Raw genomic sequence first — 56,736 nt, forward strand, 5'->3', positions numbered from 1 at the left:
CAAACGCACCGCCCGCGGCTACCGCAACCCCGGCAATTACAAATCCGTTATCCTCATGAGAAGTGCCGTCCGGACGGCGGCATAACACTCATCCGGGAATCCATTTCCCCATGAACCGCGAAGAGCCGGTTTGTCGGCCACCCAGGCGAAGTGTTCGGCGTGGTCAGGATGCCGGCGATTCATGATAAAGATGCCGCTAACTTGCTGCTGCCTGCCGCGCGCGGTAGGAAGCCACGTGAATCCGGTTGGCGCAATTTCCGGTGTCGCAGTAGCGCTTCGACCGGTTCCGGCTGAGGTCCAGCACGGCGGCGTCGCAGTCTTCGGCCTCGCACGTGCGCAGCCGGTCCATTTCCTTGCCGCGGATGACGTCCGCCAGCGCCATGGCCGCCTCCGTGCTAATGCGGTCTGCCAGTGGGGCTTCGGGGGTGGTGGCGTGGAGGTGCCAGTCCCAGCCGTCATGCTTGACCAGCTGGGGCAAGGCGTTTGCATCGCGCAGGAGCCGGTTTATCGTATCCACTGCTGCATCTTCACCGGCGGTCCACATTGCCGCAAGTTGGTGCCGAAGCTGCCGGACGCTCGCCAGCTCCGCCTCGTCCCGGGTCCTGGAACCCGAGAACCCTTCGGCAGCCAAAAAACTGTCCAGGTCCGCCTGCGCCGCAAGCGCCTCCCTGCCGTTCGCCGCGGAATTAATAAGATTTACGACCGTTCGCAGTGCCACTTCAGTGTCAGGGGCAAAAACCATCTTGACTCCTAACGCTGCTAAAAGCATAGTGTAATGACCATTACCCAACTTTACTCCTGACGGGGCGCGGTGCCTGCCGTCAAGAACCCCCAGAGTCGGCACACGCCTATGGCCGGCGGGGGTTTCATGGCATCCGGACTCGGCATATTGCTCTTCTTTTCCGCGGTCTTCGGACTTTCCCGCGTCAGCCTGGCCAACGTAGGAATCAGGCAGCTGCTCGACCCGGGCTGGAAGATGCACGTGTCCGGCTTGGGTTGGCAATCACGACCCTTTGGAGACCAACCGGTGCTTACAGCCCTGACGTCGAACATCTGCCGTGCTCGAACACAAGGTTTGTTTGCGTGCCAGCCACTGCTGGATTTGACGACAAGTGGTCTATGACAAATTGGCGGATGTGGTCGGTGTTTTCGGCCACTATATGGAGAACGAAATCGTCAGCGCCTCCCAAGACGAAGAATTGCTTGATTTCGGGCAAATCCCGGAGTTCTTGGCCGAAGGCATTCATTAGATGGCGAGCTCCGGGTCGCAAGCGCACGCTCACCAATGCCTGGAGAGGCATTCCCATCATCTCAGTGTCAACTTCTATGGTGAAGCGCTTTATTATTCCCGCCCTCTTAAGTCCCTTGATTCGCGCAAGACATGTTGAAGGCGCGAGTCCGAGTGCTTCGGCCAAGGACTGGTTGGTTTGCCGCGCGTTGGCCGAAAGCATACCCAAAAGCCTTAGGTCAATGTCGTCGAGGGCAAGGCGTTGCAGTTTCTGCGAAGGGGACACCTACATAACCCCTTCCAGCTGCAAGTATGAGGCATTTTCCAGAAGTTTGCCATAGATTATGCACTCCAGGTGCTTAAATGCCGCACGTTCTGCCATGCTTTTCTGCATATACTCTCAATTCTCAAAAAGGAATCCAACTTGATTATTTCAGTTCCTAAGGAAGTCAAAAACAACGAGTTTCGGGTTGCCATCACGGCTGCAGGCGTGCACGAACTCAAAGCGAATGGCCACGAAGTGCTTGTAGAAACCGGAGCTGGAACGGGCTCCGGTATTAGCGACCAGGAATATGCACTCTCCGGAGCGGAGATAGTTCTGACAGCTGATGAAACCTGGGCCCGGGCAGACATGGTCATGAAAGTTAAGGAACCTATCGCCCCCGAATATCGTCACTTCCGGGACGGGCTACTCCTTTTCACCTATCTTCACCTTGCTGCCGAGCCCGAGCTGACCCAGGCGCTAGTTGATTCCGGTGTCACGGCAATCGCCTATGAAACCGTCCAAGAGGGCCGCTCGCTCCCGCTGCTCGCTCCGATGTCAGAGGTTGCCGGTCGACTCTCCGTCCAGGTGGGTGCATCCTCCCTCATGGCTCCTGCCGGCGGCAAGGGTGTGCTACTGGGCGGAGTTCCCGGCGTCCGCCCAGCCAAAGTGGTCGTCCTTGGGGCCGGTGTGGCCGGTACTAACGCTGCAGCGATGGCGTTGGGTCTCGGCGCGGACGTTACCATCTTGGACATCAACATCAACCGCTTGCGTGAACTCGACGCCCAGTACAAGGGCCGTCTGAAGACCCTCGCTTCCAACTCATACGAGATCGAAAAGTCTGTTATCGATGCAGATCTCGTCATCGGCTCAGTGTTGATTCCCGGAGCGAAGGCGCCCAAGCTTGTCACCAACGATCTCGTGGCCCGGATGAAACCGGGCTCGGTCCTGGTGGACATCGCTGTAGACCAGGGCGGCTGCTTCGAAGATACCCGCCCAACCACCCACGAGAAACCGACTTACAAGGTCCACGAAACTATTTTCTACTGTGTCGCCAACATGCCTGGTGCCGTTCCAAACACTTCCACCTACGCACTGACGAACGTCACCCTGCCCTATGCGGCTGCGTTGGCCAATTTGGGCGCTAGGGCTGCCTTTGACCGACTCCCTGCCTTGGCGGCCGGCCTCAACGTGGTGGCCGGAAAAGTTACGAACAAGTCTGTCGGTGATGCTCATGGATACGACCTTGCTGGCTGGCAGGATTATGTGACCGTTGGATAATGCGACCGTGCCTGTCCGCCTCATAGCAGCAGGCACGGCGCCCCCTTTCCCGCAAGGACGTGTGGCGCCAGATGGCATTTCATTTACAACCTAAATGGCAGTCGATGGTTGGTCAACTAGTAATTATCAAATTGCAGGACCAGGACGTCCGACGCGGTGTAGTAGAGGCTGTAACGGCCGACGATCGAATCCTATGGCTATATGGCGATGGAGCCGAACCCCGGCGTCTTTTTGAGCGCACAGAAGGATTCGAAGTGTGGGTCGATTACAAGTGGGAAAGCAATGAATTCCGCTCAAGCGGTCGTTTTCAGGAATCGGAGACGTCGTGAGGAAGGAACACTCTATTGCGTCTGCATGTACAGAACTCCCAAAATCCTTCACCGCCAATAATTAGGTGGCTAGAGAAATTACACGAATTCACTCTGAAGAGGCATCAATCAAATCCTCAGGCATCCTGGTCACCTGGTACAGCCCCTGGTCCTTCACTGTTGAATTAATCAGGCAAATTCCCCCTGGAGTCATGTATGAATACCTTGCTCCAGAAACCAGGATGCTAACGGTTGCCTATGCATAACATGAGGAACTTGTGAGTGACCATGTTTGAGGCGATCACGCACGTCAATGCGGCCGACGGCACAATCGGAACCTCCAACCCAGCAATAGCAGCGACCTGAACCGACATGCTTTTGGGCACCCACTCGGTGCTCGTGGTCCGGGTCCCCGGCTCTGAACTTCGCATCAGGTCGGGAAGCCTGTTTCTCGGTCAGGTGTTCCGCGCCGGGCCTGCAGGTCCGGCGGATCGCGTTCTCGTAACCGCGGAAAGGATCCAGCCCCACCGTCCTGATCTCGGCGATGTGAAATCCGCGCTGCGTTCCTGGAGCCAGTCCGTCTAGGCCCTTTCCGGACCGTCCGGGAACCAGGTCCAGGAGCCGGACATGGACGTTCCCGTCCGCGTGTCGCGGGTGACTTCCACGATCCCAGTGACCATGCCGGTGCCGGGCGGGCCGGGGTGGGACAGACATGTTCATCGCCGAGTGTCATCTACACCCTGCGGCCCTGGCGGTGAGCTTTGCCCGGGGCCCGGCCAACTCACAGATTTCAATATCGCATTCCGTCAGCGATTCTCTTAACTAGGCCCTCCCCAGCCCTGCCTGGAGAGCCGCCGTGCGCAGCGAGCAGCCAGCCTGGCGGGCAGCGGGACAGACCATACTAAACACGCCGCTGCCCGCGCGCCGGGAGGCACCCCTCTCCCGCTCACCGGAGCTCACTGGCCCACCTTTCGAGTGTCACACCAGGGGGAACCTTGCTGTTCAGGCGCGCTTCATAGCGGCCCGGGGCCAGCCGCGTCACCGAGATGCCGACCTGTTCAGTGATTGCCGCTGGCTGCAGGAGGTCCACCGCTTCATCCAGGGCGGCATCCAGTTCTGCTCGGGTCTGAACGGCTACGACGAGACAACCGGCTGTTGTGTGCATGGTGATGATTCCTTACTCTCAGTGCGGTGATCAGTACTGTGGAAGCGCCAGATTTTCTGGCGTCGAGGGAGGAACGGTACGCCCGGCTTGGTCAACAGGAGACTTGACCGAGGCGCCGGCTTCGCCCAAGCGGAACTTAGGGGATCAGGCGTCCGGCAGAAGAAGGGTCCGGGCTCTTGATTGCCGCAGAACGGCGGCGATTGGCTTCTGACAGACCAATAACGGTGGCTTCAACGTCTTCCAGAGATTGCAGGATCCAAGCGAGGGCAGCCAAGTCGTTGGAGCCTTGGGTCGGGTCAATCCATGACGCCTCCAGGAGTGCAGCCCGGCGACTGATCCTGCCGGAAAGTTCGAGAATCAACGGCGGAATCATTGCTAGGGATTCGTCCCGGGACAGGTGCGCGAAAGCGTCCTTTCCAGCGCCACGGCGGGTGGCGGTCGTTTGGGCCCGACCAGTGGGTGGGTTCGACGGGGGTTGAAACGGTGAGGTTGAGTGCGTCAGGGTCAGGTCAAAGGAGGTGGTGGTCATCGATCTGTCCTTCGGATTCTTCAGGGTGATGGTCTTTTGAAAGTGTTCCTGGTACGCCGGGAGGGGACTTCCGGGCGGTTCGTCCCGCCGCAGAACGTCCGCGCCGCAGGCACACCGTCCGCCGCCGGAATGGGCCTGTGGCGCGGACATTCCGCGGCCCTTCAAGCCCGGCGCACCTCCCGATCAATGCAGCCAAATACGAAACAGCGGCTTCCAGGGCCACATTCTCCACGCCCCCCGGTGGCCCGGTCGTCGGTCCCAACAACACCGATCGTCAGTGCCTCTGCCGGGCACCAGACCAACCATGCTTAACTGCGAAGAGCCTTTGTGGCTAGCGAAGCTGTCAACCGAATGCGGTGCAGACGTTTTGAGGAGGAGCGGGCCTCCCCAGCCCGCCCCACGCTGTTCGTACCGGTGCTTCGCGGCCCATCACCGGCAGCTGCCATACGCTTGGAGTGTCAGGCGCGGCGGTAGCCTTCGAGGATAGAGTCGTCGACATCGGGCAGGTTCACCACGAGGTTTTCAGGGGTGCGCGTGGTGAGCCAGATGAGTTCCTCAGTAGTGCTCATATTGACCTCCACATGGGGCATAAATGGAGGGACGAAGACGAAATCGCCTTCAAACATGTCGACGTATTCCGAGTAGTTCGCGCCGTAGTAGATGCGCCCGTGGCCCTTGTAGACGAAGCCGCCTGTTTCTGCTTCGCCGTGGTGATGGGGAAGGGAGCGGAAGCCGGGATCGTTGTGGACCTTCCCGAACCAGATTTTTGTCGCCGGAGTGTGCTGGATACTGACGCCGGAGACCCGGTGCGCGCCTCCGGATTGACGGGTGTCACTGTATTCTTGGCCGGACTTTGTCACCACCGGAATCACCCTGCCGTCGGTTGCGTACTGGGTGTTGTCGCCCTCAAGACGGTAGTGGGCCGTTGTCTGGGTGTTGCTCATTGTTGTCTCCTAATAGTCGTTGGGAGTTGGATGGTTATGAATTGGCCAGCGACTGGCCGGCGCGGTAGGCCATAGTCATACCGGGGCCCAGCGTTCCACCTGCACCGGGGTAGCCGCCGCCCACCGGATGGGCGGTAGTGTTGCCGGCGGCGTAGAGGCCGGGAATCGGATTCCCGTCGACGTCCAGCACCTCGGCGGCGGCGTTAGTGACCACACCGCCGTTCGTGCCAAAGGCGCCCGGTACTATTTCAACCGCATAGAAGGGTCCCCGTTGCAGCGGGGCGAGGGACCGGTTGGGGTAGCCGCGGCTTCCGTCGCCCCAGTACTGGTCGTAGTCGTTATCCCCGCGGGCGAATTCAAGGTCACGTCCCTCCATGGCGAAATTGTTGAACCGTTCTACAGTTACTTCGAGCGAGCCTTCTGGTAGCCCGAGGGTGGCCCCCAGCTTGTTCAGCGTTTCCTCGGAGCGCAGCCATACAGGCAGGGCATCTCCTGCTCTGTAGGTGAGGAAGCCATACTGTTCCATGTATTCCTCGTCCACGATGATGTGTGCCGGGAGATGTGCCCAGTTGTGGTGGACTGGGTCCACTGCGTGGAATGCCCGGGTCATGTCGTTGTAGTTCTGCGACTCGTTGACGAAGCGCTGCCCATGTTTGTTCACGATGATGCTGCCCGGGCCCTGACGTTCAAAGCGCATCAGGGTGCCTAACTGTTCCCCTTCGGACTCATCTCCGTGAATGATGGCCATGGGGGCCCAAAATGCTTCGCTCATGTTGCCAAGTTTGGCGCCCAGCCGCTGGGCCATCCGGATGCCGTCTCCGGTGTTGTTCGGAGGAGAGCAGAGGGCCATCACGGGACCGCCCAGGAACTCCTTTGCCATCTGCCGGTCCCATTCGAAACCGCCGCAGGCCAACATTACGGCGGCGGCCGCGAATTCCGTGTCGGCGGCAATAACGCCAGTGACGCGTACGTGCTCGGTGAGCAGCTTCTCTGCAGGCGATTCGGTAACCAACACAACGCCAAGATCGGCGGCGGCCTTTAAAAGCGGTGCCACCACCGAGTTGCCCCGTGAGACTAAACCGGCGTCCAATCGTTCCTGGAGCTTGTCCCAAGGAAAACGCGTGAACGCAACCCACTGTTCGTATTCCTGCATCGAGAACGGCATACGAGTGTCGGGACGAAGGGCCTCTTTCAGGGACCCCAGCTTGGTGGAGTCGTAGAAGGCCGGGTCTAAGGACCGCCCTCCCGGAACCGATCCTTCAACGTCTGGCCGATAATCCGGGTAGTCATCCACGGAGGCAAAGTAGAGGTCGGCGTGCTCTGCAAGGAAGTCGATCATGGCCGGACCGCTATCCACAACGGCTTCGAGAACGGCATCGGCGGTGTGTCCCCTGGTAATACTGCGCAGGTACTTTAGGGCGTCTTCCCGACTGTCGGTCAGCCCGCGTTCGAGCATGTAGCGATTATTAGGGACCCAAAGAGTGCCGCCGGAGATAGCAGCTGTCCCGCCGAACCACTGGGCTTTCTCCAGCACGGCGACCGTTTTGCCGGCCTTCGCGGCGACGATGGCGGCAAGCAGGCCGACCGCGCCTGAGCCAACGACGACAACGTCGTAGCTGTGGGTGCCGTCATGTCTTTTTGGAAGGTTCCAAAACTTCATTTTCACGTTCCTTAGTCAGGAGAGGTCAGCGGTTGACGAGCAAACGGGCGGCCTCCACGGCGCTCATGCCCACGCGCACGCCGACGTCGGTGGCCAGATCATTGCTGGCGCTGATGATGCCGTCGAAATAGGTGGAGTGGCCATCACCCATCCGGGCGGTGTTGGCCGAAACGGCGGCGCCGGGTATTCCGGCCTCATTGGCAGGGCCAAGGGCTGCGATGCCGGAGCTGTTCTTCCCCATTGCTCCGTCAGAGCAGATGAAGCCGTAGGGGCGGAACTTGGTGATGTACTCGATTACGGATCGGCCGGTGTGTCCGGCAGTACATAGAACATTGGTGTTGCAATCTTCCGGCAGGGCATCGGCGATGGAGTTTGTGCAGACCACATTGTGGCCATTCAGACCTTCTTCAACCACCTGACGATTAGTTACGTCCAGTTCTATACCGTCGACCGGCTGGTCCAACATGAGATCGCCAGCATCCTTGACAGCCATCCCGGGGGCAACGCCCAAAGCGTATGCGTAGCCGTTGACCTTGGAAATGAAACCATTTTCGTAAAGGTCGGCGCCGTTGCCGTGTTCCACACCGGTAATGTCAGCCGCGGCGGCAGGAATGCCGAGGGCTTCGAAGTACCAGAGCCCGGAAATCCCTGCGCCGTCCTTGCCGACACCGCAATCGAGGCCAATAGTCGCCACAGGCCGCATCTCTTGTAGCAACCGGGCGCAATACACTCCAGCATAAGAGGCGTTAACGACCACATCAGCGTTTGGCCGGGCTTCGGCGGAGGCGGCATGAGCATGCGAGTGGGTCGCAGAGTCCAAAACAACAATGCGTCTGCCGTTGCGTTCCTGCGGGAAAAAGCGGTTCTCAATCTCTGTGACGGCTCCTTTGCTCGCCATGGGGTGTTTCTCCTTCTCAGTGTCCGCTGGCTGCCTAACGGCAGAAGTTACGTAATTCACCGACGCCTTCGATCCTGGTGATGAGTTCGTCTCCTGGCTTCAGGAACTCCTGAGGGGTCCTGCCTGCGCCAACGCCGGCGGGGGTTCCTGTCGCTATCAGGTCTCCCGGTTCCAAGGTCATGAACTGGCTGATGTAGGCCACGAGTTCCCTGCAACTGAAGATCATGTCGTCGGTCCGGCCGCTCTGCATAAGGCTTCCATTGACCAGGCATTGCACGGAAAGGCCCTCGGCAGGGTCTATTTCATCGGCTGTGACGATGAATGGGCCCACAGGGGAGGTTGCATCGAAGTTCTTCCCTTGGAACCATTCCTCGGTGCGCTTCTGCCAGTCGCGGACTGACACGTCATTCATTGCGGTGTAGCCCAGTATTGCCTTGGCGGCGGCATCGGCAGCGGCGTTTCGGACTGTCATGCCTATGACGATCACGAGTTCGGCTTCCCAATCGACGCGCGTGCTCTGCTCTCTTTCGGGCAGTTGTATGTCATCCCGCGCCCCCAAGAGCGTATTGGTCGTTTTGGCGAAAAGCGTGGGGTAGGCGGGGGCATTCTTTCCGACCTCGCGGGCGTGGTCAAAGTAGTTCAAACCGGCGCAAACAAACTTCCCCGGCCGGGTTATTGGAGGTGCCAGCTCTTCAGGCAGCGGCTCAGGTCCCTGTTTCCCACTCAACGATGACCAGTCAGAGCGCTCCAGCAGAGCCCCGGCATCGGGGACGTCGAAGTACGTGGTAGTTCCACCATTCTGACGGAACGCTTGGGTGCCGCCGCCCTCGCGACGTACAGTCCCCAGTCTCATAAATATCCTCTACTTCTAGTTAGCGGTTCGACCGGGGGCGGCTGCGGGATCGCATCCTGGCACCCAGTCGACCCAGACCGTGTCATCCTGGACCATCGGAACCTTCGCAAAAAGGATCCGAGCTGGCAGTTGAGTCTCATTGAGGAGGTAGTGATGAGTTCCCCGGCGGCAAAGCAAGGACGTTCCCTGGCTCAGATCGGAACGGCTGCTTCGTCCGCGCCATACCGTCACTGTTCCTTCCAGCCCCGCAAAAAATTCGTCGTAAGCCTCATGGAAGTGATTGGCGAAGACCTCGCCTGGCTCAAAGGTCTTTATTCCGACAAAGATGGACGGCGTATCGAGCAGCACCGTCTTTCCGCCACCGTCCGCCAGAAGGGCTAGTTCGGTCAGGGCGTCGGTTCGGATTGGTAGGGCGTCTTTCGGAAAAGGCACTTTCCGTGTTCCTTCCTCAAGTTGGAACGCTCATCTCGAAATGGATCCCGTTCAGCGCGATCCGTCGATCACTGCATGGACGAAAACGCAGTCGGGGTCAGGAACATGCTGGTTATGCCGGTCGTGAGAGGGCCACTCTGCTCCGAGGCTGCCTTTACGGCCAGCCATCGCTCATCATCTTTGAAGGACGCCCAGCTTGCCTCGGCGTCCGAATGACGAAGGAGGTAGACGAGCCGGTTCGCGTCTTGGGCATCAACCCAGTAGCCGAGGCTTTCGATGCCGTGCTCCGTGAACAGTTCGAGTGTGTGCTCGCGGAAACGGGAGCACAGATCAGCCATGCGACCAGGTACGGCATCATAAATGCGAAGCTCGTACGAACTCATGCCTTGACTCCATTCGCGGCATCAACCTCGAGTGACATGTCAGTGAGCGCCCATGTCGTGTTTGCGGGCGGCCACGGGATGACCTCATAACGGTCCCAGCGACGATGAATTGTGTGCCGCACAATCCGCCACCCATCAGGGGTGCGGATGAGCTCGTCTTCGTAGAATCCGCCCTTGAAAATGAAGTTCGCCTTCTTGGGGTCGGAAGTGCGGTGAACGCCCACGTGCAGATACTCGGCGCGGGTTGCGGCAGTGTCTCCCTCCAGTGAGACAATCAGCACGTTGCTTAGCAGATGTTGATGTGAATACACCGGATCGTCCTTGGTCAGGAACGGTTTCATCTCCTCGGCCGACATCTCCGAGCCAGGCCCGTTCCAGTTCACGAATACCGCGTCAGGGGCGAACGCCAAGTCCCACTCATTGAAGTCACGCCCGGGTGTGTCCAAACCTGACGAGTACCTAGCCAGGGTGGCTGGTATTTCGATTCGATCCGCAATCTCACGCATATCCATGTCCATGTACTTCCTTCACTGCTTCGTCATCGAATCCGGAGCCACGCATCGTTGCCGGCCTCCGCAGCTGCCGTGATGCATCTCTCATCGTTCGGCGGGGATGAAAAAATTGTAGAACATTTTTTTGGAGAAGCAAGAATGCTTCGCGTGGGGGTAATCTTGGACGGAGAGTACAGTAAATAAAGGACTAATGAGAGATCCCGACGGGATGAAGGAATATGATGACCAACGCACGCCAACAGCAGAGGACGCCATTGTTTAGAAATCGCCCCACGATCAAAGACGCTGACAGGAGCACCATTCTTGGCTATGCGGTCTTCTCAGCGCAGCGATCAGGTTCGCTCGCCCGTTCATTGCAGCGCCGATAATGAGCGAACGGTCGAATGCTGCCTCGACAAAGATCGCGGTCGACCAGCTCGTTGATTCTCTGACCGATCGGATCCTCACCGGCGTGATACCTGCCGGAGATCGGTTGAAGGAGAGTGTTCTCGCCCAAGAATTCCAAGTCTCCCGCAATACAGTGCGGGGAGCACTCGCAGTGCTGGAATTCCAGGGACTCTCACGATATGAGCGAAATCGCGGCTGGGTAGTCTGGCGACCCACTCAGGAGGACCTCCTGGACGTCCATCTGACCCGCTTCTACCTAGAGACGGCGGCCGCACGCACCGTCGGTCCTGGAAAAGACTTCGCGGCCTTGGAAAAGGCGCTGAATGCCTTGGTGGCTGCGCTGGATGCAGGCGACCCGCGAAGCATTGTGGAGCGTGATCTGGAATTCCACGCTCAGGTCGTTGCTTTGATGGGAAGCCGACGTCTAAACGAGTACTACGAACGCCTCGCTCAGGAACTTAAGTTTTCACTTTTCGTTCTTTCGATGTCCGATCTGTTCGGGGACCGGGAGACATGGTGCCGGTGCCACGTTGATATCTTTTATGCCCTCACCAGCGGTGATCCCGAGCGTGCCGTGAAGGCCGTGGGTGATGCGGTCCTCTCCACCCGAGAGGACGTGCGTCGATCGTTCTTGCCCCAGGATTGGTCGTCCTCGGAAAAGGATAAGCAGAACAGCCTCGCCCCAATTTAATTTTGAATCCTGATGCACGGGAAGCGGGTGAATCCTTTGAATGGATCACCTGCTTCCCGTGGATCGATCATGCGGCCAAGGCTAGAGTGCGCTGAACAGCCGAGTATGTACGTGCTCGATCACGCAGTCGATCGATGAGGACAGCGAACACCAGCGCAACCCCAATCGCGATTTGTTGCGAATTCGCATCCAAACGAGCGAGGTTCATACCATTGGTCAACATCTGCATGAAGAATACTCCCAGTACAACACCTACGATTGTGCCCCGGCCTCCCCGCAGGGAGGCGCCGCCAATTACGGCAGCGGTGATCGTCTCCATCGTGTAGGTTGCGCCTAGTGTCGGCTGCCCTGATCCTATCCGGGCAGTCAGCAGCCAGGCGCCGTATGCGATGAGTACGCTACCCAACACGTACGCGATGATTGTCACCCGTCGCACAGGGATGCCGGCGATACGGGCGGCCACCGGATTGTCTCCGAGTGCGTACAGGTTTGCTCCGAACACGCTGTTGTTCGTGAGGAAGAACATTGCGATTACCACGGGGATCGTAAGATACACCAGCCACGAAAGTCCCAGAGGTCCGTCGCTGGCGAGTACGCGCGAAAAAAGCGTGGGAAGCCCCGTTACGGTGATGCCGCCGGAGACGATGATGGTGAGGCCCCCCAGGATGGTCGCCGCAGCCAGGGTCACAATGAATGCGTTGATCTTTAGTAGCGCGACACCCATGCCGTTTATCAGGCCGATTATGCCGCCGACCAGCAGCGTCAGGGCGAGGCTTACCAACACCGCCGTAACTTCGTTTCCGCTTCCGGAGTATGTGCGTAGCATGACTTGCGAGCTGACGATACTCATAAAGGAGACGACGGCAGCCACGGAGAGGTCAAACCCTCCGGAGACAAGGATCAGCATCTGGCCCATCGCCATCAGCAAGAGGAAAACGGATCGCTGCAGTAGCTCGGTGGGGTTGTTTGACGTTGCAAAGGTCGGTGTTGTAGTCGCGAAGTACACGAAGACGCCGAGGAGAAGCAGCGGAAGAGGGCCGACACGTCCGAACTGAAGGATAAGCCAGTCCATACTCCGTCGGCCGGAGCCAACTCCACTCTTGGTTTGGGGGGAAAGCGTTGCGGTCACTAGTGGTTCTCCTCTGTGGTGCCGAACGAGGCGGCAACGATGTTGTCGGGCGTGATATCTGCTCCGATCAAGGCGGTGGTAATGCGCCCAGTATTCATGACGACCACTCGATCGCACATACCTACCAGCTCCTCCACGTCGGAGGAAACCAGCAGAATGCCGATACCTTCTTCTTGGCACTTGGCGCGCAAGTGCCGATAGATTTCCATCCGCGAGCCAATGTCGACACCCGCCGTGGGTTCAACGACAACGAGTACCTTGCGTGGGGTGGACAGTGCGCGAGCAACCAGTGCCTTCTGCTGGTTGCCGCCAGAGAGTTGGCCAATAGGCATCCGTAAGGCACCGGCCGGACGCACGTCGAACTCACTAATGAGATGCGATGCAGCGTTCTGCAGCTTCCGCTTGAGCTGGAAGCCAGCACGGGAAAATGTACGTGAGATCGCCAGGCGCTCGACCATTATGTTTGCGGCGACCGAGGTCTCCGGAAGGATGCCTTCACGTTTTCGATCCTCCGCGAGGAAGCCGAAGCCCAGACGGTACATGGTGCGTGGCGTGGGACGTGAGACGGGTTGCCCTCCGACGTGGATTTTTCCGTGAGTCAGGGGCTCAAGACCGAAGATTGCACTCGCCACGTCGCCCTTGCCTGAACCAACGAGTCCACCGATTCCGAGAATTTCGCCCGCACGGAGCTCGAAGGATACGTCCAAGACCTTGCCGTTGCTAGTTGCGAGCTGGTCCACGGACAAGACCGGTTTGCCAATCTCTGACTCCTGCGCCTTCGCAGGATGCACGGTATCGAGATCGCGCCCTGCCATCTCATTAATGAGCTGCCTATCGTCGACGTCCGCCAGATGATGGGTGGAAACCTGCCGCCCATCCCGGAGCACCACCACGCGGTCACCGACTCGGCGTAACTCCTCCATCCGGTGGCTGATATAAACGATCGCCCAGCCCGTCGTCTTGAGACGATCAATGATACCGAACAGCTTTTGCGCTTCCGTGGCGCTAATTGCGGCCGTAGGCTCGTCAAACAGGATTACTCCAGGCTCGGAGTCTTGCGTAACGGCTTTGCAAATCTCTACCAGCTGTTGCTCCGCCCGTGTGAGGGCGGAAACTGCATCAGTTTCGGAGAAAGTGGCATCCACTTCAGTAAGTCGGCGTCGTGCCTCAGTACGCATAAATCCCTTGCGCAGAAACCCGGCGCGCTGTGGTTCCTGGCCGACGAAAAGATTGGCATAGACGGGCAGGCTCTCACAGAGGCTGAACTCCTGGGTGACCGCACGCACGCCGTGCTGGCGCGCCGCGTGCGGGCTATAGTGCTCTACCTGCTCACCACGGATCAGTAGTTGCCCCTCCGTAAGAGGGTGTCGACCGAGTATGGCACCGACGAGTGTGGACTTGCCCGCCCCGTTCTCGCCAAGAAGGACAAGACACTCGCCGGCCATAAGCTCGATTGATACATCCGTCAACGCCGTGACCGCCCCGAACTTCTTGGTGGCCCTACGGAGTTCGAGAACTGCGGAATTCGGCGGTGAGAAAGCGCCTTCAGCGGTGTCGCTTCCAAACGATGTAGTCGTCGGCAACATGTGAATTCCTTCGTCCAAAATCAAGTGGGTCAAGGTGCGTAGTGGAAGACAGGGGAAGCACCTGGCGACGAGGTGACGTCAGTGCGAGGAATCTTATCGAAATTGTCTGCCGTGATAATGAGCCCTTCCGCCGCGACTGTCTTGTAGTCAAGCTCGCCCTTGACGAGTCGAATCGCCTCGTTAACCACCATGCGCTGCTGAATAGGAACCACGTCGGACGAGACCGCTGCGACCGTACCGTCGGGAATTGCAAGGTAGGCATCCTCCGGCGGGGACCACGAGTACTGCTTTATTTCGCCCTCGCGCCCGGCATCTCGTACGGCGACCATCGCAGCACTGGAGGCAACGGCAACAGATACGATGTCAGTGATGTCTGGGTTTGCTGTCAGCGCGTCGGACGCGAAGGCGAGCTGCTTGGTCGCGTCGGTGTCGCCCCGAGGCGTGGCAACAATGACATTTTCCGGGGCCGCGGCGAAGGCGTCCTTCAAGCCCTTCATCGAATCGTCTGACCAGGTAACTCCCTCGGGGCCGGCCAAGACGAGTATCTTCTTCTCGCCCGGCTGCTTCGCGATGTGGTCCCCTAGAGCCTTTGCGACCTGGTAATATTTCGCGGCTACCTGGTGGAACTTCGGGTTGCCGGTCACGGTCGCATCGCACGAGGTGCCGTTGATCGAGTCGATGACTGCGATCCCTGCATCCAGGGCCTTCTCGACGGTTGAACACACGCCGTCCCCTGAAATGGCATTCAAGCCAATAACGTCATACTTTCCAGAGTTGATGCAGTCGTCCATTTGCGACAACTGGGTAGAGAGATTCCCGTACCCGCCGGCCTCGAACAGGTCATAGGAGATGCCGGTCCGCTTGGCCTCATCGTAGAGCGACTCAGCCTGAGCAACCCAGGTCGGATCCTTCAGGTGCGGAAAGAGCACACACATGTTGGTGCCTTTTCCAGCTCCGTCATCTACCGATTTCCACTGACTAGGGGTACCGTCCCCTCCCCATTCGGCGGTAACGGTTGCCCCGTACTCCCACGGTCCAGTCCTGACGGTTTGTTCTGCCGCGGGGGTCGCACTCCCCCCGGAACAGGCGCTGATGATCAAGCTGGCAGCGGCCATTGCTGCGACCGTTCCAATCTGTTTATTACGCACTTCGTACCTCAATTTCTCTGGACTCATCGAGTCGCTTATTTGCCGCAGAACTGCTGGTTTTCGCGGCGTCTGGGGCAGGAAAACTTGGGAAGCAGTAAACCGAGAATAGAGATTTGTTCCACAATTGGCAACAGGGTACGATCTACTCACCAGGCTGTAACGCCGGTCACACTAGCGAGCGCATCAGGGCGCTGCTCCCAGGATGGAGAACTGTTTGCAATGATTGCTAATGAGAGTAATGTCTGCATTTCCGTGGACACCGGAGGTACCTTCACCGATGCGGTCGTGACCATTGATGGAACGATCGCGGCGGTCGGCAAAGCTCCGACAACGTACGGCGGGCTGGTCGACGGATTCTTCGGCGCGGTGCAGGACGCGGCCAAGAGTCTCAGCCTCAGCCGAGACGAACTCTTCGCACGTGCGGACAGGCTGGTCTACGGCACAACGCATACCGTCAACGCTTATGTTCAGGGTAAAACTGCGAAAACGGCCCTGCTAATTACCAAGGGATTCGCAGACACGCTGCTGTTTCGCGAGGGCGGGCGTCCTCAAGAGCAGACCTTCGAATTCAACGTGCCATTTCCTGGGCCCTATATCCCGCGACTCCAAACATTTGAGATTGATGAACGTATTGACGCGGAGGGCGGCGTAGTTCGAGCTCTGGACGAGTCTGAAGTCCGCGATACGCTTCGCGGGATCAAAAGGGAGCAGTTCGAGGCGATCGCGGTCGCGCTCATTTGGGCGCCGTCCAATCATGCGCACGAGCATCGCATCGGAGAGCTCATAGAGGAGGAACTACCCGGCGTTGCCTACACGCTGTCGCATAGGCTCCTCCCCATCATGCGTGAGTACAGGCGGGCGTCGGTGACTGCGCTGGATGCATCACTCAAGCCGCTTGTCGAGGAAAGTCTCGGCGCGGTCGAGGAGGAAGTTCGGCGCGCCGGTTTCAGTGGGCCGATCCTGCTCTGCACATCTGCCGGCGGTGTCGTCCCGATTGATCACGCAATAACACACCCTGTATACCTCATGAAGTCCGGCCCGGCGATGGCCCCGGTCGCAGCTCGACGTTACGCCGAGCTGGAACAATTCCGCGGAGACGTCGTGGTGGTCGACACTGGAGGCACCACTTTCGACGTCGGAATGATCCAGGATGGCGAAATCGCACAATCGCGCATCACCTGGATGGGTCCCGAAGGTATCGGTGACCTCGTCGCGATGGCGACCGTGAACATCAAGAGCATCGGTTCCGGCGGCGGCTCAATTGCCAGCGTCGACGAAGGCGGTCTTCTATCTGTCGGCCCACGGAGTGCAGGGTCTGAGCCGGGACCGATTTGTTACGGCAAGGGCGGTACAGAGCCGACTGTGACAGACGCGGCGGCAGTCCTCGGTTATCTTCAGCCCGATTTCTTCTTCGGCGGCCGGATGACGCTCGAAGTAGAGCCTGCCCGCCAAGCGATCGCGAAGCTCGGCGAGCGGCTCGGCACAAGCGTTCCGCAGACAGCGGAGGGCATCATTCGACTCGCGAGCGAATCCATGATCGATGCCATCCATGGTTTAACCATCAACGCTGGCATTGATCCGCGTGAGAGTGTCCTTGTTGCCGGCGGAGGTGCGGCGGGCATCAACATCGTGCCGATCGCCCGCGAACTCGGTGTTAAGAAAGTTATCGTGCCCAGGCATGCTGGCGTGCTCAGTGCCGTCGGCATGCAGTACTCGGACCTTACCTTCCGCAGCGAACAGGCGAAGATCACCAACTCCGTTGCATTCGACGCGGAAGGTGTGAACGAGGTGCTCACTGCCATTGACGAGCGCTTGGATGCATTTGCGGTGAAGGCAAGCGGAGAGCACTCCGCTGTGTGGGAACGCGAATATCGCGCCGAAGCACGCTATGCCGGGCAAGTATGGGAAGTGGAGTTCAAGCTGCCAATCGGCGGCCATGGCGTAACCCAGGAGGACGTCGGCCGCCTCGTAGAGTCTTTCCATGAGGCTCATCAAAAGCAGTATACGTTCGTCGACCGTGATAGTGCCGTAGAGTTCATCAGCTGGGTCGGAGTCACTCGAGGCATCCTCGACATTTCTAATTCCACGGCTCCCGCCGGAACCTGGCATGGCCGCCCCGAACCGCTGGCGATACGGAAGTGCCACTTCGGCTCGGTGGAGATAGAGACCCCTATTCTCGCAATGGACGACCTTCCCGCGGGGGCAATCGTCGCAGGACCAGCGGCGCTTGTCAGCCCCACCAGCACCCTTGTGCTCTACCCCGACAGTGTTGCACGTGTAACGCCTCACGGCGACTTCGTCCTCACCGTCGGTGAGGACACCAGCACACCGGTTAATCACCCAGCGGAAGGAAATGTCCATGTCTGAGACTCTCGAATCGCCGGCGACGCGCACCGACGACGTCATCGACCCTATCCTTGCGACGGTGATCTCGCACCGTCTGAATGCCATCAACCGGGAGATGAACGACGCGCTCATGCACTCGGCCCGATCCGCCCTCATCTCAGTGGCACGCGACATGTCGGGTGCACTGATGACGGCCGACGGGACGCTCATTTCGCTGGCCAACTCGCTGCCGATCCACATTCTCGGCTCACACCTGCAAGTGGAATCCCTGCGCCGTCACCATCCGACTCTGCGCAACGGCGACGCCTACCTGCACAACGATCCGTACGAAGGATGCACCCATCCGGCGGATTTCACTCTGCTGGTGCCCGTCGTTATCGACGACGTGCACTGCTTCACCCTTACCCTTCTCGCCCACCAGGCCGATATCGGCAATAGTCAACCGACGACGTACATGTTCGACGCTAAGGACGTCTACAACGAAGGCGCCCTGATCTTCACTGCAACTCAAATCCAGCGCGACTACGAGGACGTCGAGGACATTATCCGGATGTGCCGTAAGCGCATCCGTGCTGCCGATCAGTGGTACGCCGACTACCGCGCGATGATAGGGGCGATCCGACTCGGCGAGCAGAGGATCCGCGAAATGTCCGAACGGTTCGGTGCGCAGACGATCCTCCGTCACTTGAAATGGATGGCGAACTATGGCGATGAGATGATGGGCGCCGCCATTCGGGAACTGCCCGCTGGACGCGCCGAATACGAAGTGCGTCACGATCCTGCACCAGGCCTGATGCCTGACGGCTTCCGCATCCATGCCGCCGTGGAGATTGACCCCAAGGAAGGTAAGATCATCGTTGACCTGACGGACAACGACGACTGCATGCCCAATGGACTGAACCTGTCAGAAGCGACCACCCTCGCTGGCGCACTCATCGGAGTCATGACCTCGCTCCCGAAACAGGTACCGATCACTGGCGGTAGCTTCCGTCGGATCGAGGTCAAGATGAGAGAAGGTGCGGCTGTCGGTAAAGCCGCATTCCCTCACAGTGCCTCGCTCGCAACTACGAACTTGCTCTACCGCCTTATTGGCGCAGTCCAATGCGCATTCGCGAATATCGCATACGGCCTCGGCTCGGGTGCCGGCGCATCGGGTATGTCAGCGGCATGGGGAGTGATTTCCGGACACGATCGTCGGTTCGGTGACAGGTTCTATGTGAATCAGCTGTTCTCCGCCTTCGGCGGCGGCCCAGCCACTGCCCGCGTTGACGGCTGGATCAACTTCGGTGGCGGCGGGGTGAACGGAATGCTGTTACGCGACAGTATTGAGGTCGTTGAGAGCAAGTATCCGGTCCGGATCGAGTCTGTGCGCATCGTTCCCGGCTCCGGTGGCGCGGGAAAGTTCCGCGGGGCACCTGGGCAGGAAATCACTTATGGACCCCGCTTCTCAGAGATGGAGTTGGCCGTGGCCGCTGACGGCATGGTTCACCCTCCCGCAGGAGTGCACGGCGGTCACGCTGGGGGGGCCGCCCAGATGTTCGTCGTTGCCCCCGACGGCTCAGAAAAGCCGCTTCCTGGCCTGTCGCTGCTGGCGCTGGACGCAGGATACCGAGTGCGCTCGATAGATAACGGCGGGGGTGGATACGGTGATCCGCTGGACCGCGAGCCAGCCCGAGTGCTCGCAGACGTGGTCGAAGGCTACGAAACCGCCGAGCGCGCCCGGTCTATTTACGGCGTGGCACTGGTGGGCGTGCTCGAAGAGAACACCCTGCGGTTCTTGCCTGAAGAGACTGTAAGCCTGCGCTCCAGTATGCGTGGCTAAACTACCAATCGGTGGTCCCCGCTCACAATGAACTGCTCCTCGGAATGGGCCGGAAAATTCACGTCCAACGCCGAGGAGCAGTTTTGTGCCTCATCTAATTGGACTATCCCGGTTGGTTGGTGATGGGGGCTGGCGAGTGAGGCGCCTTGAATGCGGTGTGGGGCCTGTGTTGATTGTAACGCTCGACTTTTTGTTTGGTTCCGGCTTCTACGAGGACTGAGGTGAAGGCGCGGGAGCGCGGAGCAGGATCAGGAGCAGTTGGCCGTGAGCACCCTCTGGATTTTCACGTCTTTGCGCCGCAAAAATCGGCCATTGCCCTGCATTGCGCATGAACGCCGAGGCGGCTTTCTGGGTTTTCGTCGGCAGGAGTTCCAAAGGCGGACCGGGAACGGTCATCAGCTGCGTGGAGTATGAACGAGTAGCCCGGTACTTTGCCGCGGTGTTTGGGCCCTGGAGTTCGCCTTGTCCTGCACCCGCCTGTCGATCTATGCATGCTTCCGTTGGGGATCCGACCGAGCTTCTTTAATGTCAACGTGACTCATTTCGCCCGAGCGGGCATATTCGTGCCGCGGCGCACTCCCGGCCGTGGACTGATACCCCGGTCGCCGGATCGGTGAAACGAAAGCGGCGGGCAGAGGTTGCGAGTCTGTATGCGGTGGACGGGAAGATAATAATAAAGGTGCAGTGGCTGGCTCCTTCGGCCTCCAGCCCCGCATCCACCAGCTCTCGGTAACGGCGCGATCAGCGTACGACGGCGGAACAGAAACATGGAACCTTTGCGCGGCTCGGCACAAGGACCAGCCATCAAGCAATATTATGTGGGCCAACTGCAGACGCCCCATGAGCTATAACTCATTTAGGGTGGGACACGAGGACCTCCTGGTTTATGTCCGCTCTCGACAAGCACCACACAACACCCGGAGGTCCTCCTATTGCCTCAAATCAAACCCAATGTCACCAACCTGACGGGTCGGCAAGGCTATTGGTAGCGCAATTCTGTTCGATTGTGCCGAGACACGCGGCCACGCTACTTTCTCAGATTCAGCCTGCGGCAGCGGTCCAGCTCAAGGGGAGCCCACTGGGGCTTACTTATGGGCCTGGGATGCTTAGGAGTCAGGTACTACTCCATCATTGAACAGAAGAGGATCACTACCAACCCGGCCAGACCCGTCGGGGTGATCCATCGCGTCGATCGCAGCCATTTCTTCAGCAGATAGTTCGAACTTGAAAACATTCAGGTTCTCTATCATGCGTTCACGCCGTGACGACTTCGGGAAAAGAATGAGGCCGTTCTGTAGATGCCATCGAATGACGACCTGGGCGCTCGAGATGCCGTGCGCCTCGGCAGCAGCTCGCACCGACTCTGACTGGAGCAACGGGTACTTTCCCTGCCCAAGCGGACCCCAAGATTCCACGCGCGTACCGTGGGCACTCGCCCAAGCCTGCACCTCCTGCTGTTGATGGGCTGGGTGCAGTTCAATTTGGTTGATGTCCGGAACGACCCCCGTCTCGGCCACCAATCTATCTAGATGCGCCGGAAGGTGGTTAGAAACACCGATTGATCGAGTTAAACCCATATCGCGCAGCTCTATCAGCTTTTCCCACGCGTTCAGATACGTCCCAACCTCAGGCATAGGCCAATGAATGAGGTATAGGTCTACGTAGTCAACCGATAAGTCATCGAGACTCCGGTACAGCGCAGTCTTGGGATTGTCTCCGGATTGCTGGTCGTTCCATAGTTTCGTCGTAATGAACACTTCGTCACGGTCCAAACCACTTGCGGCCACCGCCTGTCCCACTCCAGGTTCGTTACCGTAGACAGGCGCCGTGTCGATGTGACGGTAACCTACACTCAACGCTTCTGACACGACGCGGGCTGTATCGGACGGCGCTATCTGCCATACACCGAATCCGATCTGAGGAATAGTGTGACCGGATTTGAGCGGAATCGGAGGTACCCCTGACGTCGCCTCGCTTTTGCTCACGTGAGTGCCACTCCCCCGTTGACGTCCAGCGTAGCGCCGGTGATGTAGGATGCACGGTCCGAGGATAAGAACTCGATCGCGTCAACAATATCCTCCGGCTCGCCCGGCTTGTGCAGTGGAATCTTGGAATTCTCTTCCGCCATGAGCTCCTCATAGCTCATGCCCAGCTCCTGCGCGTACTTCTTCATCACCGACTGCAACATCCGCGTATTGATGTTTCCTGGAGCGACAGCGTTCACGCGGATACCCAACTCGGCGAGCTCCATTGCGAGGCTCTGTGTAAAGAAGATGACACCTGCCTTCGACGTGCAGTAGGCGGAATAGAGACCGTGCGCCCGTCGACCCCACCACGATGCGATATTAACGATCGCGGCATTTGAATGGTGTGGCATAAGTGGAACGAACGCCCTGCACATGAAGAACAGGCCGCGGAGATTGATGTTATGCACGCGGTCCCACTCAGCAGTAGTCATGTCGACGACTGCTGTGCCGCTCTGCTCAGTTCCGGCGATGTTGGCCAAGACATCGACCCTACCCGCCCACGCGCGAACGGATGCGGCAGCCGCGGCGACAGACTCTTCATCCGCGATATTCAGCGGGATGGTGAGGATCTCGGCTCCAGTATGAATTGCACGCAGTTCCGCAGCGACTTCTTCGAGCCGGTCCAGGGCAAGGTCAGCAAGCACGAGACGATTTCCAGAGGCGGCAAACGCATGTGCGGCAATACTCCCCATTCCTCCGCCAGCACCTGTTATGACAACTACACGATCCTTTTCAGACATGCTTTCTCCTATCCCCACGGTGACGGTAGTGGTGTACCAAATCACACACCGAGGACAGTCTATATTGTGGAACATCCCACTGGGAGGATTGAGGTTGATATCGTTCGCGACCCAAGACTAGGGGCCTTCGAACCCGAGGCTGCTTGACGCTTAGCCTGAAAAATGGCCGCAAGTGAGCCAAGGAGGCGCAAAATCTTGTTTTGCTTGGGGCGGCGATTGAACGTCAGATTGTTGTACACTTTCTATGTGTCTGTAGCAAACGTAGCTCGCCGCTACGGCTTTGGCGAGCGGTAGTCGGGGTGATTCCTTTCTCGAGAACCGCCAGGCATATCCAATGAATGTCGAAAGAAGGAGACACTGTGGTCCTCGCGTCCGAACAGATAATGCGGCCCACGACTGGGGAGTACGCGCACACAGCCCACTGGCGTTCTCAGGCTCATATGCCGACGGCAATCGAAAGTACGATTAAGATCGTCAGCGGTGAGGGGCCCTACGTTATCGACAGCGAAGGAAATCGACTGCTCGATGGGACAGCTGCACTGTTCCTCTGCAATGTCGGACACGCGCAGCCCAAGCTCGTTGAGGCCGCCCGTGCCCAGATGGAGAAACTAGAGTTTTATCACAACCATGGGCACTTCGTTGGCGAGCCTGCGGAGCGTCTTGCGTCCCGAGTGCGTGATCTCAGCCCGCTTAGCGACGCCAAAATATTCTTTACCAGTGGAGGCTCAGACTCCATCGAAACGGCGTGCAAGCTCGCCCGATTGCACTGGCAGCTCGAGGGCCGCTACGACAAGAAATACATTCTGTTCCGGGATCGCGCCTATCACGGGCTGCACGCGTTCGGCACTAGTCTCGCTGGCCTGCAATTCAACCGTGAGGGCTACGGTGTTGAATCCCTTATCCCTGAAACCCTTCGCGTGCCCTGGGACGACATAGACGAGGTGGAGCGTCTCATGGAGGAGCTCGGCGCGGAGAACATCGCCGCCTTCATCACCGAACCGATTATCGGATCGGGGGGAATCCTTGCTCCGCCGGACGGCTACTTTGCCAAGCTCAATAAGCTCGCGCGCAAGCACGAGTTCCTGATCATCGTCGACGAAATCAGTACGGGATTTGGACGCACCGGGGATTACTGGGGCACCGACCGTTTCGGAATTGATGCCGACATGATCACCATGGCTAAAGGGATCACGTCCGGCTATCTGCCGCTCGGCGGAGTGCAGGTGGCCCGGCGTGTGTGGGATCGTTTTTTCTCCGGTCCGGATGCCCCGGTGTTCCGCCACGGGCTGACTTACGCTGGCCATAACACGGCTTGCGCGGTCGCAGAAGCGAACATTGATCTTATCGACGAGATGGGGCTTGTGGAGCGGGTCAAGACGCTTGGAAAAGCGCTGGACGCCGGCGTCCACTCACTCGCAGGCGGCACGGGCGTCATCGAGGTGCGCGCAGGGCACGGTCTCCTCGCAGCCGTAAAGTTCGATCCCGAGATCAATCTCGAACCAGTAGTCCTCGCCGCGAGAAAAAAGGGCGTCCTCGTCCGGGCCCTGTCCGGCAACGAGATTGCCGTGTCACCTCCATTCGTCCTCGAAGACCAGCATATCGACGAGATCGTTGATGCAATCGCCTTTGGCATTGCAGGCCTGTAACTGTAGTTAAGGCTGCAATACGGGAAACCAATAGTTTTCGCGCCCAACCAATTGAAAGAAGGTCACAACCATTATGGGTGACGCTACTCTCGCCTACCGCCTCCATTTTAAGGATCCACGGGGGCGGATCCTGGTCGGCAACTCGCTCACATCTTTTGAGTTCGACAACGACCTCGCTGATGCCGTTGTGCTCGGTGCGTCCTTTGCGGGCGCACCAACTGGTATTCTTCCTGTGCGCCAGGGAGCACGCGGGTGGATCGCACACGCGGCCGGCCCAGGAAAAGACCAAGCAGGAATAGCTGGGCTGCCGCTAGCCGACAAGTACGGCGTGCCCGCAGCCGCCATTGCCACCCGCGAAGCGGGGCTGTCAGACGGCGACTCGTTGCTAACCGGCCGAGTCAGCCACGCAAACGAGACTGCCTGGTCGGTCGGCGTGCGACCAGGGCAAACCGGCGAGGAGGCGGCGCTGATAATGCTAGACGCCCCCCTGGGCACGCCGCACGATGTCGAGGGGGTCATCGACGAAAATGTCTACACAGTCGTCGAGACGCCTCACGGGAACATCTACGCGGTATGGTCCTCGTCGCGCATAACCGGTGATCTTTCACGTGACGTTCTCGTTGTTGCATCCCATGGGGCGAAAGTGATGGCCTTGTACGTACTGCGCACTTCCCCGCGAGGCGTCATCTGCAATGATGCCGGCTTTGGACTAGACAATTCAGGCATTGAAGGGCTTGACGAACTTGAGGCGCACGGGATCGCCGCGGCAGCTGTATCGACGGAAAGTGCACGAATCGGCGACGCTCTGAGCACTTACGAGGACGGAATCATCTCGGCAGCCAACGCATCAGCGCGGGCAAGGGGCGTCCTTATCGGCCAGCCTGCCCGAGAAGCAGCGAAAATCCTACTTGATGGAACCCGTCCCACAGAGATGTAGTTCTGCTTAGAAGGCAGCCATGGACGAGCGATCTCGGATTCTATCGTAGGTCGCTCGTCCATGTGTGCCAGCGGCTTGTTGTGGGCTTCTGGCATGTCCGCAGTCGTCAGGTTGGGCTACACCCATTCTTGACGTCAGGAATGCCCTCCCACCTCGTCAGGATAGGCTCAAATAGTTGATTCCTGGACACTCAGGCTGGGCCGTCTCAGATGCAAATCTGACAAAAAGAACCCACGAACACGAAGGGCACACTCCCCTGTGCCCGATGTCGCCCGACACCGAGGTTTTTCGCCTGCGGCCCCGTCGCCGACCGAAGGGCCGCGGCCAACGGCTGACGTGCGACCGGGAAATCCTCAATTGGACGAAGATCCGGTCAAATAACGGTTGACCGGAGCTTCGGTGGCGGGGTCCGCCTGCCGTAAGCCCGCGCGGGGCCGTGGCAGCGTTCCACAAGTCGAACGTTCTCGCGGGCCTGGTTCTGTAATGTCCGAGCAGAGTCGAAAGCGTAACGGGGACTGCGGCTTTGGAACAGGTGTCCGATCCCGCGAACCAACCCGAACACGGAGCTTGGACACTTGGCGCAACTCAACGTCAGCTTGTCAGGCGCAACCGATCCAATGCTGACGATACGATTGGGCTAGCCGGCCCAACCCTCCGGTTGACTGTGCAGAGTAGGAGCTCCCAGTGTCGACAACGATTTGGCTGACGGGACTGCCCTCGGCGGGTAAAACCACGCTGGCTCACGAGATCGCGAACGCTCTGATCATCAATGGACGGCCAGCATACATTCTGGACGGAGACAGGCTCCGACAAAGTCTCAATTCAGACTTGTCATTCTCCCCGAAGGATCGCAATGAGAGCGTCAGAAGGGCCGGAGAGGTATCGCTCATGATGGTAGAAGCCGGAATCGTTTGCATCGTAGCCATGGTCAGTCCGTATCGCGATGCGCGCGACGAAGTCAGAAGACGCCATGAAAGTGCGGGGGTGAGGTTTCATGAAGTCTTTGTCGATACGCCTCTTGAAGTCTGCGTGCATCGCGATGCCAAGGGACTCTACGCTGAAGCCAGGTCCGGCAGAATTTCAAACCTTACCGGCATCAATGACACATACCAGCGACCGCTCAATGCCGATTTGGTGCTAACAGCTCAGCACGGACCACCTAAAGCACAGGCCGGGCTCATCCAGAGCCTTTGGTTTCCTGAGCCTTGCTTCAAGGTAGATCGCCCCGACCTTATTGGACAAGAATCTAGCCTGGGTTCGAACTAGGTCACGGCGAGCCCCCACCTACCGCCGGCCAACAAACATTGGAAGCGAATCGCTTTCCTTGGTCGCGTCCAAGTAACCGTCGTACCTGAACTCTCCCACGTGCTCCCGCGAGCCTGACCGCCAGCTTTCCGGGGCGATCACGGTGAACGGCGTCAGCTCCTTGGCGTTACCGATCACCTCGGCTACGACTGCACAACGTTGCGCATGAACGAGCGAAACGCCGCGTGTGGCCCCCACCGGAGTGTTCATGAACGTCGGGCAGCCGATCAAGGCTTTGCCTTTATCTCGGCCAGAACCGCTATCACAGACCACTACGTCAACGCGGGCGCCAGTCATTTTGTACACCTCTGAGGAAAAATCGTGCGCAAAAAGATTCGGGTTGTTAATGCCTAGGATCCAGGTGTCATCTTGGTAGTGATCCATCATGATTACATCCTGGATCGTGAAAGAAGGATCGGTTCTTTGAAGTACTGCAAGGAGATCTGCGACTGAAACCCCCGCAGCAACGGCCTCAGTCACAGACTTGCTCGAGATCACCCGGCACTCAACTATGGCCGCAACCTTGGACGCAACCGTCACGATAGAGCCGGGCGGAGACATCGCAATGGCTGCGAGCAGCTGCCCAGTAAAAAGTTCCCTGTGCTCCGTGATCATCTCTGTACTTATGGGCTGAACAGAACGTGTGATGCCCGATCCGGAACCTAGTCCGGCCAAAAGACCTTTAAGGGCCTGAGCCAGCATTTCTGCGTCATCGAAGCTCAAACTGGGCCTCCCGACTGGACGGCAACACTGCCTGGTTCGAACCACTTTCTAGTCAATGAACTACTCGTGTAAGGCACGGATTGAAAGTGGCAACGCGTTCCAGAAACCGCGTCATAGGCCGAAAGATAGAGCATCACTTCAGATCCCGGAAAGTCGGCGAAGAGGTCCTCCAGCGTGACCGGTGGCTCCTGATTAAGGCGAGATCGTAACGGTTCTGGGAGTCCCAGAACGTGGAATTGATCGAGTCCGTCTGTCTTGATGGTGATGAGTCGGCCCTTACCTTTACCCAGAAACGGTAAAGGCACGTCAAGGGTTCTCAACTTCACGAGTTTTACGTTTTCACCAGTGGCGACGCCCGGAACGCGAAGCATGCATATGGCGCCGAAGTCCACGGCAGCTCGCCGGCCGACGTTCTGTATTTTGACTCTGTACTTCGGGGGTCCACCCAGCCAGTGTTCGTTGACGCTTATGTGCTTGCTCCACACAATCCGGGGCCGGAGTCTTTTCGTGAGCCAAAGCCAGAAGAGATAGGAAGAGAGCACACCGGTGACCACAGCTACCACGGCGCTAATAATGGTGGCTTGTATCAAGTCACTCATACAGCCCCTCCCACAACGGGACGTGAAGCACTTCCTGGGCACCATGCACGTGACCCCAGATGCCTTCTTCTCCGAAAGACTCACCATGATCGGCAGTAATCACGTAGTGGAAAGGACGTGGCAAAGCCTCAAAGAGAGTTCGTAGGCGGTCATCAACATTTGACACCGCTTCTATCTGCGCTTGCCGGAGCTGGCTCATCAGCCTCGCGGTCCCGTCATCATTCGGAAGCTTCTCTTTCGCATTTCTAAAGCGTTTGAGCCTGCGTTGCTCCTCTAATTGAGCGGCTGTGCACGCATACGGCGCGTGCGTTTCCGCCGCGTTTATGAACAGCAGCCATCTTTCAGCTGCCCCCACTGCGTCCACAAGTTCTTCAACATGAGCAAGCGCGTAATCCTCCGATGACCAGCTTGGAAGATCGCCATCTGAAGGCAAATACTCCGGACCCCAATAGAAGAACTTACCGAAACCTTGCTGCAGGTTCGCCGATTTAAACCAACGCATTCCGGCTGCACCTACTGTCGTCCAGCCGTCTTGTTTCAAGCCGTCTACTAGGTTTTGCCCTTCGACGGTTCCTCTAGCCGATTGTCCAGTCTTGCCCCATCTCTTGTACTGCGGAAGGCGGCTCAACACTGTATCGGTTGCGCCAATAACAGCGGGAAAGTACCCGTGGAACAGCGCCACGTGGGCAGGCAGTGTGAACGTTCCGTGAGCCGTCGCCAGTCGAAGGGGACCCAAGGAGTCCAGAAACGGCGTAGTAGCCGACTGGGCAGAGTCCCAACGGCAGCTATCCAGGGTAATCAGGACCAAACGAGTCACTGAGTCGTCGGCGCGGGGAATTTCGGTCATGTTGAGATTCTGACGCACCATCTCAAATTTCACGGTTTATTGCGCGGCATCAATTCCGGCGCGGCCTCCTCCATTGCCACTATGGAGGTGGTCCGCTCCCGACAGGACGATCATCCTCCGACTGCCGCATCGGTGTTTGGCGCCATATGCATTGGTCCCCAAGGGGTGTCTCGGCTGCAGCTTTTCAGACTCCGGCGCGCCATGATGCCTAAAATCAGGACGCATGCCGTGCCATATGACTCCGACCGAGCTGATTGCTGCCAGTGAACTGGACGCTCTGCCTTGTGGTGCCGGTGGCCGGTCTCAGGGTAGGGTCTTGTCGGCTTCTGGTGGAACGGGCGCTGCTTTGGCTCCGAGCTCGGCCAGGAACTCGGCAAAGTGGGAGTCCGTGGAGTCCCTGAACGATGGCCGGGGATCGGTGTGTTCGCTGTGGCAGTTGCTCAGGCCCCAGGATTCGGAGCGTATCCGTTTGATCATGGGCCAGAACGTGCTGTAGTGCAATGAAACGGCCTCGGTCACGGGGTCCTTGTGGCCATAGTCGGCAGCTTTCCATGCGACCCAGATGGCGGTGAGTTCTTCAACGACCGCGCTGTGACGGTACCCGCAGGCTTAGATCCGCGAATTCTCGGTACCGCCGTAGCATTGGTTGATCCCACCCACCCACTCGGCCAGGGCCTCCATGAGCTTCACGGATTCTTCGCTGTTGATCTCTCGCCAGTTCCACGGGGCGGGCTTCTTCTTGGGAGGGGTTTCCAGGATGTCCATCACTGCGGATCCCAGTGATTCCAGGTCTTCCCTGAGCCCGGTAATCGTTTGGTCGTGCTCCAGGAGAACATCTTCGATGTCGCCCAACCGCTCCGGGACGGTGGATTCCCCCTCTGGCTTAGGTTTTTCGGGCTGGCTAGCCGATTCCGATTCGCTCATACCGGTGATCCTTCCGTCCGGCGGACGGCGGCAGCCTGGTCTTTGAGCGCCTGGGCTGCCGTTTTGTCTTCCTTGATCTGCGCGGAATCAGAGCGGTCCCACCACGGCGTGAGCGTCACCCTGGCGGGCGCGACGTTGCTGTAATGCATGAAGGCCTCCCCTACCGGGAGTTGCTGGATTTCGCTGCCTCGGATCACGGGCCGTTCTTCTTCGCTGATCGTGCGGGACGATCCGTTCCGGCCCTGAGAGGTGGAGACGCGTTCCTTGCGGGTGGTTCCCGCTGCGCGGGCAATCTTGTCGAGTTCATCGAGCTCTTCCAGGCCCGGCAGGAATAGCCGGATCGAGGATGTTCCCCGGATCGCCGTGGCTGCCTCGGATCCCCACCGTTGGCGGTTCTGGGCGAAGGACTGGCTGAATCCGATGATGCGGATCCCGCGGCCGCCGGAATCCGAGAGGGCGCCGGCCATGTCCGGGATGGCCGCGACGTTGGGTGCTTCGTCCAGGACCATGGTCAGGACCGGCCACAGCCGGCCGCCGGGCAGATTCTGGGAAATACGTTGGGCCTTGCGGAACATGAAGTCAGCGAACATGGCCACCAGCGGTGCAACCGGGGAGCGCTCACCGTCGGTGAGTAGGTACATCGTGTTCGGTGTGGCCAGAAACTTTTCCATGTCGAACCCTTCACCTTTTGCCGGGCTCAGGATATGCATCGCCTTGGGCGAGGAGAGCGGTTCAAGCAGGCCGGCCAGGGTCTCCTGAATGGAGTCCACCGTTTCTCCTGCACGGGATTCGGTGAGTGCCCGCAGCCGCGAGGTGAACGCTGCAGGGGCTTTGTGCTGGGTGAGGATGTCCAGCGGCTCAGAGTTCGTGAAGTCGTTGGTCCACCGCACCACGTCCTCGACACTCTTCCCGCCCAAGGCTGCTGCGTGGAGGAACCGGCCGAGCACGGCGGCTGCCTTGGAGTTGAAGAAGTCCCCGTTTTTCACGTCCCCCATGGGCTGGGCGCCGGCCCAGGCCTTTCCCCGGGCCAACGCTTCGTCCGGGTCCTCGCACCCGTCGATGACGTTCCAGCGGACTGTTCTGTCCCATCCGGAAATGTCCTGGAGGTCAAAGACGGAAACTTCGCCTTTACGCTGCCTCGCTACGGCGGTGAGCATCAGCAGGTCATTCTTGGTGGACGTGGCGATGACGGCACCTGGTGCGTCCAGGACGATCCCGACGGCGAGGAACAGGGTTTTGCCGGAGCGCTGCGGGGCGAACACCCACATCGAATCCTCGTGCTGGACGTAGAGGGTCTGCCCATCGAGCTTGCACAGCGCCACGATCATTTCATCTTCGGTTGCGTTCTCGGGCAGTTCCAGGGACTGCCTGGCTTTGGTGAGGGCGGCCTTCTTGCCCATGCGCTTTTCCAGGTCCTTGTAGCGGGGCAGCCCGTCGTCCCTGTGTTTCTTGGTGCCGAACAGTGCGCTGAGCATTCCAGCCCCGATGAGGGCCAGGACCACCAGAACGATGAGGATCCAGGTTGCAGCGCCGGGCCAGACGAACTCGTCGGCCTTGATCTTCGCCAACAAGGCGGTGGAGTTCATCCACGGCATCCCGGTGGGTGTGATCAGCTCGCCCAGGAAGGCCGAAATCCATCCGACGAGGGCCAGTCCGACGACGATGACGGCCAGTCCGATTTTCGTCACTGCATCAGTGGACATGCGGCTTCCTGAGCTCACGCTGCGGCCTCCTGTGTACTGGCTTCGACCTGGTTGATCGTCGCGGTGGACTTCATGGCCTTATCGGTGTCGGTGAGCTCGATTTCAAGGGCGCTGCGGACGTGGATGGCGACGAACGGATCCTTGCTGCCGATCCGCATCATGCAGGTTCCCTTGGTCAGGGTGGCGATGTCAGCCGCGGACCCGGACGGGAGGTTGAACATCCGTTCGCACGCCCAGGCGTCATCGGATTTTTGCTGCTTGTACAGCAGGACAGTCCCGCATTCCTTGAGCATGGCGATCGCCGGGGAGTCTTCAGGAATGTCGGAGATGTGGTGGAAGGCGAACATGCACGAGAGGGACAGGGCGCGGGAGAGCTTGGTGTTCCGTCGGGTGACCTTCGCGACCGAGCCCTGCACGGTGTGCCAGGCCTCTTCGATGACCAGGATCGTGGGGACCGCTTCAGCCTGGCGGTAAAGCGTGTTCGCCAGCCAGGTGTTGATGATCGTCATCACGATCGCCAGCGCCGGTCCGTCCTCCGGGAGCAGGGACACGTCAAAGACCGTCAGGCCGGCGTTCAGCGAAATTTCCGTGCTGGTGGGTCCGTCGATCAGGCCGGCCAGGTCATCTTCAATCATGCGTTCGAGCTCGAACGCGGGGTCCTGGCCCCACTGCCGCAGCTCGTCCCACTGCAGGCCTGCCTTCTCCGTGGCGGCAGGGTCCGGTGCGTAGAGGGCATCCAGGACGTGCCGGATGTGGGCGATTTCGTCCGCATCCGCAGCGGCCCGCAGAGCCTGCCTGTGAGCCATGCGGACAGCCTTGCCCTCCTTGGGCAGCAGCGGCCGGCCCAGGGCTTCCTCCACGACGGCGCGGACCAACATGGACTGTCCGGCCGGGGTGGACAGTGCGGTGTCATCGTAGCTGTCTTCGTTCAGGCGGGCCGCGATGCGCGGATCCAGAATGTTGATCCTTGCCCCTCCCCCGCCGACCATGAACTTCACCGGCTTGATATCCAGGCTCTGTGCCAAGGAGGTGTATTCGCCGCCGTTCTGGTCCAGCTGGTACTTCTTATCGATCACCACGACGCGGCGGCCGAGGACCAGTTGCCGCAGGACCGCCCAGGTTTTCATGCCGGAGGACTTGCCCTGCCCGAGGTCCCCGATGAAGCACACGTTCGGGGATTCGAGCTCGTTGCCGTAGGAGGTGAACGGGTCATGGACGATCATCCAGCCGGAGCCGGCGTCGATCCCGAACGCCAACCCGCGGTGGGAGGTAGGGGGTGAGGCGATGGCCATGTGGGAGAACTCCATCTGCCGGGTGGAGGACAACACACCAGGTGCGGCAGGGTCATAGAATCCCAGTTTCGAGGCCTGGGTGCTGCCGCGCTCACAGTGCCACTGGACCGAGGACCTCGCCTGCGCTTCGGCCCGCTGCCGGATGCCGGCTTTCTTCTCGTCAGCCCTTTTCTTGGAGTGGGAGCGGCGTTTGGTGGCCACTGCATCGTCGGTGGCCGCCGCTGCCGGCTGCCCGCCCGTGGGCTGCTGTCCGGGCCCCGAAGACTGCTGGGTGCGGCGGGATGTGCCGGTCAGCGTCCAGGGCTTCCTGAAGACGCTGAGGAGTTTTTGGGTGTTCATCGGATTCCTCTCGTAAACGGCATGGTGGTGATCAGTGCCAGGTCGTTCCGGTGATCCATCCAGTCAATGAATTCGATCCCTGCATCTGCGGCGGCGGCTTCGATCAAGTCAGCGGTGGCGAGGAGCTCATCTTCTGCTTCGACAGAGTAGGAGATGTAGAGGGCGTAGGAGGCGCCGTGGTGACCGGAGCCGGGTTTGAGGTCCAGGAGCCGCTGGGTGGAGGCGCCCAGGAGAACGTCTTCGGAACCGTCAGTGACGACCCCGGACTTAGCGACTTCCTTTTCCCGGGCACGATCCATGGCCGCATCCGTTCGGGCCTTCCCGCGCGCTTTCCGGGCGTCTTCGAGTTCCATCACCATGGACACCGAGTGGACGACGGCCGGCTGGATCCCGCTGACCAGCGACTGCAGGGCCGAGACGGGAATGGCTTCGGGGCTGAACGCCGAGGCCGGCACGTACCCGGTGCGGGTGTACCAATGCCCGTTCACGACTACGGAGGAGTCCGAGGACTCCCCGTCCAGGTGCTGCCAGCAGTCAGCCAGGTCAGCGTTCTCGTAGTCGTCAATGTCGTAATCCGGGTCCTGCAAATGACGCAAGAGCCCGGCCATCTGTTCCGGACCCAGAGTCCGGTAGTCCTGAATGGCGCCCATCATTTGCGCTTGGGACAGGGCGGTGCGGATCTCCTGATGGATAGCCAGACCCAGACCGGTATCGCCACCGCCGAGCTTGCCCGCCTTCAAGCTCAGCGTCGCCGACCTCGGAATCCGGAACGTCTCATACGTCCGATGCTGTTCGGAACGGGACTGCAGGGTCTGCACCAGGTCCCCGTAGGACTCCAACAGGATCCGGGGCACATCCAGCGCCTGCTTATCTCTGATCCACAGCAGATGATCGGTGGAGTCCATCGGCACTGCCCGGGAGAGGGACTGGACGTGAGTGATGAGTGACTGCCGGCGTGCCAGCCGTGCCAGGAACTGCCCGCGGGCCACATAGGCGGAGTCCTCACGGTTTTCCTCCCGGATCCCGGAGGACGAACCCATGACCTCGACCGTCACGGTGTAATAAGGCTCTTTGATTCGGCCGCCGTGACGGAAGACCGTCATCGGCCCGGTCGGGGTCTTCACGGTGAACGCCCTGACAGTGCCCACCATCAGCGGAACGTTATTCCTGTGCTTGACGGGGACCTCGATCATGCCCTGCTCATCAGCCATGGAACGGTCGGCCTTACCTGCCTTGACCATGCGGGTCTGATCCCGGAACTTCACAGGAACAAACGTCGCGGTCTTGTTCTTCTGGCGGGATCTCTGATGTCTGGCCTCCACATACAGCGCTCCCAAGGAGCGGTAGCCCGTGATCTTGCTGGGCGTGGTAAGGATGACTCCGGCGCCGATAATCACAGCCCCGATCGACAAGCCGAGCCAGATGATGCTCGAGAGGGAAATGATGAGGATCATCCCCAAGGTGGCCGCGACGCTCAGGCCAACCCACTCAGGACCGGTCCGGCCACCGCCGAACAGACCACGGCGGGAAACCTCGCCACCGACAACAACCATTCTTCCCATCAGACCAACTCCCCCTGCTTCTTTGCTGCTTACCGGCCACTGATGTGCTCGGTCTCAGGCGCCATCGACCCGACGCCCTGACGGCCGCGCATCGCAGCCTGCCGGGATGCTTCCCGGCCCGCGAGCAGAAACGCTGTCGCCCCACCGGCAGCGATCTTCGCGGATCCCCGCGTCGCGGCAACCGTTCCCCTGCCCATGGCCGCCGCCCCACTGCGGACAGCGTTAGCTGCCTTCCCCGAAGGAGTACCAGCACGGTCCTGGCGCTGCAGCTCACCAATAGTGCGGTGATCCGGTGCACCCTCACCGCCGGAGGACGGGGCAGCACCGCCCTGCACGGCAGTTTCCTGCCGTCCTCCACCGGCACTACGCCCCCCACCGGAGCCAGTACCCACACCGACTCCGGCCGACGCCCCACCGGGGCCAGCTGAGAAGCCGGGACCGCTGGTTCCACGCCCGGCTGAACCGCCCGGACGGTCGCTGCTGCCGGAGCCCGACTGGGCCTGCGCTGTACGGCGCTTACGGATCATCGACCCGATGGCAGCCCCTGCCCCGGCAACAACAGCTGCACCAGCAATCGACCGGCGGTTAGCGCCCAGCCCGGTAGCCGACGACGGCAGGATCGGTACGAACCTGAACAGCAACGCAGGCGAAAAGGCCAGGACCACCATCGCCGCGGCGGCAGTGAACACCGAGGAAGCATTGATCAGCGCATCGCCTGTGCCTTCGCCCTGGAAGGCCGGCCGGCTGCTGATGAAGGTAAACAGCGCCCCCATCACCAAAAGGATCAGGGGCTTGGACAGGGCAATACCAACCCACAGAGACCCGGTTTTGGCGACCTTCGCCCTGTGATCGGGGTGGACCATGTACCCGATAAGGATGGCCAGACCCACCCCCAGCAGGTACAGGGCCATCGGCTGCAGGGCGAACAACCCCAGCAGCGCCCACGCACCGAGAAAAAGCAGCCCGAACAACAGGACCGCGGCCAACGGCCCGAAAACTCCGTTCGATTCGAAGGCAGCGAACCGGGAAATCGTTGTCGCGAAGTCCATGATCTGGTTCGCGGTCCACGGACTGATCGAAGCAGCCAAGTCCATCAATGCACCATGGCCAACGTGCGCCAAAGCAGGGCCGAAAACGGCCAGCAGGAGCGACAGCGGGCCGTACCAGAACAGCGACTGCCGCACCGTATCGAAGTCGATCTTCTCATCCGAGAGATCCTTGAACAGCTTGAAATACATCAACACTAAAAGCACGATCCCGATCCCGGAGAAGATGCCCCACATCTCGCGGAAAGAGTCATCAACCTCGAACTCCGAGGTCTTCAGAATGTTCATCAGCACCTCGTTCGTGGCCGTCACAGCAGCCTCTTTGGTCGAGTTAGCGAACTTATCCAAGCCGTTCTTCGCATCCGCAACGAACGCCACCGTGTCCACCGCGCCCAACACGAACTGCCCACCAGGCTGCATACCAACCGCCGTCCGGAGGGCAACCCCAGCGATGGGCTGATACTTCTCCCACGCAGCTTCAGCTACGCACAACCCAGTGGTTACCGGCCGGGCACCTTCATTGGCCAGGGCAGCACAGAACTGGCTTTTGCTTGTCTCTGGTTTGTAATCGAAGGATTGCTCTGGCGTAGTCAGGAAGCTGTTGAAAGCTCGCGTTGACATCCCTTCGCAGTCCTGGCCAATCATCGTTGCACTCATTGGATTGGGCTGGCAGATGTTCTTGGCGAGTTCCTGGTTTATTCGGTCGCTGATGCCGTCGCGTTCCGCCGGTGGGAGTCCTGCCAGACGTTTGAGCTGGTCCGCGTTGAGTTTCTCGGAAGCGTTCACTTCGTTCGCGGCCTGCGCCGCGCCTGCGGTAACCACACCAAATCCGATAAAGAGAGAAAGGAACAGGGCTACGAGTCGGAGCCGGCTGCTAGCGCGTAGCGTTTGCATACTCTGCCCAGCCTTCCCTGCGCAGGTCCTTGAAGTACCTCGCCACTATGGATTCATCCAGCGGCGGTATGTTTCCTGACGGGGTCCCTCCGAGTCCGCCAGAAGGGCCTTTGTCCTTCAACCGGGAAACCAAGTCCGCATCATTGACGCCTGTCACGACGTTGGAGATTTTCCAATCGCCCTTCCAGGTCAGCTCCATGGTTCGGGTGCCAAAATATCCCTGCGGCAAGGTGTCACTGGTTCCGAGCGCACCAAAGAACACTTGCACCACGGCAGACTTCTTCGGCTCGCATGACACCATCCGGTGCATACCGCCGGCCTTGACGTCGGTCTGTTCCATCCAGCCACCAGCAAAAGTCTTTAGCTCGGTACCCTGAGCCACGACATCGGTGACGCTGTCGCCAGGAAGAAGAACCGTGTCCAGCCACGGGCCAGGGACAGCAAGAGAATTCAGGGTGGCTCTCTGGGTTTCCCAGGTTTTCAGATTCACGTCGGCCAGTACCGGCGTGTAGTTGGCTGCTGCCTGGACGGCGGAGTCGCAGGTGCCGCTATATCCGATGGGGGTTTTGCCATCGGCGGCGGTCTTTGTTCCGCCTTCTCCGATGTTGAGTTTGGAGACGGGGAAGCCAAGCTTTCCTGCCACCATGCCGTTATCGGGTTCCGGTTGCGGCGCCGCGCTTTGTTCGTTTGGCCGGAAGTTGATCAGTACGACGGCGACGGCCACGATGACCACCATCGCTGCGGTGGCGGTCAGTACTTTCCAGTTCTTTTTCATGACTTAGATCCGTTCAGGGTTGAAACGATGGCAGTGGGCACATGGTTGGACTCTTGCCTGTACGGCGCTGCGGAGAGCCTTGGCTAAGCTCCTGCTAAGGCGGTGAGTGCCAGGATGCCACCGATGATGACGCTGGCCCCGGCGACAGCTGCCAACGCGACACCGCTGCGCTTGGCACCCTCTGCGCCATCTGCAATGTCGTCGGAGTGGCCGCGCTGACGGGCGACACCCCACTTGCCCAGGTTCATCAGGAAGGCTCCTGCCACCAGGACCACGACCAGTGCCCAGAGCCCGCCGAGGATCAACTGCGTCGCTCCCTCGAACTGGACACCGAAAACGCTCAGGCTCGGAGTCACCCCGTCAAGGGGGTTGTCCACCGCGGTGGCGATGATGATGTTGGTGGAGAGGGTGCTGAACATGATCAGTTGTCCTATCGGTTGGTGGTGCTGTGCTGGGAAGGATTGCGGTTATCTACCGTCAGGAGACCTGCGGCGATTTCGGCCGTGACGCGTTCGAAGGCGCGGCGGGCGGGATCCCCGATCAGCTGCCAGTCGATGATCGAGCCGTTATCCAGGGCCGCGTCGTAAGGAATGTCGATGATTGTCCGCACCGCTGAACTGAGCTGTTCGCGTAGGTCCGCCTGGTCAGCGGCGGAGACCTTGGCACCACCGCCCTGAGTGACGATAACGACGGCGTTGGCCACCAGGTCTTTGTAATGGGGGTTGCTCTGGCGCTCCGACATGGATTCGAGCTGTTCGATCATCCGAAGTGCCGATACGACGGCGTTGCGCTGGAGCCGGACCGGGATCACGAGCTGATCGGTGACCTCGATGGAAGCGAGCCAGTTCTCTGAGCGGGTGTTGTTGCCGGTGTCCAGGACGATGGTGTCGTAGAAGCGGCTGACGACGGTGTGGATGCGGTTGAACTCGTCCGCGCCGATGGACTTCATCCGGTCCGGATCCTCGTCGGAGGCCAGAACGGAGAACTGGTTCTGGCCCTGGTGACGGGTGTAATAGGTGAAGTCGCCCTTGCGGGCTTCGATGGTTTCGAACTTCCCCAGGACGTTCAGCAGGTCCCACACGGTGCGGGAGGAGCCGTTCGCGTTGGTCCGGACCCCGAGGGTGCCCATCATTTCGTTGTTGTCCCAGACAATGGCGTGCTGGCCCGAGTGAATACCGAACGTTGAGCCGATACCCACGCTGCACATGGTCTTCCCGACCCCACCCAGGGGCTGGGCGACCATGATCCGCATAGGACGTGAATAAACGCGCTGGATCGCGGACAGGTCAGTCCGGCGTGCCAGCTCCACTGCGCCGACTTTGGGCTTGATCAGACCGAACGTGATGCTCCGAAGGAAGGCCTGCCAGCCGGTAGCCGGTGGCAACTCATCGTTCATGTTGTCCTTCTGCAGCACGGAGGCGCTGCGCCGGCCACTGACCAACGGAACAGCCTGCACCGGAGCTCCAGGCTCGCTCAGTGACTGAGCCTGCCCTGCTGCGGGGACCTCACTGGTCGCCGGCTCAGGGCTCACCTGGGTGGTGTCCTCACTCTCGGGTTCCGTTGGGTTGAGAAGGCTGATGGGGGCACGGGACTTTCGCTCTGCGCCGGACCAAGTGGTACTCATGAGTTCTTCCTTCCATTCGTGGTGTGCTGAGAGGTGGAAATCTGTGGGGCTGCTTCCCGGAATCTGACCGGTTCCGGCCCGCATGGTGGGGGCTCCGGACTAACCGGCTGCACCGCCGGCGCGAGTGGATCCGTGAACAGCGGTGCCGTGCCGAACTCATCCAGACCCAGAGCCTGTACGGCGTTCACTGGGCGGCCTTGGGACTGATGGAGGTCACAAGCCATGGATCGTCCTGGCCGATGCGGTGGAGCATCATGTCCCAAGGGCCGTCGTTGGTATAGAACGATGCCGTGACGGTCATCGGGTTCTGCGCTTCCCGGCTGATCGAGGGACCATCCGTGACGGTGGAGAAGGGGATCCGGGCCGGGTCGATATACCTGGCGTCTTCCTTGTACTCGATGGCCAGCAGCTGCTCCAGCTCGGCGAACCACATCGTTTCCGGGACGTCGGGCCGCCCGAACAGTTTCATGGCCTTCGCGGCCGTTTCCCTGACCATGGCCTCCGAGCCCGCGTCCCAAGTGACATTGGGGCCTTCGTAGTGTTCCGTTGCGTGGCCGACATCGACCGAGTGCTCGCCGCTGGCCTCTCCACCGCCCGGGGTAGCTGTAGCTGACGCGGCAGGAGGCGCACTGGCAGTGTTGGATGCTGGTTCGCCAACACAGCCACCCAGCAGAAGCGTGCCGGCCATGAGGGCCGGGAAAACCGCGAGTTTACGCATCAGAGGATGCCCTTCTCTTTGAGGATCGGTGTCGGATCGATGGTGGCGTTGATGGGGATCATCGGGTTCGGCAGCGCCCCGGCAAAGAACTCCATATGCAGGTGCCGGCCGGTGACGTTGCCGGTCGCGCCCTCTGTGCCCAGCGGGGTCCCGGCGGCAACGGTGTCGCCTTCCTTAACCCGGACCGAGCCGGCCTCCATGTGATACATGCCGATCGTGAGCTTGCCGTCCGTGGTCTGCCCCGTCACGCCCGTGCCGAAAAGTCCATCGAGGTTCCGGACCTTCACGATCTTCATGTCCGTAACGGCGACGATGGTTCCGGCGTGGCCTGGAGTGGCGAAGTCGATTCCATAGTGGAAGTTGGCCAGCACTCCCCCAGCCGTACCGGCTGGAGCGGCGCGCGGCCCGTAGCCGCTGGTGTTGATCGATTCAGCCATCGGCCTGACCCACTTGCCGGCAAGGTCCCCCACGACCTCATTGCCGGCTGCGGGGCACGCGCCCGAAGGATCCACCAGGGCGGCTGCTTCGCCTCCGAGAGCTTTGACGATTTCCGTAGCCTGGGGACGGAACCGGGTGTAGTGGTTCGGGTCAGCGTTCCGCTGTGCCCGGTGGATAGCGATCGTGGGCTCCAGCGACTCCCAGCCCTCCACCCTCTGCAACGCCTTGAAGAAAAGTGCCGAGGACTTGGCAGGATCCATCCGATCCGCGTAGGGGCCCCACGAGTCCCGCTGCTGGAACAAACCGCGAGAATCCGGGCCGGCACCGTCACCGAAATCAATGACACGCAGCGTCGACTCACCAATGGAAGCCTGAACCCCGATTAACTGAGCCGCCACGGGCATCCCAAGATCCGAGGCTGCTTTCATGATCGCCGCGGCATTCCTCATCTGCTCCGCATCGACTCCAGCCACCGGGCTGCCGGGAACAGGTGCGGCAGATGACGCCGCCGCCGTCCCTGGAGCCACGCACGCCGAGGCTGCCGGCGCCGGAGTCCCTCCGTCATCGAGGACCACGACAACAAAACCCAGTGCCAGGGCAGTTGTAGCGGCAACAGGAACGACGATTTTTCGAAACGCTTTTCCTGCCACGGCTTTTGCTGCCCCAGCTGCAGCGATACGCACTAGGAAGTCCGCCTGATCCCGTTGGTTCGAAACCAGGAATCTTTGAGGTTTATTGGGGGCCGTGTTGCGCGCGTGAGGGGAACTCCATGGAGCAGTGGATCTTCGGACACGGGCCAGTTCCTCGAAACGAGCAGCGTCTCCATGTGAAATCCCCTCGTTTCGGCTGGTGGCTTCGGCCGCCGCTCAACGCTGATCACGTGACTCCCCCTTCGATGCTCACGCGTCGGCTCGCTCAATCAACGATACATGCCTGTAGTGAACATGTGCAATGCCTGTAGTGGGCATGAATTGTTCATATATCAGGGGCTGAGGTGACGTTACGATGATTTGGCTTCGTTCCTCGCCTTGGAACGCGGCGGGAGGGTGAGACCTAATGCAGACGACACGGCGGGGCCTGGTCGGCCTGGCGTTCTTTGTACCGGCAGCCGCACTATCTGGATTCGCGGTTGTTATGGCCCGCAAGATCGTTAAACGGGGACCAAAGGACTACCGTCGTGCCGAATTGACAGATGATGGCCGCAGAGTCCGCATCGATTTGGACGACTACACCAAAGCCCTGGGCGACTTTGGCGTGTTCGACCCTGTGGCCGAGAGCTACACGAGAGTCGGCGAGGTCACACTGATCGATGAGGATCAGAAATACGTGGAGCGGCTAATTCACCCTTCGGGTGCCGGGCCGGCACGCCTGGGCCCCCTGGTCGATTGGACCCCCGATGTGTTCTTCGAACCCTCTGCGGTGGCCGAACGGTTCGAAGAGGTGCAGATCCCCACAGCCTACGGCGCGGCGCCTGCATGGCTATTCCAAGGAAAGAACACCGACACATGGGTGATCCATATCCATGGCAGCTGGACAGACCGCTCGATCATGTTTCGGGACGTCCACGCTTTCAGTCCCCTGGGATTTACCTCCTTGGTTCCGTCATTCCGCAGCGACCAGGAGGTCAGCCCACCACAGGCCGAATCGAGCCACCTTGGGCAAGCCGAATGGCGTGACGTGGACAGCGCCGTAGCCTACGCAGTGGCTCATGGAGCCAGGCGGATCATCCTCTCGGGCTGGTCAATGGGTGGCACCATCGCGCTGCTGACAGCGGAGCGCAGCGCTTACCGGGACCGGATCGTCGGAGTCGTCCTGGTAGGGCCGGTCACGAGCTGGCGCAAGACCATCACGGCGGGGGCGGCGCGGGCGGGCGTGCCGGCGATTGGGGCCGGCCTTGTCATATGCCTGCTGCAGGCACCCCCGTTCGCGAGGATGCTCGGGTTGGAGGAACCGATCAATTTCGATGCACTTGAATGGGTCGATGTACCTAACCGTGTGGCAGTCCCGACGCTGGTCTTGCACTCCTACACAGATCAAGAGGTTCCCTGGGAGATCTCGGCGGCGTTCCAACGCGCGAATCCTGACACCGTCACCCTGATTCCCCTACCTGAGGCGCATCATACCCAAGAGTGGAACGCCTCTCCTTGTACCTTCTCCAACGAACTGACGGCTTGGGTCAGCAAAACGATCTTGGCTCAGCAGGGCTAGGTCTGTGCGTCTAGCTTGGCCTCAATTTGGCTGATTCTGCTCTGAACAGACTCCGGGAACATCGTCATGTTCCCCCTCTGGTAGTTGTGCAGAACGATGAGGCTTTTGTAGACCCCGTTTTCGAGCGTTTCATTGAAAAGGTCCCACGCCGGGCTGACTCGGGATTGATCTGCATTTACCCGGGTCCTCAACGCAGTAAGCCAGAGCGCATCGATCATCCAGAGCCGCAACTTCGGGAGCTGCTTCGACAGGAAAAGAATCAGCCACCCCGCAGCCGTCACCGAGAGGCCTAAATAGAAAAGGCGGTCAAACCAGGATCCGATCGCTTGGGCGAAGGCGTCCCAGGGCGAGAAATGGAACAGCACCACGTATGTAATGTGGCACGAACAAGCCGCCGCAACCACGAGCAGGCCCGCTGAGAATGTTGCGTACGGGCCCCTCGCCTTGTGCCGAAGCATGTAGATGATCCTGAGCACGGTGAACAACAACGCGAGCATGTACGTGCCGCTGTACGTGGCAGTTGCGAGCTGGTCCATGCGGGAATCAATGAAGCCCGCAGCCGATGGAGCTTTGTCCTCAATCAGGGCGAAGCTGACAATCATGATGGGAATGCTCAGGAACGGGGCGTAGTAAGTCCTGCTGACTGGTACGTTCGCTAACCGCCGCACGCTGTCGTTGAAGAAGAAGATCGCTAGCAGCGCGAAGATGGCTTGAAGCAGGTTCGTCACGTTGATGCCACCGAGGTGGCTGTCGATAACCTCTAGCGGTGTGACCGTCCCTAGGACATAGAGCGCCGTCAGGCCGAACATCGAGGCCAGCCACGACGCCCGGGATTCCGCCACCTTCACCACCGAGGGGATCCGAAGGAGGCATAGGGCACTTAGCAGTGCAAAAGAGCAACAGTTTCATGGTCTAGCTGAGGAAAGGATCAGGATCGGACGAGCTGCGTGCACGGGTCTTCTTCGACATCTCGAAAGCGAAATCCTCCACCCACCGTTCGACAGGATGATTCGGAACGGACCGGCAGGTAACGCTAATTGCGTCCGCGGTTTCCCTCAGCATCTCTTCAGAGAGATCCGGCAGAGCCAGGGGAATCCGAAAGCTCTCCAAGTAGATGTGTCCGAGCTCGTGGTAGATGCAGTGGAGTTTGTATTGCCGCGACTTCTGCGGGGGGAAATAGACGTTTATGCGATCTTCAAATTCGGCTTTGAAGGCCGTCAGCGCACCCCAGGATTCCTTGTACTCGATCAGATTGATCGGCTTCTCACAGATCACGGTCAAGCGGTCGATAACTTCCTTCATCGACGTCGTGCCGTCTCCGCATAACTCCCGGACCTTTTCCGGGACCGGCGGGAGGGCCATTCACTCGTCGCCTTTCATCGATGCATCGATGATCCTGGTGATCGTCCTCAGTGTTTCTGGCGAGGTGGCCCCCAGGTTTCTCGCTGCAAAGTTCTTCACTTTGAGCTTCCGCATCTGCACAAGGAATTCCATACGCGCTTCTACCTCGGGAGGAGTCTCGCTGTTGAGATCACACAGATAACTGGCCGGTATGGCAAAAACGAACTCTGCTATGCCCTTCAGCAGTTCTTGATCCGTCACCAGGCTGCCAGTGCCATTGATCAAGTAGGACCACCGTGTCCGCGACAGGTGGATTCCGTGGGCGGAAAGTGCTTCTTCGACATGAGGGTAAATGAGCGCAGTGTTGTTATCTGCCTCCCAGATATCCACCAGGATGCCCATGCGATCCGCTAGCCGCTCTTTCTTCTGTTGCTGCGTAAGAAACACGCTGCGGCCCCCATCTGCCATCTATACAGCTCCTTAGCCAAGCTCAGCCACTTGTCTAGGCCGCCACTTAGGGCGGGCGGGCAGCTGACACAAGAGATGTTACCCGATGCCTACCGCAGGGTGCAGGCAGTGAGTTGTGCATGTGCGGAGCATGTATGTAGTCTTTCGGTGGCCTGGTCTTTTGAAGGAGCACTAGGCGCCACCGCGTCAGGACCTGTAGACCTACAGGTTCTCTGCGAAGAATAACCTTCATTTGCTGGCAGAGGAAAGGAGTGGTGTTGCAGGACCCACCGGCATCGGAGGAACGGAGCGGCACGCGCGTCCGCTACAGCCTCCTGACATCGCAGGTGGAGCAGAGGTACGCCGCACTGGGTCAAGCTCTGGGGCTAAGTCCATCCAGGACTGAAGCCCCGACACGCCGACGCGCCGCATCCCACTTAATGCAATCTAATTGCGATTGGGTAGTCCCAGCACCCTATTTAGGAGGACTCATGGCACGCATGCACAAAGGCGACCGTCACGTTGTCACGGCAAAGATTCCAAGGGCCGATGCAGATAAGCTACGCCGAGTCGTAGAACTTACTGCTGAAACTCGGTCTGACATAGTGGCCAGGCTCCTCCATGAGCACTTACAGACCATTGACTTAGAAGCGCTCGACACCCATGAGACCTTGCCCATGGCGAAGGCGTCATGACCAACCGAAATATCAAGAGGAGCTGCCCATCGGCCGCATCGCCTCTTAAATGACGAAGGCCCGCACGAGGCGGGCCTTCTAAGCATTTGACTCACTACCTTATTTGCTTGCCGGCGACGAGGTAGAGAGTCCTTGAGAATCAACTCGGGCCTTGCGGTCCGGGCATCTTCCTATCCCTTGAGAGGAATAGCATCATCGTACCCCACGAGATGCGCGCATGCACAGACTTACAGAGTCCGGGCGCGCCGCAGGCACCATGCCGACCTGCCGAAGCTTGGGCCGCACTAGCTCCCCTACTTGCTGGGCAGCCTCGCGTTCGCCTTTCCCGCGATGGCGGCAAGACGTACCCACAGAAACATGAACGAACGCTAACCCCAGGCCTTCCGTCCTTCCCTGCCGCAGTCCGGATCTTCGGCAAGGATGGCACGTGCGCCGCGATCTTCCTTGACTTTGACTCCTCAGTCGCGGGCATCGACTGGGTCGAAGCCGATGTCCGCGCCGTGCAGACCTGGCTGCATTCGTGCGGTGCGCGGTGGATTGAGGACTACTCCCCCAACGGCGGCCGACACGTTTACATCCCGCTGGAGAAACGAGTCACGTTTTCGGAAGCCCGAGATCTTGTTGAGGCCCTGGGTAACCGTCACCGGAGCCTGGATAAATCCCCGCACCAAAACCTTCTGCACGGCTGCGTACGAACTCCAGGTTCTCCCCACAAGCGCGGCGGCCACCAAGAACTGGCCATGAGCCTCAGCATGGCTTACGACGTCGCCCGCCGGCCCAACTCGGCCTCCGTATGGGCCGCCATGAATGCCGACCTAGTCGGGGAGATCAGCGCTGTGCGTGCGCTGCGGCTGGAACAGAGGCTCACACCGACGGACGTCGATGCACCCAAAATTCAACACCCCACCGGCCGGATGTCCCGCGTTATGCATCAAATGGCACAAACAGGACTCTATGACGCTAACCGCTACGCGACCGACTCAGATGCACGGCAGGCAATCCTCGTCGGAGCAGCGGCGGCCGGGATGGAACTGACAGATGTAGAACGCCGGATGATGCAGGGGACCTGGCCCGGGCTGGCCTCCTTCTATGCTCGCTACGCTTCCCGACACCGCAGCCAGTCCCTGCGCCGCGACTGGCTTGAGGCGGTTACTTACGTAGCGAAAAGCTCAGGGTCCAGGGAAGGGAAGAACAATGCACGTAAATCCCCCACAAGCCAGCCAACTACACACGCCCCGGGGTTACAAGCAACTTCGCTCCCTACGAATTCAGATGCAGAGCATCAGCACATCAGAACCTGGCGAAGCGCGCTCAGACTGAAAGAGCACGCCTACACCGATTCGAGGACGGGACTGGCACGCAGAATGGTGCTGAGAGCACTTGGGGAAGCTGCTCACATGACGGCGTCTAGGTTCGTTGAATTCGGTGTCAGGTCCATTGCAATCGCTACTGGACTTGACCACACGACCGTCGGATCCCACTTGAGAGCGCTGCGCGGGGAGAGCGACGGCTTGGTCACCCTGGTCGAAGAAGGCCGCGGCACCAAAGGAGATCTCTACATGCTTACCGTGCCTGAGGACGTGAAAGCTGCCGCCGAGGACATGACCTGGCAGAAGGGGAAGATCCATGCCATGAGGCCGGTGTTCCGCGAGCTAGGTCTACCGGCCGCCTTTGTTTACGAGACATTGGAGCACTCCCCCGGCTTGTCGACAGCGGGAATCATTAGGCTGACAGGGCTTTCCAGGACGGCTGTTAGTGAAGTGCTTGAAGTAATGGCCGCGTGGAACATGATTGTCCGTGATATGACGCGGGCTTGGTCAGTGGTATCCGCGACGTCGTTGAAGGATCTCGCCGAGTACTTCGGGGTCATGGAAGCTGTCGCCGCGCAGCTGCAGCGGTACCGGATTGAACGAGTCCTTTGGAAGGAGTGGCTGTCCAAGAATGTCAATACCGTCGCCGAGCTCATCTCCCCCGGTGAGGACTATCCCTGGGAGGACTTCGAGGGACCACCGGATGAGTGGGCCCTGGCGGACATGGCGTTCACACGGGCTGGTTGATCCATCCCGACGGGCTCAACCAGACCTGCAGTCTGGTACTGACGTACTCTGTAGGTCTGGTAATCACGAACTTACAGGGTAACAGTGTCCGATCCGCAGTGAGCGTGCGGTTCGCCGCGGCCACGGGGCGTGACATCTAGGACATATTTAGGCCCGTGGGGTTAGGCCTAACGCAACGCGGAGCTCATCCTCAGTTGAACCGACCAGTTCCTTCTGTCGCTCCAGCAACAAGTCCACGGCAACTCGGATCAGCGTGTTATCCGTAATGCGTTCGCCCTTTTCCCTCCGGGCGCGTTGAACCTTAGTAGCAAGTACTGTCAGCTCGTCGGCCTGGTCCGCGTGCAGCCTCAATTCCTTGCGGACCAGGTCCGTGTAATGCGTGTGGCTCGAAACAACGGGTCCCTCAACTTCTTTTGCCGCTTGGGTCGAAGTGGCATGCACGACTCCGTTCTCGCGCATGGGCGCAATCTCCGACGCCACTCCCCCATCGGACTCCGGTGCAGGGTTAGCTGCCGGAATGGGTGATGCAGCTCCTTCTGTCGAGGGTGCCTTTGAGCCGTTATGCAAAGCAGCGGCCTCATGGACAATGTGGAGGGTGGGAGCATCTCCACCTAGGTCAATAGGAGGGGCTTCCTTGATCTCCCGAGTCTGGGTAGCAAAGTTTTTGAATCCACCTTTTAGTGCCATGGAGTTCAGCCCTTCCTGGTCTTGGCCCAGAGACTAAACAGTTCCAGAGCGACGTCTTTGTAATCCATAGTTGCTTTCTCGGAGTTGCGAGTTTTTTCGTAGGAAGTAACCACCGTCCCGTACATGGGTGCCCGCTCGTGTGCCTTGTAGGAGCGAACAAACGAGTTGCAAACGAGGATCCCCTGCTCTCGCAGCATGTCCTGTGCGTCCAACGCATCCTGCGGTGAACGCGAATCGGCCTTTGTGATCACGACCCTGTAGTCCAGGCCGAAGGGCTGGACTATCTTCTCGAAAGTGTAGACGAGAGGCAGCAGTGCCAAAGGAGTGGCTTCTGTAGGCATCACGATGAAGTCCGATTGGCCAACGATGGCCTTGAGAACCTGAATGTTTTCCAAGTTACCAGGGGTATCGACGAAAACGGTGTCGTAGTCAAGATTGCGCATTTGTGTGAGCGCTTCCGGATCCGTCTCGGTCGCCACGTCGAACTGCAGCTGTTCCTTTTCAGGGAGTTCCTCTGCATTGGTTGCCCACATCGTTACTGAACCCTGCGGGTCGGCGTCGACGACAAGCACCTTCGAGCTCTGTGCGGCAACGGCGGCAAGATTCATCACCGTTGTGGTTTTTCCGGCGCCGCCTTTTTGGTTGACGACAGCTACGACCCTCATGAGTGCTTCCTTAATTTTGGATTTCCATGGCACTCGTAACGACTTGGGATTGGGGCCCCACCTAAGCCCCACCAACCCGAGGAAATGGGTTAGTTCGATCAAAGGTAGGGAACATCTGTCAGTCGCCGGCAAGCGCTACGCCAAAATTACCAGCACCACTCCCCCTCTGTCGGAAGAATCGCCGTAGATGCACAGACTCAGTGACTTTGTTTCTCTGTCACTCTATGAGTCCGGAACTCTGTAAGTCTGTTACTAATGATGCAGGTGGGCCAAATGGGCCTACTCCCCCACGATGCCCGTTCCTGACACTTCAACCGCGCCAGGAACGGGCAGTCGCTTCATGCCCCGAAGCGACTCGGCCCTTTATGGAGATGCATTGGTCCTAGGTTCTCAGGCGCCAGGGGTTGACGGACTCGGTGAGTCGCGTACTTCCGGACTCACAGACTCACGGGCTTACTGGCTTTTGGAGGCACAGACTCATGGGTCTGGATGATTCGGGTCTCGGCGGTCCAGGGTCCGACGTGCTGCTACAGTCGCACTCACGCACTCACGCACTCATGGGCTGACAGAGTCCGTGACTGCGTGAGTTCCGAAGTCACGGAGTGTGGGTCGGCAGCTGCGTGCGGCCAACGTTCTTATGCCCCACGGACTGACGCACTGACGGACTCGGTGAGTCACGTACTTCCAGACTCACAGACTCACTGGCTCGTGGAGTCACAGACTCACGGGTCTGGATGATTCGGGTCTCGGCGGCCCAGGGTCCGACGTGCTGCTACATTCGCACTCACGCACTCACGGACTTGACAGAGTCCGTGACTGCGGGGTTCCGAAGGATAAATCGCGATGCGATCAAGCCCTCACTTCGACTGTGGCGGGTCGATGGTCACGGATGATTGTCATGGCTGGGCGGGAATGATTCTTTACGACCCGGGAAACCAAGTTCAAAAACGACCGTTTCTGACGTGTGTTCGGCACGCCTCCGAAAATAATTGAAAAAGCAATCCTATCGTTGGTCAAAACTGGTTTTCGAAATGAAAGCTGGTCAAAACCTAGAGCGGAGGCTTTTTGACGTGGCCGGCAACGTAATTGGGTACGCGAGGGTGAGCACGCGCGGTCAGTCATTGGACTCGCAAGTGGACGCACTCGTCGCAGCAGGTGCTGTGCGCGTGTTTCAGGAGTATGCCTCCGGCGCCACCCAAGCAAGGACACGATGGAAGGAATGCTTGGACTACCTGCAGCCGGGGAATGTTCTGACAGTTACTGATCTGACCAGGCTGGGCCGCAGTACCGCTGACTTGGCTGACATCGTGACCGTACTGGGACAGCGGGGGATAGGGTTCCGTTCCCTCGCTGGATACCACCAGCGCGCACGGAAAGCTCCTCTTCGACATGTTCGCGTACCTTGCCGAGTACGAACGGTCCCGGTTGTATGAGCGGACGAGGCCGGCCTGGCGGCGGCGAAAGCCCGAGGGCGGCTCGGCGGCAGACCTCGAACGATGACTCCATCCAAAACAGAGGCCGCCCGGCAGATGCGCAGCCAAGGGAAAACCTTGAAGGAGACGGCCCAGATACTCAGTGTCAGCGTTTCATCACTGACTCGCGCCCTTAGCAGGAATGACGTCTCAGAAGTCACATCCGAAGCCGCGTAACGCGCCTCTAGTTTTGGGATAACAGTGGGCCTTGGCGCAACAGGCGGACGTCCTCAGCCCACCTTACTTTCTAGAAGGCGTTTCATTTGCGTCTCAGCATCCCAGGCCTTCAACCACGTGACGACCTCAAAGTGTGCGATGCGAATTGTTGGTTCCCAGCCTCGGGCCGGCGGGAGGACATCGGCCAGCATGTCTCGAAAGGCTCGCTGATAGTTTCGTCCCCCGTTCATGGGGAAAAGTGGGGGCTTCGGTTTGCTGAAATTGCCACCTCTGATCACCTCGTGCGTTAGACAGCGATCTTCCCAAGTGGTTTTGTCGAAAGCAACGGAGACCGACTCTGGGTAGTTCTGTAGTGCCGTCTTCCTGTAGCGATTGAAGTGTTGCTCTTCGTCGTACTCAATAATTCGCTGACGTCCGGATGAGTCTGTCCAGAGGGCATCAAGACTTCGCCATTCTCGAGGCGGCATGATTTCGGGGAGAAGCAGCCCTGTTAGGGCCGCGTAGATCGCTCGAACGGTATCCCAATCCTGCCCGCACTCAGCTATGCCTGGTCTTTGCAACCAGTCGGGGCACGCTTCCCGCTGCAGGACGTCCCCCGTAGCGGCTTCGACAAGGTCCAAAACTCGGTTCTGTTCCTTTCTAGGCATGTTGCACGAAGGTTGCTACGGTCGTCGCTTCGGCAGGTAGCCTCTTGCAAAGGAAATTGCCTCCGGCGCCGGGGATGATGACTTCGTCACCAGGTAAGTCCTCGTACATCATGGAGATGCCGTCTGCTGGTCCGGCTGCCTTGCAGTGGGTACCGTCGGGTTCTGTTTGGAGCAGGTATGCATTGGGGCACTCACAGGCTGTCGTGAATGCGTAAAATCTTCCTCGCAAAACTTCCCTAAGCAGAGCAATTGGGTAGTAGAGGACGTGTTTTCTACATAGAGCTGGGACTTCGACCTTGTCCCCCACGACGGAGCTCTGCGGCAGCTCAGCTGCGTGCGTCCAAGGCTTCAGCTCGATATGTTCAATTGCGGACCGCAACATCTTTCCAGCGGAGAACCGGAGGAACTCGTCTTCAGTACAGGGCCTCCCTGCTGGCCACTGCACGGGCATCAGAGGCGGCCATAGTTGGGGCATCCCCAGATCCATCGTCACGTCGATCTCCGAGGCCGGAGAGACGAACCGCATCCCGTGCACGACGAGCTCACCGAGCACAATCGTTAGCGTGTAACCCGCGGGCAAATCAGGTTCCGGTATACCCGCCACACGTACAGTGAAGGGCATCACGCGAACGGCCGACCCTGCATCCCCCTGGTACCGGCCCACCCAGAAGCGGCTTCTTTCGAGGGGTTGCTTCCTCTTTCGAGTTTCGTACAGCGCCCTGTACTCGGCCTTCGAGAGGCCATAACCTCCTTCTCGTTGCTCCTCGCTAGAGAGAAGCATCGCGGTGAGAGCGGTTTTTTGAGCCCACATCGCGACAAGGGGCTGATCTTCCAGCGCAATCGTTCCCGACTCCCCGAGGATCAGCGGAGTAAGAACGCGCTGAGCGGCATCTTCCAGCTTGCTCATCCAGCCGTTGTTGCAGGTGGCACAAACGTTCTTCACCTGCAGCCGATAGGGAGGCTGTTTCCCCATATCGCGAGGTAGACCATTGTTTGGGCCGGCTCGGTGCTGGACGGGTCTGAGGTCCAGGCCGATCTTGCTGACCCACTTACCGAATACATGTTCGCGAGTCAGCGGCCCCGACGTACCGCAGAAGGCACAAGAAATTGGCATGAGTCTGATTATTCACTTGCTGCCGCTGAAGAACACACTCCATCGTCCAGTTGTCCCCTGCCCGTCTTGGCGTGGCCGCTCGGATGGGGACTTTGTGACAATCAGAAGCATGAAGAGCAAACCCGCTAGGCCCGCGCCCAAGAGACACCACTATGTCTCGCAGGTTCTCCTGAAACAGTTTTGCGCGATGGCAGACGGGAAAGAAGGGATCTGCCAGATAGAGGTGATCGACGGACGGACAATTGACCCAAAGCCGTCGAAATCCATGGGATTCGAGTGGCACATGTTCAAGCACAAGGGCGAGTGGATGGAGAAGCTCTGGCAAGAGGTTGAGGGGCCCATGGGCGATGTCTGCAAGACCCTGGCCGAAGGGAGGCCGGAAGACGTCGAGCCACGGAAGGTTGCTGTCTCGGACTTTATCGCCCTGCATTTCGCCCGAAGCCTGGAAACGAAACGAATCCATCGCGACTCGTACGTGAAAATGGAACGTCAAACCAGAGCAAACCGTGAGATGCAGCTCAAGCTGGCCACTCTCCGATACCCAATGCTCAATCTCGAATTAGCTACTTCGGTGCTCGAAAGCATGTCGGAATCCGTTCTGGAGCCGATTCAAAACCAGGAAGCCATGGGCTCACCCTTCCAAGAGTTCGTTGAGTCTGCCTTCGCCTGTACCCGGCAACAACTCTCCAATTACAGCTTGTCCATCAGGTCGGCATTATCAGGAACCGAGTACCTCTTGGGGGACTGCCCAGCTGTAGGCATAGACCGCGGGATGAACCCGAGGCGCCGCCCACCCCTGTTTGAGGCAAAAGCTCTCATCATGCCCCTTAGCACGCAATATGCAGCCATTGTCTATCCGAGAAGCTCGGAAGATCCCGTCTTCTCGGTTGACCCTACGGGTGACGAAGAAGTTTTGGCGATAAACCATGGGCAGATAGCGCAGTCGCAGAAAAGAGTGTTTTACCGTCCTGGCAGCGGGCACGAAACGACCGTGCGCACGTACCTTGGCCTGAGCAAGTTTGAGTAGGTCGAACGGGCAGGATTGATTGTCGTGGGTCCACATGCAGAGGTTTCGTGCAGCACCGTCCCCGGCAAAGCCGGCCGTCTCAGGCTTACTGCGGCACGTTGAGTTGGAACTTCGCGTCGTGGGCGGCAGGTAGCCTGAGAAAGATGGTTGTCCGGAGGTGGAGGCCAGTCACCGCGCAGGAGATCATCCAGCGTTGAATGCTGGAGGTAGGTCAAATGGGTGCGCCGTACGTGTCGATGAGGCGATTAGTAGATAACTCCCTGTCCGCCATTTTGGGCGCAGTCGAGGTCTACAACAAGCCGCGCATGACCTACAGGGACGAGGTCACCGTGATGCTTGTGGTCAATGCCTGGGAGCTTGCGCTGAAGGCAACCTTGCGGAAGAACAACAAATCGATCTTCTATCCGAAGAAACGGGGCGAGCAATACAGATCCCTAACCCTCGACGATTGCTTGGGACGAGTATCCGCGCAAAACCTGTGGCCTTCGAAGATCGACGGACCGGCCATAGTGGCAAACGTGAAGGCCCTCTCCGAGTACCGGGACCGCGCCATTCATTTGTACAACGCCCAGGGGCTTGGCGCGATTATCTACCCATTTCTGCAACAAAACGTCCTTAATTACCGTGACTTCATGCTAGCCAAATTTAACAAGGATCTTGCTGATTCCATGACATGGCAGCTCCTGCCGCTCGGGGCGACAGCGCCGGCAGATGCGGTGAGATTCATGCGCACGGACAGCAACGCAACGATGGTTACAGAAGTGCAGCAATTCATAGACGCGCTCCGAGGCTACATGGACGAGGCAGAAGCGGCTGGCAGTGACGTGGCACGCGTAGCCACGATCTATGACATCAACATGCAGTCAGTGAAGAAACTGACGAGTGCGGACCTAGTTGTAGCAATCTCTCCGACGGGAGATGGCCAAGTCGTGGTCCGAAAAACCGACCCCAACAAGACTCATCCGTACAGCATGAAAGAGCTGCTTAAAAGAGTCAAAGCGCGACGACCAGGCCGTGAATTGAACACCTATGACTATCAAGTTGTCTGCTGGAAAGAAGACTTGAAAAACGAATCGAAGTACGCGTGGAAGCACAGCAACGCAGCAAGCTATGTATGGTCGGGTGATGCCGTCAGTTTCCTTGCCTCGCTGGATGATGACTATTTCGACAAGTCTCGGGAAGAGTATCGCGAGAGAGCTTGAATACCCTGATCACGATCAGGTACGGGAGGCCCGCACGAGCAGAAGCACGGAGACCGGGTGATTACCGCGACGGCCATACTCAGGGCTGACCAGATCTGCCGAATGACCGCGAGATGGCCCGGATGGGGTAAAGCCGTCAGCCGGATAATCCCGGCAACAACTAAAAGAATCCCCACCGTGGTCAGCTGCCCTATGAACATCAGCAGCGCCACGACCAACGTTCCGCCGTAGGTCAAGGAAAAACTCAAGGTGTCCGCATCAAGGGGCATCGCTGGGGGCAGTGTCACTGCTTTTCTGCCCAACGTTCGTGGGCGGACTGGCGGCTGATGCCGACGGCGCGGCCGATGTCGGCCCAGGACGCTCCGGCCGCCTTGGCCGCTGCGACGGTCTTGTCCAGCCGGTGGCCGGCCTGGCTGTATTCACGCGCTGCCGCTTCCACACCGAGGATGGCTTCCGAGGGAGCGATATGGGCATTCCACTCGTCCTGGATGGCGTCTTCGACTTCGCTTGAAGCATTGGCGAATTCGTCCGGGGCAACGTAGTCCCTGCGGCGGCTGAAGTCGGCGGCCGCCGGGGTCGTGACCCGTTCCCACATTTCTCCTTGCCAGCCGCATACACAGGCTCCCCGCCAGCCGATGATCTCCTTGTCCGGGATTAGCTCGTAATCGGGCATCGTGACATCCGGGACGTAGCGCCCCGTGACACCTTTGACGAGCATTCCTTCGGCTGTCGAAGATGCGGACAAGCGCCCGTCGGGCGCCACGGGCGCCGCCCAGCCCTCGTGCTCGTTGTCGTTTGATACCCAGCCCATAACCACACCTTTCGTCAGGAAACCCTGACGGTAAGTGTTTCAGTGACCTCTGACAAAAGCCAGAGCCTTCAGGCTTGGCTGCCAGATCAGTGGGACCTCTCGTATCCCAAGGGTTACGAGACAACCGCCGTGGCGAGGTCGGCTGCATAGAGAGATGATGCGGCCCTTTAAGGGCCGCGTCCCACCTCCTAAGCGAAAGCGCGCCTGATATGAGCATGAGTAAAGACCTCGCCGAAACGCTGACCGCCCTTGCAACCCTCGTAACCCTTCCTGAACTGACCACCTCACAGCTTGGCTGGCTCGTGGTGCTGTTCGTGCTTTTCGATAGGCGGGACCGACGCAACGGTATGGACGAGCGAAGCCAATTTGAGGCCCTCAGGCCGCAGCCTGGGGGACCGCACTGGAAGTGGGCTTAGCGCTTGGTGGCGCGAACTCTGGGCGGACCACGGCAGTAACGCTGCTACGGCACCGCCGCGGCGCCTGCCATCCTTGGGATATGACACGAACCTGGTTATCGGTGACGGTGGAATTGCTCGGCGGTCGTGGTGAAGAGCTGTGGCCCTGGTCTGGGCGTATCTTCGCGGTCGGACCGTCGCACACCTTCATGGATCTCGCCAATGCCATCAACGATGCCTTCGCCCGGTGGGACCGCTCGCACTTGTCAATGTTTACCTTGGCTGACGGCCGGGTCATCACTGACGAAGAGACGGGAGCCGAGATGGCCGGATCGATTCGCGGGCCGGTCATCGCACCGATCGACATCGCTATTGCCAAGGTCACCCGGACGCTGGAAGCGGGGGCTGAGTTTCAGTTCACGTACGACCTCGGTGATTCCTGGATGCACCGATGCGTGGTCGGGGAAGTGAAGGTAGACCCGCTGGAGGTACTGGGTGTCCGCCCTGATGTCCCACTGCCTTACTGGGGATGGGGCAGCATCCCGGACCAGTACGGGCGCCGATGGGCTACCGACGACGGGGAGAGCCCGACGCCGGGGAAACCGGGCACGCCGCACCCGATGCTCCTGCACGCCTGGCCGGCGCAGGTGCAGGTACCGGGGCTGGACCTGTCCGAGCTGCGTGGAGCCATTGTCTCGGCAGATGCGGGCCGCTTCATCGCAGCGGTGACGGGACGGGACATCGATGACGCTCTGCAGCAGGTGGGGGCCGGCATACCAATGGCGCTGGAACAGAGACGCCAGGAGACCGAGCCGGTGGCACTGTCAGTCATTAACCGGCTGACGTGGCGCGGCATCGCTGGTGACCGGGTGCTGGCCGCGGACCTGCTGGCCGGTCTGCGCCACGAGCCGCTAGCAGGCCGAGTGGTGCCGGTAGACCTCGACATGCTCAGCATCGTGCTGGAAGGGGATCCCGACCTGTCGACCGGCGGCTATCTCGACCTGCACGCCGGGCACGTGTACGACGAGACCGCCACTGACCCGATGTTGATGGTCGGGGAGGACGCCGCCATCGAAGTGGAGGAGGAACCGGACCGCTGGCTTCGACTCAACCGCACCGGTTCACGGAACGGCTGGCACGACATGGCGGCCTTCGCCGAGCGGCAGCACGATGAGGCCCTCCGAGAACGGCTGGAACGGGCGATCGAGGGCAAAGGCGCCTTCTACCGGTTCCGAGACCTCCTCCACGGAGAGAACCTCAGCGAACAGTGGCACGCCTTCTCCACCGACCGCCAGATGGGCCGTGCCCGCGAGTTCCTCGCTGACAATGGCGTCCGCGTGGGCTAGCGAGCCCGGCCCAGTCAGCGCGGGCACAAGACCGTACCGCCCGTCTCATACCCTCAACCGTGGAGCAGCTTAGTAACCGATCGTGAGGTCGAACTGCGGTCGTCAAGTTCTTGAGACAGTTCGTCGTTTGTTTGGTTAGGCGGCCAGTGGTTCCTGTGCGGTGGTGTTGTGGTTTGTGTGGGCGGTGGCTGGTGGGATGCCGCCGGCCCTGCGGTTGGGTCGGCGGCGGTTGTACCAGCCTTCGATGTAGTTCATCACGGCGGTCCGGGCAGCGAGCCTGGAACCGAAGCGTTCGTGGTGGTAGAACTCGGTTTTGAGGTGGGAGAAGAAATTCTCGGCGACCGCGTTGTCCCAGCAGACCCCGACCTTGCCCATGGACTGGGTCACCTTGTTGGTGCCGCACCATTTCTGGAATTCCTCCGAGGTGTATTGGGTGCCCCGGTCCGAGTGAAAGATGACGGAGTGCTCGTCGAAGTGGCCATGGTTCCGGGCCATCCGCAGGGCCGCGGTGCAGAGGCTTGCCCGCATGGGTTCGGCCATGGCCCAGCCGATAACCATGCCGGAGAACAGGTCGATGACGGTGGCCAGGTAGAGCCAGCCCTCGCCGGTGCGCAGGTAGGTGATGTCGCCGACCAGCCGGGTCCCGGGCGTAGTTGAGGTGAAGTCGCGTTTGCCCTGGTCATCGAGCAGGTGGTTCTCGATGTGTGCTGTTTTGGCCTGCGGGTCCTGGAGTGTGGTCCGT

52 protein-coding genes and 1 pseudogene are annotated in these 56,736 nt (G+C 59.6%); 14 read left to right on the forward strand and 39 right to left on the reverse strand.

The window, feature by feature from the left end:
• Positions 1–196: 196 nt before the first annotated feature.
• Positions 197–742, reverse strand: coding sequence for a CGNR zinc finger domain-containing protein (locus EYS21_RS21560; RefSeq protein WP_131135296.1), 546 nt, complete (start codon positions 740–742; stop codon positions 197–199).
• 289 nt (positions 743–1,031) lie between these two features.
• Positions 1,032–1,514, reverse strand: a complete 483-nt coding sequence (locus tag EYS21_RS21565) for an Lrp/AsnC family transcriptional regulator (protein WP_131135297.1) — start codon at positions 1,512–1,514, stop codon at positions 1,032–1,034.
• 138 nt (positions 1,515–1,652) lie between these two features.
• On the opposite strand from EYS21_RS21565, the gene ald reads away from it, so the two are divergent.
• Positions 1,653–2,771, forward strand: coding sequence for an alanine dehydrogenase (gene ald / locus EYS21_RS21570; RefSeq protein ID WP_131135298.1), 1,119 nt, complete (start codon positions 1,653–1,655; stop codon positions 2,769–2,771).
• A gap of 1,254 nt (positions 2,772–4,025) precedes the next feature.
• On the opposite strand, the gene EYS21_RS21575 is transcribed toward ald, so the two are convergent.
• The 9 genes from EYS21_RS21575 to EYS21_RS21615 all read right to left on the reverse strand — a co-directional run bounded on the left by EYS21_RS21575 (position 4,026) and on the right by EYS21_RS21615 (position 10,461).
• Positions 4,026–4,244, reverse strand: a complete 219-nt coding sequence (locus tag EYS21_RS21575; protein WP_131135299.1) for a hypothetical protein — start codon at positions 4,242–4,244, stop codon at positions 4,026–4,028.
• Positions 4,245–4,380: 136 nt separating this feature from the next.
• Positions 4,381–4,773: a hypothetical protein gene (locus EYS21_RS21580; RefSeq protein ID WP_131135300.1), complete on the reverse strand. Its 393-nt coding sequence runs from the start codon at positions 4,771–4,773 to the stop codon at positions 4,381–4,383.
• A 458-nt stretch (positions 4,774–5,231) separates the two neighbouring features.
• Positions 5,232–5,717, reverse strand: a complete 486-nt coding sequence (locus tag EYS21_RS21585; protein ID WP_131135301.1) for a cupin domain-containing protein — start codon at positions 5,715–5,717, stop codon at positions 5,232–5,234.
• A gap of 34 nt (positions 5,718–5,751) precedes the next feature.
• Entirely contained in the window at positions 5,752–7,377 is a 1,626-nt protein-coding gene (locus EYS21_RS21590) for an FAD-dependent oxidoreductase (protein WP_131135302.1), read from the reverse strand.
• A 25-nt stretch (positions 7,378–7,402) separates the two neighbouring features.
• A complete protein-coding gene (locus EYS21_RS21595) occupies positions 7,403–8,275 on the reverse strand; it encodes a hypothetical protein (protein ID WP_165478374.1) in 873 nt (290 codons plus the stop codon).
• A 34-nt stretch (positions 8,276–8,309) separates the two neighbouring features.
• On the reverse strand, positions 8,310–9,128 hold the full coding sequence (locus EYS21_RS21600; protein WP_131135303.1) for a fumarylacetoacetate hydrolase family protein: 819 nt from the start codon (positions 9,126–9,128) through the stop codon (positions 8,310–8,312).
• A gap of 15 nt (positions 9,129–9,143) precedes the next feature.
• Positions 9,144–9,560, reverse strand: a complete 417-nt coding sequence (locus EYS21_RS21605) for a cupin domain-containing protein (RefSeq protein ID WP_131135304.1) — start codon at positions 9,558–9,560, stop codon at positions 9,144–9,146.
• A gap of 68 nt (positions 9,561–9,628) precedes the next feature.
• A complete protein-coding gene (locus EYS21_RS21610) occupies positions 9,629–9,943 on the reverse strand; it encodes an NIPSNAP family protein (RefSeq protein ID WP_131135305.1) in 315 nt (104 codons plus the stop codon).
• Positions 9,940–10,461 (reverse strand): nuclear transport factor 2 family protein, encoded by a 522-nt coding sequence (locus EYS21_RS21615; RefSeq protein WP_131135306.1) that lies wholly within the window; start codon positions 10,459–10,461, stop codon positions 9,940–9,942. Before EYS21_RS21615 ends, EYS21_RS21610 begins: the two co-directional genes overlap by 4 nt.
• Before the next feature lie 361 nt (positions 10,462–10,822).
• Between EYS21_RS21615 and EYS21_RS21620 the strand changes: the two genes are divergently transcribed.
• Positions 10,823–11,533, forward strand: a complete 711-nt coding sequence (locus tag EYS21_RS21620) for a GntR family transcriptional regulator (RefSeq protein WP_131135307.1) — start codon at positions 10,823–10,825, stop codon at positions 11,531–11,533.
• A 67-nt stretch (positions 11,534–11,600) separates the two neighbouring features.
• Here the strand turns inward: EYS21_RS21620 and EYS21_RS21625 are convergent, their stop codons facing one another.
• From EYS21_RS21625 to EYS21_RS21635, 3 genes are read right to left on the reverse strand one after another with little or no spacing between them, the layout of a single operon-like run.
• Positions 11,601–12,605 carry an ABC transporter permease gene (locus tag EYS21_RS21625; protein WP_131135308.1) on the reverse strand — a complete coding sequence of 335 codons (1,005 nt, stop codon included), beginning with the start codon at positions 12,603–12,605 and terminating at the stop codon, positions 11,601–11,603.
• 56 nt (positions 12,606–12,661) lie between these two features.
• Entirely contained in the window at positions 12,662–14,248 is a 1,587-nt protein-coding gene (locus EYS21_RS21630; RefSeq protein WP_131135309.1) for a sugar ABC transporter ATP-binding protein, read from the reverse strand.
• 29 nt (positions 14,249–14,277) lie between these two features.
• Positions 14,278–15,183: a substrate-binding domain-containing protein gene (locus EYS21_RS21635; protein ID WP_165478375.1), complete on the reverse strand. Its 906-nt coding sequence runs from the start codon at positions 15,181–15,183 to the stop codon at positions 14,278–14,280.
• Between the two features lie 432 nt (positions 15,184–15,615).
• On the opposite strand from EYS21_RS21635, the gene EYS21_RS21640 reads away from it, so the two are divergent.
• Positions 15,616–17,763 carry a hydantoinase/oxoprolinase family protein gene (locus EYS21_RS21640; protein WP_131135311.1) on the forward strand — a complete coding sequence of 716 codons (2,148 nt, stop codon included), beginning with the start codon at positions 15,616–15,618 and terminating at the stop codon, positions 17,761–17,763.
• On the forward strand, positions 17,756–19,564 hold the full coding sequence (locus EYS21_RS21645; protein WP_165478376.1) for a hydantoinase B/oxoprolinase family protein: 1,809 nt from the start codon (positions 17,756–17,758) through the stop codon (positions 19,562–19,564). Before EYS21_RS21640 ends, EYS21_RS21645 begins: the two co-directional genes overlap by 8 nt.
• A gap of 1,106 nt (positions 19,565–20,670) precedes the next feature.
• On the opposite strand, the gene EYS21_RS21650 is transcribed toward EYS21_RS21645, so the two are convergent.
• Entirely contained in the window at positions 20,671–21,549 is an 879-nt protein-coding gene (locus EYS21_RS21650; RefSeq protein WP_131135313.1) for an aldo/keto reductase, read from the reverse strand.
• Entirely contained in the window at positions 21,546–22,331 is a 786-nt protein-coding gene (locus tag EYS21_RS21655) for an SDR family NAD(P)-dependent oxidoreductase (RefSeq protein ID WP_165478377.1), read from the reverse strand. Before EYS21_RS21655 ends, EYS21_RS21650 begins: the two co-directional genes overlap by 4 nt.
• A gap of 359 nt (positions 22,332–22,690) precedes the next feature.
• Between EYS21_RS21655 and EYS21_RS21660 the strand changes: the two genes are divergently transcribed.
• The 3 genes from EYS21_RS21660 (at position 22,691) to cysC (ending at position 26,180) form a co-directional block, all read left to right on the forward strand.
• Positions 22,691–23,977, forward strand: a complete 1,287-nt coding sequence (locus EYS21_RS21660) for an aminotransferase class III-fold pyridoxal phosphate-dependent enzyme (protein ID WP_207307852.1) — start codon at positions 22,691–22,693, stop codon at positions 23,975–23,977.
• A 73-nt stretch (positions 23,978–24,050) separates the two neighbouring features.
• Positions 24,051–24,914 (forward strand): DUF1805 domain-containing protein, encoded by an 864-nt coding sequence (locus tag EYS21_RS21665; protein ID WP_131135315.1) that lies wholly within the window; start codon positions 24,051–24,053, stop codon positions 24,912–24,914.
• 684 nt (positions 24,915–25,598) lie between these two features.
• Positions 25,599–26,180 carry an adenylyl-sulfate kinase gene (cysC, locus tag EYS21_RS21670; protein ID WP_131135316.1) on the forward strand — a complete coding sequence of 194 codons (582 nt, stop codon included), beginning with the start codon at positions 25,599–25,601 and terminating at the stop codon, positions 26,178–26,180.
• 18 nt (positions 26,181–26,198) lie between these two features.
• Here cysC and EYS21_RS21675 read toward each other — a convergent pair whose 3' ends face one another.
• The 14 genes from EYS21_RS21675 to EYS21_RS21740 all read right to left on the reverse strand — a co-directional run bounded on the left by EYS21_RS21675 (position 26,199) and on the right by EYS21_RS21740 (position 40,353).
• Positions 26,199–26,942, reverse strand: coding sequence for a hypothetical protein (locus EYS21_RS21675; RefSeq protein ID WP_131135317.1), 744 nt, complete (start codon positions 26,940–26,942; stop codon positions 26,199–26,201).
• Entirely contained in the window at positions 26,939–27,541 is a 603-nt protein-coding gene (locus EYS21_RS21680; RefSeq protein ID WP_131135318.1) for a hypothetical protein, read from the reverse strand. Before EYS21_RS21680 ends, EYS21_RS21675 begins: the two co-directional genes overlap by 4 nt.
• A complete protein-coding gene (locus EYS21_RS21685; RefSeq protein ID WP_165478378.1) occupies positions 27,534–28,388 on the reverse strand; it encodes a sulfatase-like hydrolase/transferase in 855 nt (284 codons plus the stop codon). Before EYS21_RS21685 ends, EYS21_RS21680 begins: the two co-directional genes overlap by 8 nt.
• A 303-nt stretch (positions 28,389–28,691) precedes the next feature.
• The gene (locus EYS21_RS21690; protein ID WP_131135320.1) at positions 28,692–28,907 is read right to left on the reverse strand and encodes a hypothetical protein; all 216 of its coding nucleotides are present in this window, start codon (positions 28,905–28,907) and stop codon (positions 28,692–28,694) included.
• Positions 28,908–28,997: 90 nt separating this feature from the next.
• On the reverse strand, positions 28,998–29,312 hold the full coding sequence (locus EYS21_RS21695) for a hypothetical protein (protein WP_131135321.1): 315 nt from the start codon (positions 29,310–29,312) through the stop codon (positions 28,998–29,000).
• Complete coding sequence (locus EYS21_RS21700; RefSeq protein WP_131135322.1) at positions 29,309–31,015, reverse strand: type IV secretory system conjugative DNA transfer family protein; 1,707 nt, start codon at positions 31,013–31,015, stop codon at positions 29,309–29,311. The genes EYS21_RS21695 and EYS21_RS21700 overlap by 4 nt, the downstream gene beginning before the upstream one ends.
• Positions 31,016–31,029: 14 nt before the next feature.
• Positions 31,030–32,646, reverse strand: coding sequence for an ATP-binding protein (locus EYS21_RS21705; RefSeq protein WP_131135323.1), 1,617 nt, complete (start codon positions 32,644–32,646; stop codon positions 31,030–31,032).
• The gene (locus EYS21_RS21710) at positions 32,643–34,199 is read right to left on the reverse strand and encodes a hypothetical protein (RefSeq protein WP_242633555.1); all 1,557 of its coding nucleotides are present in this window, start codon (positions 34,197–34,199) and stop codon (positions 32,643–32,645) included. Before EYS21_RS21710 ends, EYS21_RS21705 begins: the two co-directional genes overlap by 4 nt.
• A 38-nt stretch (positions 34,200–34,237) precedes the next feature.
• Positions 34,238–36,076 carry a hypothetical protein gene (locus EYS21_RS21715; protein WP_242633556.1) on the reverse strand — a complete coding sequence of 613 codons (1,839 nt, stop codon included), beginning with the start codon at positions 36,074–36,076 and terminating at the stop codon, positions 34,238–34,240.
• Positions 36,077–36,128: 52 nt separating this feature from the next.
• Entirely contained in the window at positions 36,129–36,923 is a 795-nt protein-coding gene (locus EYS21_RS21720) for a hypothetical protein (protein ID WP_131135326.1), read from the reverse strand.
• An 83-nt stretch (positions 36,924–37,006) separates the two neighbouring features.
• Positions 37,007–37,342, reverse strand: a complete 336-nt coding sequence (locus EYS21_RS21725) for a hypothetical protein (RefSeq protein WP_131135327.1) — start codon at positions 37,340–37,342, stop codon at positions 37,007–37,009.
• Between the two features lie 11 nt (positions 37,343–37,353).
• A complete protein-coding gene (locus EYS21_RS21730) occupies positions 37,354–38,547 on the reverse strand; it encodes a ParA family protein (protein WP_131135328.1) in 1,194 nt (397 codons plus the stop codon).
• Positions 38,548–38,731: 184 nt separating this feature from the next.
• Positions 38,732–39,265, reverse strand: a complete 534-nt coding sequence (locus tag EYS21_RS21735; protein WP_131135329.1) for a hypothetical protein — start codon at positions 39,263–39,265, stop codon at positions 38,732–38,734.
• A complete protein-coding gene (locus EYS21_RS21740; RefSeq protein ID WP_242633557.1) occupies positions 39,265–40,353 on the reverse strand; it encodes a M23 family metallopeptidase in 1,089 nt (362 codons plus the stop codon). The genes EYS21_RS21735 and EYS21_RS21740 overlap by 1 nt, the downstream gene beginning before the upstream one ends.
• 484 nt (positions 40,354–40,837) lie before the next feature.
• Between EYS21_RS21740 and EYS21_RS21745 the strand changes: the two genes are divergently transcribed.
• Positions 40,838–41,911, forward strand: a complete 1,074-nt coding sequence (locus EYS21_RS21745; protein ID WP_242633558.1) for an alpha/beta fold hydrolase — start codon at positions 40,838–40,840, stop codon at positions 41,909–41,911.
• On the opposite strand, the gene EYS21_RS21750 is transcribed toward EYS21_RS21745, so the two are convergent.
• From EYS21_RS21750 to EYS21_RS21760, 3 genes are all read right to left on the reverse strand, one after another.
• On the reverse strand, positions 41,908–42,762 hold the full coding sequence (locus EYS21_RS21750; protein WP_131135331.1) for a hypothetical protein: 855 nt from the start codon (positions 42,760–42,762) through the stop codon (positions 41,908–41,910). The two genes, EYS21_RS21745 and EYS21_RS21750, sit on opposite strands and share 4 nt — an antisense overlap.
• Before the next feature lie 61 nt (positions 42,763–42,823).
• Complete coding sequence (locus tag EYS21_RS21755) at positions 42,824–43,273, reverse strand: hypothetical protein (protein ID WP_104062328.1); 450 nt, start codon at positions 43,271–43,273, stop codon at positions 42,824–42,826.
• Positions 43,274–43,720 (reverse strand): hypothetical protein, encoded by a 447-nt coding sequence (locus EYS21_RS21760; RefSeq protein ID WP_131135332.1) that lies wholly within the window; start codon positions 43,718–43,720, stop codon positions 43,274–43,276.
• Between the two features lie 883 nt (positions 43,721–44,603).
• Here EYS21_RS21760 and EYS21_RS21770 point away from each other — a divergent pair.
• Positions 44,604–46,451: a helix-turn-helix domain-containing protein gene (locus tag EYS21_RS21770; RefSeq protein ID WP_131135334.1), complete on the forward strand. Its 1,848-nt coding sequence runs from the start codon at positions 44,604–44,606 to the stop codon at positions 46,449–46,451.
• 147 nt (positions 46,452–46,598) lie between these two features.
• Here EYS21_RS21770 and EYS21_RS21775 read toward each other — a convergent pair whose 3' ends face one another.
• A complete protein-coding gene (locus EYS21_RS21775; protein ID WP_207307853.1) occupies positions 46,599–46,910 on the reverse strand; it encodes a hypothetical protein in 312 nt (103 codons plus the stop codon).
• A gap of 233 nt (positions 46,911–47,143) precedes the next feature.
• Entirely contained in the window at positions 47,144–47,803 is a 660-nt protein-coding gene (locus EYS21_RS21780; RefSeq protein ID WP_131135335.1) for a ParA family protein, read from the reverse strand.
• Positions 47,804–48,834: 1,031 nt separating this feature from the next.
• Here EYS21_RS21780 and EYS21_RS21785 point away from each other — a divergent pair.
• Positions 48,835–49,452 (forward strand): annotated as a pseudogene (locus tag EYS21_RS21785) (recombinase family protein).
• 53 nt (positions 49,453–49,505) lie between these two features.
• On the opposite strand, the gene EYS21_RS21790 reads toward EYS21_RS21785, so the two are convergent.
• Complete coding sequence (locus tag EYS21_RS21790; RefSeq protein ID WP_131135336.1) at positions 49,506–50,072, reverse strand: hypothetical protein; 567 nt, start codon at positions 50,070–50,072, stop codon at positions 49,506–49,508.
• A gap of 19 nt (positions 50,073–50,091) precedes the next feature.
• Positions 50,092–51,006 carry a hypothetical protein gene (locus EYS21_RS21795; RefSeq protein ID WP_131135337.1) on the reverse strand — a complete coding sequence of 305 codons (915 nt, stop codon included), beginning with the start codon at positions 51,004–51,006 and terminating at the stop codon, positions 50,092–50,094.
• Positions 51,007–51,322: 316 nt separating this feature from the next.
• Here EYS21_RS21795 and EYS21_RS21800 point away from each other — a divergent pair, with 316 nt between their 5' ends.
• On the forward strand, positions 51,323–52,240 hold the full coding sequence (locus tag EYS21_RS21800; RefSeq protein ID WP_165478380.1) for a DUF4238 domain-containing protein: 918 nt from the start codon (positions 51,323–51,325) through the stop codon (positions 52,238–52,240).
• Between the two features lie 215 nt (positions 52,241–52,455).
• Complete coding sequence (locus EYS21_RS21805; protein WP_131135339.1) at positions 52,456–53,442, forward strand: DUF3644 domain-containing protein; 987 nt, start codon at positions 52,456–52,458, stop codon at positions 53,440–53,442.
• A 283-nt stretch (positions 53,443–53,725) separates the two neighbouring features.
• On the opposite strand, the gene EYS21_RS21810 is transcribed toward EYS21_RS21805, so the two are convergent.
• Entirely contained in the window at positions 53,726–54,253 is a 528-nt protein-coding gene (locus EYS21_RS21810; RefSeq protein ID WP_131135340.1) for an AsnC family protein, read from the reverse strand.
• A gap of 209 nt (positions 54,254–54,462) precedes the next feature.
• On the opposite strand from EYS21_RS21810, the gene EYS21_RS21815 reads away from it, so the two are divergent.
• Both EYS21_RS21815 and EYS21_RS21820 read left to right on the forward strand, forming a co-directional pair.
• Complete coding sequence (locus EYS21_RS21815) at positions 54,463–54,669, forward strand: hypothetical protein (RefSeq protein ID WP_131135341.1); 207 nt, start codon at positions 54,463–54,465, stop codon at positions 54,667–54,669.
• Between the two features lie 80 nt (positions 54,670–54,749).
• Positions 54,750–55,994 (forward strand): UPF0158 family protein, encoded by a 1,245-nt coding sequence (locus EYS21_RS21820; protein WP_131135342.1) that lies wholly within the window; start codon positions 54,750–54,752, stop codon positions 55,992–55,994.
• A gap of 135 nt (positions 55,995–56,129) precedes the next feature.
• Here EYS21_RS21820 and EYS21_RS21825 read toward each other — a convergent pair.
• The coding region (locus EYS21_RS21825; RefSeq protein ID WP_242633559.1) for an IS3 family transposase at positions 56,130–56,736 on the reverse strand (607 nt) is incomplete at its 5' end.

It is taken from the genome of Arthrobacter sp. S39, from assembly GCF_004320525.1.
In the GTDB taxonomy this organism is placed as follows: Bacteria; Actinomycetota; Actinomycetes; order Actinomycetales; family Micrococcaceae; genus Arthrobacter.

Bases quoted from the DNA above. Each gene is read 5' to 3' on its own strand.
- EYS21_RS21590 (WP_131135302.1), bottom strand. From the start codon at position 7,377: ATGAAGTTTTGGAACCTTCCAAAAAGACATGACGGCACCCACAGCTAC.
- EYS21_RS21795 (WP_131135337.1), bottom strand. From the start codon at position 51,006: ATGAGCAAGCTGGAAGATGCCGCTCAGCGCGTTCTTACTCCGCTGATC.
- EYS21_RS21800 (WP_165478380.1), top strand. From the start codon at position 51,323: ATGAAGAGCAAACCCGCTAGGCCCGCGCCCAAGAGACACCACTATGTC.
- EYS21_RS21775 (WP_207307853.1), bottom strand. From the start codon at position 46,910: ATGCGCGAGAACGGAGTCGTGCATGCCACTTCGACCCAAGCGGCAAAA.
- EYS21_RS21630 (WP_131135309.1), bottom strand. From the start codon at position 14,248: ATGTTGCCGACGACTACATCGTTTGGAAGCGACACCGCTGAAGGCGCT.
- EYS21_RS21720 (WP_131135326.1), bottom strand. From the start codon at position 36,923: ATGAAAAAGAACTGGAAAGTACTGACCGCCACCGCAGCGATGGTGGTC.
- EYS21_RS21770 (WP_131135334.1), top strand. From the start codon at position 44,604: ATGCGCGCATGCACAGACTTACAGAGTCCGGGCGCGCCGCAGGCACCA.
- EYS21_RS21735 (WP_131135329.1), bottom strand. From the start codon at position 39,265: ATGCGTAAACTCGCGGTTTTCCCGGCCCTCATGGCCGGCACGCTTCTG.
- EYS21_RS21680 (WP_131135318.1), bottom strand. From the start codon at position 27,541: ATGAGTGACTTGATACAAGCCACCATTATTAGCGCCGTGGTAGCTGTG.
- EYS21_RS21705 (WP_131135323.1), bottom strand. From the start codon at position 32,646: ATGAACACCCAAAAACTCCTCAGCGTCTTCAGGAAGCCCTGGACGCTG.
- EYS21_RS21585 (WP_131135301.1), bottom strand. From the start codon at position 5,717: ATGAGCAACACCCAGACAACGGCCCACTACCGTCTTGAGGGCGACAAC.
- EYS21_RS21620 (WP_131135307.1), top strand. From the start codon at position 10,823: ATGAGCGAACGGTCGAATGCTGCCTCGACAAAGATCGCGGTCGACCAG.
- EYS21_RS21665 (WP_131135315.1), top strand. From the start codon at position 24,051: ATGGGTGACGCTACTCTCGCCTACCGCCTCCATTTTAAGGATCCACGG.
- EYS21_RS21695 (WP_131135321.1), bottom strand. From the start codon at position 29,312: ATGAGCGAATCGGAATCGGCTAGCCAGCCCGAAAAACCTAAGCCAGAG.
- EYS21_RS21580 (WP_131135300.1), bottom strand. From the start codon at position 4,773: ATGACCACCACCTCCTTTGACCTGACCCTGACGCACTCAACCTCACCG.
- EYS21_RS21725 (WP_131135327.1), bottom strand. From the start codon at position 37,342: ATGTTCAGCACCCTCTCCACCAACATCATCATCGCCACCGCGGTGGAC.
- EYS21_RS21780 (WP_131135335.1), bottom strand. From the start codon at position 47,803: ATGAGGGTCGTAGCTGTCGTCAACCAAAAAGGCGGCGCCGGAAAAACC.
- EYS21_RS21600 (WP_131135303.1), bottom strand. From the start codon at position 9,128: ATGAGACTGGGGACTGTACGTCGCGAGGGCGGCGGCACCCAAGCGTTC.
- EYS21_RS21560 (WP_131135296.1), bottom strand. From the start codon at position 742: ATGGTTTTTGCCCCTGACACTGAAGTGGCACTGCGAACGGTCGTAAAT.
- EYS21_RS21625 (WP_131135308.1), bottom strand. From the start codon at position 12,605: ATGGACTGGCTTATCCTTCAGTTCGGACGTGTCGGCCCTCTTCCGCTG.
- EYS21_RS21575 (WP_131135299.1), bottom strand. From the start codon at position 4,244: ATGCACACAACAGCCGGTTGTCTCGTCGTAGCCGTTCAGACCCGAGCA.
- EYS21_RS21755 (WP_104062328.1), bottom strand. From the start codon at position 43,273: ATGGCCCTCCCGCCGGTCCCGGAAAAGGTCCGGGAGTTATGCGGAGAC.
- EYS21_RS21700 (WP_131135322.1), bottom strand. From the start codon at position 31,015: ATGTCCACTGATGCAGTGACGAAAATCGGACTGGCCGTCATCGTCGTC.
- EYS21_RS21745 (WP_242633558.1), top strand. From the start codon at position 40,838: ATGGCCCGCAAGATCGTTAAACGGGGACCAAAGGACTACCGTCGTGCC.
- EYS21_RS21615 (WP_131135306.1), bottom strand. From the start codon at position 10,461: ATGGACATGGATATGCGTGAGATTGCGGATCGAATCGAAATACCAGCC.
- EYS21_RS21810 (WP_131135340.1), bottom strand. From the start codon at position 54,253: ATGGGCTGGGTATCAAACGACAACGAGCACGAGGGCTGGGCGGCGCCC.
- EYS21_RS21640 (WP_131135311.1), top strand. From the start codon at position 15,616: ATGATTGCTAATGAGAGTAATGTCTGCATTTCCGTGGACACCGGAGGT.
- EYS21_RS21635 (WP_165478375.1), bottom strand. From the start codon at position 15,183: ATGTGTGTGCTCTTTCCGCACCTGAAGGATCCGACCTGGGTTGCTCAG.
- EYS21_RS21760 (WP_131135332.1), bottom strand. From the start codon at position 43,720: ATGGCAGATGGGGGCCGCAGCGTGTTTCTTACGCAGCAACAGAAGAAA.
- EYS21_RS21655 (WP_165478377.1), bottom strand. From the start codon at position 22,331: ATGTCTGAAAAGGATCGTGTAGTTGTCATAACAGGTGCTGGCGGAGGA.
- EYS21_RS21820 (WP_131135342.1), top strand. From the start codon at position 54,750: ATGACACGAACCTGGTTATCGGTGACGGTGGAATTGCTCGGCGGTCGT.
- EYS21_RS21595 (WP_165478374.1), bottom strand. From the start codon at position 8,275: ATGGCGAGCAAAGGAGCCGTCACAGAGATTGAGAACCGCTTTTTCCCG.
- EYS21_RS21815 (WP_131135341.1), top strand. From the start codon at position 54,463: ATGAGCATGAGTAAAGACCTCGCCGAAACGCTGACCGCCCTTGCAACC.
- EYS21_RS21610 (WP_131135305.1), bottom strand. From the start codon at position 9,943: ATGAGTTCGTACGAGCTTCGCATTTATGATGCCGTACCTGGTCGCATG.
- EYS21_RS21730 (WP_131135328.1), bottom strand. From the start codon at position 38,547: ATGAGTACCACTTGGTCCGGCGCAGAGCGAAAGTCCCGTGCCCCCATC.
- EYS21_RS21805 (WP_131135339.1), top strand. From the start codon at position 52,456: ATGGGTGCGCCGTACGTGTCGATGAGGCGATTAGTAGATAACTCCCTG.
- EYS21_RS21710 (WP_242633555.1), bottom strand. From the start codon at position 34,199: ATGGTTGTTGTCGGTGGCGAGGTTTCCCGCCGTGGTCTGTTCGGCGGT.
- EYS21_RS21685 (WP_165478378.1), bottom strand. From the start codon at position 28,388: ATGACCGAAATTCCCCGCGCCGACGACTCAGTGACTCGTTTGGTCCTG.
- EYS21_RS21645 (WP_165478376.1), top strand. From the start codon at position 17,756: ATGTCTGAGACTCTCGAATCGCCGGCGACGCGCACCGACGACGTCATC.